Below are 45,082 nucleotides of genomic sequence, written 5' to 3'. Positions count from 1 at the left end.
CCGGCTCCGGCATCGGCCGCTCCATCGCACGCGCTTTCCTTGAGCAGGGCGCAAGCGTCGCGGTCGCCGGGCGCACGCCCGCCTACAGGTGCGGCTGCCCCGTCGAGGCGCTCGTTCCGCCGTCAACGGCGAGGATCGCGCCGGTGATGTACGCCGCGTCCGCGCTGGCGAGGAACAGCACCGGCGGGGCGATGTCGTCCGGCTGCCCGGTGCGTCCGAGGGCGATGCGGTCGATGAAGGGCGCGAGCTCCTCGGGGGTCGAGGCCATCGACTCGGTCAGCGGCGTCTGCGTGAAGGCGGGGGCGACGGCGTTGACCCGCACCCCGTGCGCGCCGAAGTCGAGGGCCAGCGACTGCACGAACGTCGTGATCGCGCCCTTGGTCGCGTTGTAGGCGGCCTGACCCCAGTCGCCGCGGATGCCCGAGACGGAGGAGACGACGACGATGTTGCCGCGGCTCGCCTTGAGGTGGGGGAGCGCCGCCTTCACCGCGTAGAAGAGGGCGTCGACGTTCGTGGCGAAGAGCGAGCGCCAGGCGTCGTCCTCCACCTCCTCGATCGGGCCGCCGAGGTGGCCGGCCGCGTTGTTCACGAGGACGTCGATCCCGCCGAACCTCGCGACGGTGCCCTCGACGAGCGCGTCGACCTCGGCTCGGACCGAGACGTCGGTGGGCACGACCAGGACGCGCTCGGCCGGGAAGCCGGCGACGGTCTCCTCGAGCGTGGCGGGGGTGCGCCCGGCGACCGCGACGCTTGCGCCCTGCTCAAGGAAAGCGCGTGCGATGGAGCGGCCGATGCCGGAGCCGGCTCCGGTGACCAGGACGGTGCGTCCGGCGAAGGGGTAGGTGTTCGAGGCGATCATGGCGGTGCCTTCCGGGTGCAGAGGGGCGGCTCGGCGGGGTGCGCCGGGAGCGGCGGGCGTCGGATCCGCCCGGTGCCGATCATCCGCGGCACCCGAGCGGATCGACGGGCCGCCGCGCCGGTACGGAGGAGCTCCCCATCGATCCGCAGCACGGCTCCCGACCCTGGCAACCGCCGCAGAGTGCGGTCCGCGGCCGCGCGGGCTCGGGTAGACCGGAGGGACGCCAGTGGACAGGGGGAACCACCATGGACACCACGAGAACGACCGCTCCGCGCCGGGCGACGGGGCTCCGGGCGGGACGGCGCGCGACCGCGCTGGGCGCCTCGGCACTGCTCGCCGCGCTCGCTCTGAGCGGCTGCACGAGCGGCGCCGACCAGGCGGAGGAGGCGACACCCGCCGCCCCGGGCGCCGCTGCTCCGACGGCCGCTCCGACCGCGACGCCCACCGACGCTCCGCTCGGGCCCGTGACGCTGCCCGAGGGAGCGACCGCCGCCGTGCGGTGGACCGACCAGGTCGGCCCCGTCGATCCGCAGACCGTGAACCTCAGCGGCGATCCGCTACACATCACCGTCTCGGTCGCCTGCGACACCGCGGACGCCGAGGTGACGATCGAGGTCGTCGGCCTGATGACGAGCGGATCGTCGTGCGTCTACAGCCCGAGCACGACCCGCACCGGCACGGGAGGCGGCAACACGGGCACCATGCAGATCGCCGTCGAGCAGGACGCCGAGATCAGGGTGACGACGGTGCCGGACGACGCGCACTGGTCGGCCGCCGTCTCGACCGGGGCGCGGACGGTCCCCGGGCCCTGACGCCGGCCTGCGCGCTCACGAGAACACAGAAGTCGCGGTGGTCGAGAGCGGCCACCGCGACGTCTGCGTTCTCGAGTCGTCGAGGACGTCAGCCGATCGGGACGCCGAGCTCGGCCATGAACGGCACGGCGTCGACCGCCTCGCCGTCGACCCGCGTCTCGAAGTGCAGGTGGCAGCCGGTGGAGGCGCCGGTCGAGCCGCGCAGCGCGATGACCTGGCCGACGGTGACGGTCTCGCCGACCGACACCATCAGCTCGCTGTTGTGGGCGTAGCCGGTCTCGATGCCGCCGCCGTTGTCGAGCAGGATCCAGTTGCCGTAGCTGCCCTGGTACGACGCCTCCTCGACGGTGCCGCTGGAGGCCGCGAGGACGGGCGTGCCGCAGGCGCCGGCGAGATCGGTGCCCTTGTGGAACAGGTTCACGCCGGCGACCGGCGCGTCGGGGCGGGGGCCGTAGCTGCTGCTGATGTGACCGGAGATCGGGACGACCCACGCTCCGGACGCTCCGGCGGCGGCCGCGGTCGACTCGCCGGAGGTGGCGGTGATCGCGTCGAGGGACGCGGTGGGCACGAGGACCTCGGGCTTGGCCTCGGCGGCGAAGGCGTCGCGGGTGACGCTCTGCTGCACGACTCCGGCCGCCACGAAGCTCTGCGGGCGGGCCGCGGCGACGGCGGTGGCCGTGTCGCGGGTCAGCTCGGAGTCGGCGGTGCCGCCCACGGCGAACGCGGGCATCGTCGACGTGATCGCGATGCCGGCCACGAGGGTCATCGCGGCGACTGCGGAGACGCGGGGGCGCGACGGGCCGCGGGAGGGGCGACGGCTGCGGGACTCCTGCTCACGGAGCGAGCGACGGGTCGGGAGGGCGGACGGACTGCCGGTCTCGGCTCCTGCGGGGGTGGGAGTCGAGGCGCGTGACGAACGGTGCATGCAGAGGAGGTTCCAGGTCTGCCGACGCTCGAGGGGGGAGGCGAGCGCCGGGTGGGGCAGTGGGGCTGATCGCACGGCTGAGCCGATGCGACCCTCCAAACTACCCGCGTTCCGCCGGATCCGACCTGAGAGAAACCTCCGGAGTCAAGCGGTTGAGCGCATCGATCGGCTCTCGATCCGGAGTGGCGGGGGTGCGCCGGGTCGCCGGTGGGCGTGCTCAGCGGTCGGCGGTGAAGACGAGCAGGGCGATCACACCGGCGACCGTCGCCGCGACTCCGGAGCCCAGGCGCCACCACATCCACTTGTCGCGCCTGGGCCCGCGCACGGGACGCCGGAGGCCGGCGCGGCCCTGGTAGCCGCCGGGATCGTGCTGGAAGACCATGCCCCCAGCCTGCCGAACCCGCGCCCGTCGCGGGGTCACTCGCCCGCGACTCCCAGCCGCGAACGGCACCGCAGGGCTGAAGCGAGAGCCGAGGAGAAAGGAGGAGAGGCGGCGACCAGGGGGAAGGGGAGGCGGGACGGCACGGGCGCAGAACGGCCGCCGCCCGCGCGCCTAGCGCGGCCCGGGCGCGCTCGCCAGCGGGTTCGCGGGGCGGGTGCCGCTCGGTAGCGTGGGGGAGTCGGCCGGAGCGGTCGACGAGCGGAGGAGCGGACATGGCCGGGACCGGCAACGACAAGGACGCACGCGACAAGGCGGCGCAGAAGCGCGCGAAGAAGGCGCTGAAGAAGGCCGAGAAGTCGGTGCGCGCGGCGCACGAGGCGGTCCGCGACTCCAGCAAGAAGCTGCGCAAGAAGGCCCGCAAGCTGGCCGAGCAGACCGAGAAGCTCAAGCGGACCCAGGAGAAGGCGGCGAAGAAGGCGGCCGCGGCCGAGAACCGCCCGACCACGCCGAAGCACGCCGCCGAGCCGGCGGTCGGCGCCCTCGACCTCACCCCGCCGCTGCCCGGCTCGCAGGAGCCCGCCGAGGATCAGGAGTCCGCCGAGGACACCGGTGCCGCGGCCGAGTCCGCCGCCCAGCAGGAGCCGGCCCCCGACTCCGACCCCGCGCACACCCCGGACCTCACCCCGCCGATGCCGCGCTCGGCCTCCTGAGCGCACCCGTCTGAGCGCCGCATGCCGGTGCGGACTCAGGTGAATCGCACCCACCGATGCGCCGCCCGCCTGAGAATCCGCACAGGGTACTCGGGCGGGCGTGCCCCGCGAGGTGAACAGCAGGTGAAGCCTCGCGACCACGCCGGAACGCCTCCCGCCGCGGGAGCATCATGTCTGCGTGGATCCCTTCATCCTGCTCGCGCTCGTCGTCGTCACGGCCCTCGCCTTCGACTTCACCAACGGCTTCCATGACACGGCGAACGCGATGGCCACGTCCATCGCGACCGGTGCCCTGAAGCCCCGCACCGCCGTCGCCCTCTCGGCGTCGCTGAACCTCGTCGGTGCGTTCCTCAGCATCGAGGTGGCGCTGACCGTCACCAACGCGGTCGTGAAGATCCAGGACTCCTCGGGCGCACCCGATCCGGCGCTGCTCGAGGACGGCGGTTCGGCTCTGCTGCTGATCGTGCTGGCCGGCCTCATCGGCGGCATCGTCTGGAACCTGCTGACCTGGCTGCTCGGCCTGCCCTCGAGCTCGTCGCACGCCCTCTTCGGCGGCCTGATCGGCTCCGCTCTCGCGGGCCTCGGCCTCAACGGCGTGAACTGGGCCGGCGACGGCACGAAGCTCGACGGCGTCGTCGGCAAGGTGATCCTCCCGGCGCTGATGTCGCCCGTGCTCGCCGGAGCGGTCGCGGCGATCGGCACCTGGCTCGTCTTCCGGGTGATCGGCAACCTCGCCGAGAAGAGCCTCCACCGCGGCTTCCGCTTCGGCCAGATCGGCAGCGCCTCCCTCGTCTCGCTCGCGCACGGCACCAACGACGCGCAGAAGACCATGGGAGTGATCACGCTCGCGCTGATCGCGGCCGGCGGCTGGAGCGACACCGAGTCGGTCCCCTTCTGGGTCAAGCTCAGCTGCGCGCTGGCCATCTCGCTCGGCACCTACATCGGCGGCTGGCGGATCATCCGCACCGTCGGCAAGGGCCTCGTCGAGATCGACACCCCGCAGGGCATGGCCGCCGAGAGCGCCTCCGCCGCGGTCATTCTCGCCTCCAGCCACCTCGGCTTCGCCCTCTCGACCACCCACGTCGCGACCGGCTCGATCCTCGGCTCCGGAGTCGGCCGCCCCGGAGCGCAGGTGCGCTGGCGCGTGGCGCTGCGCATGGTGATCGCCTGGGTCATCACGCTCCCGGCCGCCGCCCTCGTCGGCGCCGTGATGTGGTGGATCGGCCACCTCGTCGGAGGCGCGGCCGGCGGCCTCCTGATGGCCGCGATCCTCGTCGCCGTCGCCTCCCTCATCTACATCCGCTCGCGCCGCGACAGCATCGGCGCGCACAACGTCAACGACGAGTGGCAGGACGCGGCGGCACGCCCCGCGCCCGAGACCGCCGGCGTCTGAGCGAAAGGATCCGCACCGTGCTCTCCCTCTTCCTCTCCGCCGCCGGCCAGGTGGCCCTCGTCGCCGTGCTCCTCGGAGCAGGCCTGCCCGTGCTGTTCGCCGTCGGCGTCCGCTCCTTCGCCGTCGCCGCCGGTGCTCCCGCCTCGGGCGGGTCCGACACCCCCGCGGTCCGGAGCGGTCTGCCCGCCCCGGTGCTGCGCGGGATCGGCGTGCTCTGCTTCGCCCTCGTCGTCGGCTCCGTGGTGATCGGCCTGAGCGTCATCATCGCGACGGGTCTCGGCCAGTCGGTGAGCTTCGAGCACGTCATCCCGACCTTCGTGCCCAAGGGCTGAGCATGGCCTCGACCGATCCGATCGCGGCGCGGGAGGGGATCGTCGCCCGCGTGGTCGGCTGGCTGCGCGCGGGCTACCCGTCGGGCGTGCCGGAGCAGGACTACCTGCCGCTGCTGGGCCTGCTGCGCCGCAGCCTCACGACGGACGAGGTCGAGCAGGTCGTCGCGCGGCTCCTGTCGGAGTCGGAGCGGGCCGAGACGGTCGTCTCACGGGCCGTGGTCCGCGAGCGGATCGAGCAGCTGCTGCTCGGACCGGCGATGCCCGAGGACGTCGCCCGCGTCTCCTCACGGCTCGCGAAGGCGGGCTGGCCGCTGGCGGGCCCGGAGTCGCTGGCCGAGCCGGACACCCGCGAGGGCCTCGTCACGCGCATCGTCCGCTGGCTGCGCGCCGGCTACCCGGCCGGGCTGCCCGAGCAGGACTTCGTGCCGCTGCTGGCGCTCCTCCGCCGCCGTCTGAGCGACGAGGAGGTGGCCGAGGTGGCCGCCGGTCTCGCCGCCGACGCGCCCGCCTCCCGCGCGGACGTCGGCACAGCGATCGCCGGAGTGACCTCGGAGCTGCCCTCGGAGGAGGACATCGAGCGCGTGCGCCGGTCGCTGGCCGCGCTGGGCTGGCCGGAGGAGTTCGCGAGCTGACGCGCCGCGGCCAGGGTCTCGGGCCGCAGGAGTCCGCGTGCCGATCCGCCGCTGTCGCCGGCGATCCGGCCGGAGAGGCCGCCGGCCGACCGCGCCGCGATCCCGGGCGGTCCAGCCGTCGAAGGGTGACCCCGCCGGGACCAGGACGCGGACGCTGCAGCGGGCCGGGCCCGCCGTGAGCGGGCGGGACGAGCGCTGGAGCGTGTCCTCGGGCGGGCGACAGGCGGCCGCCCGGTCGGCAGGGGAGTCGCGGGGTCACGACGCGCGCCGTCCGCCGTCCTAGGTTCGGCCCGGGTCCGGATCGGCTGCGCAGCCGGCTGCCGGACCGCAGCCCGACCGGAAGGACACCCCATGCCCGCACCCACCATCGTCCTCGTCCACGGAGCGTTCGCCGACGCCGCGAGCTTCGCCCCGGTCACGCGGATCCTGCTCGACGCCGGCCACGCCGTGCGCGTCCCGGCCGTGCCGAACCGCAGCCTGCTGGGCGACGCGGAGTACCTCCGCTCCTTCGTGGAGCAGCTCGACGGGCCGGTCCTGCTGGCGGGCCACTCCTACGGCGGCGCCGTGATCACGGTGGCGGGCGCCGCCGAGAACGTGGTCGGCCTCGTCTACCTCGCGGCCTACGCGCTCGAGGAGGGGGAGAGCCTCGGGCAGCTGCAGGGCGCCTTCCCCGACTCCGACCTCCCGGCGAATCTCGTCTACACCCCGTTCCCGATCGACGGGGCGGAGCCGGGCACGGACGTGTCGGTCGCGGTGTCGGCGTTCCCGGAGGTGCTCGCGGCCGGGATCGACCCGGCCGAGGCGGCCGTGCTCGCGGTCGGCCAGCGCCCGCTCGCCGCTCTGGCCTTCGGTGAGGCCGCTCCCGTCGCCGCCTGGCGGACCCGACCGAGCTGGGGCGTCGTCGCGGCCGCGGACCGGACGATCAACCCGGACGTCGAGCGGTTCGGCTACCGGCGGGCGGGCGTGCGCTCGGTCGTCGAGCTCGACGCGCCGCACCTGGTGATGCGCTCGCACCCGGAGGAGGTCGCGCGGGTCATCGCCGACGCCGCGGCGGAGCTGAGCTGACCGCGGAGTCGCCTGACCGCGGAGGGGTGCGCCGCGTGCCGGTGCGCTCCTCCGCACCCCGCCGCGGATCTAGGTCGGCGTCGCGTGGAGTCGGGCCCGCCTCCTCCCTAGCCTCGAAGGGAGAGAAGGGCGGGATCGTGGACACGGACACCGCGCGGCTCGGCGCCTACCTCCGGGGGCACCGCGACCGGCTGCGCCCCGACGAGGTCGGCCTGGGCGCCGACGGCAGGCGCCGCGTCAGCGGGCTGCGCCGCCAGGAGGTCGCCGTGCTCGCGGGGATCAGCCCGGACTACTACCTGCGGCTCGAGCAGGGCAAGGACCGCCGCCCCTCGGCGCAGGTCCTGGACGCCCTGGCCCGGGCGTTCCGCCTCGACGCGGACGGGCGGGACTACCTCTTCCGGCTCGGCGGGCACGCCGCGCCGCGCCGCTCACCGATCTGGGCGCAGGCCGGGCCGACCCCGGCGCAGGTCGGCAGCCTGACGAGCATGGTCTCGTCCTGGACCACGACGCCCGCCTACGTGGTCGACCGCTACCTGGACCTCGTCGCCGTGAACGAGCTCGGCCGCCTGTTCCTCCCCCTGGCCTGCGAGCAGGGGACCAACATGATCGAGGCCGTCGTCGACGCCGCGGCGCTCGAGACCGACGCCGAGCGGCACGAGGACTGGGACCGCACGATCGCCGTGATGACCGCCGCCCTCCGCTTCCACTCCGATCCGGCGGACCCGCGTCTGCGGGTCCTGGTCGCCTCGCTCGGGGGCCGCTCGCGGGTCTTCCGCCGCGTCTGGGCGAGCCAGGAGGCGTATCCGCTCCGCGAGGGCTCGTCCCCGGTGCGCGTCGATCCCTTCGGCTTCATCGCCTTCCGCTGGCAGACCCTGGAGGTGCACGGAGGCGACCACTTCCTGACCTCCTTCTTCGGCGCCCCCGGCAGCGCCGCGGCCGCCGCGATCGATTTCATCCGGGCCCGCCACCGGGTCGAGGAGTGTCTGCGCGAGGGTGCGATACTCGACGCGTGAAGCGGGACGCGCTCGTCGTCGGTCGGGGATCGGAGCTCGCGCGGCTCCGTCTGATGGTCGACGGCATCGCCGCCCACGGGTCGGCGCTCGTCATCGACGGGGACGCCGGGGTCGGCAAGACCACCCTGGTCGAGGAGGTCGTCGCCTACGCCCGCGCACGCGATGTGCGGGTGCTGCGCACCGCGGGCTCCGCAGCGGAGTCGGGCGACCAGTACGCGGCGCTGCAGCTCCTCCTGCACCCGCTCCGCCCGGGCCTCGACGGCCTGCCCCTGCCGCAGCGGGACGCGCTCCGCGTGGCCTTCCATCTGGCGGACGGAGTGCAGCCGACGCCGCTCCTGGCCGGCCTCTCGGCCCTGACCCTCCTGAGCGACGCCGCCGCCGATCGGCCCCTGCTGGTCGTCGTCGAGGACCTGCACCGGATCGACCCGGAGTCGGCGTGGGCGCTGCGGATGCTCGCCCGGCGCATCGGCGAGGACCGCGTCGTCGTCGTGATGACCACGAGGGACCGGCCCGAGGAGGACTCCGGCCTCGAGCACCTCCACCTCGGGCCGCTGTCGGCCGCCGACTCGGCCGCTCTCCTCGACACGCTCCCGCATCCTCCTCGCGGCGCCGCCCGGCGCGCTCTGCTCGACCTCGCCCGCGGGAATCCGCTCGCCCTGGTGGAGCTGACCGGGCGCGACCCGTCCGCCGACGAGGCGGAGGACCGCGCGGTGACCGGACGCCTCGAGTCGGCCTTCGCCGAGCGCTTCGCGGAGCTCGACCAGCCCTCGCGGCTCGCCGTGCTGGCCGTGGCGCTGGGCGACGTCGCGACGGCGGAGGAGGCGAGCCGGCTGGCGAACCTGGCGATCGGCCGCCACCCCGACCCCTCCTGGATCGACCGGGCCGTCGCCGCGTCGCTGCTCAGCTGGACGCCGGGGAGCGGACTCCGCTTCCGGCACCCTCTCGTGCAGTCCGCGGTGACGAGCGTGAGCCGCCCCTCCGAGCGCGCGGCCGTGCTCCGCACGCTCGTCCAGGAGCACCGCGACGACCCGAGCCGGACGCTCTGGTGGCGGTCGGAGCTCGCGACCGGCTCGGACGGGCCGGTCGGCGAGGAGCTCGCCGGTCTCGCGGCGTCGGGCCTCGCGACGGGCGACGTCGTCCTGGCGGCACAGGCGATGGAGCGGGCGGCGGAGCTGACCCCCGCGGGGCCGCTGCGCGTCTCGCGCCTGATCGACGCGGCCGAGTACTCCGGACTCGCCGGCCGGACCGCGGAGGCGGCGCTGCTCGTGCACCGCGCGGCGGGTGAGACCGTCGATCCGGTGCTCACCGCCCGCGCCGCCTGGACGCGCGAGACGCTGCCGACCGGGCGCACGGCCCTCTCGCGGGGAGACCTCTCGCCCGCGCTCGCCGCGGTGACCGCGCTGCAGAGCCACGGAGCCGTCGACGCCGCGACCGCCGCGCTCCTGCACCTCGCCGCCATCGCCTGGGACCACAACCGAGAGGCATCGCCGGGGGAGCCGATGATCCAGGCGGTGCGCGCGCTCGCCCTCGACGACTCCGACCCGCGCGCCGTCCTGCTCGCGGCGGTCACCGAGCCGATCGCCCGCGGCGACGAGGTCGTCCGGCGGGCGCTCGCGGCGGCCGGCGGGGCGAGCGGTCCGGAGGAGGCGTGGTGGCTCGGCTACGCGCTGAACACGGCGGGCGAGGTCGAGGTCGCCCGGGAGCTCCTGGAGGAGGCGATCACCGGGCTGCGCGCGCGCGGCGACATCCGGATCCTCCCGCAGGCGCTCCTCGCCGCCTCGATGACCACGTCGCTCGCAGGCCGCATCTCGCGCGCCCGCTCCTTCGCCGAGGAGGCGCTCGTCCTCGGGAGCGACCTGGGGGACGTCGGCTTCGAGACCGCGTCCCGGGCCTGCCTGGCCTGGTTCGACGCGATGGAGGGCGTCGCGCCCGATCCCGAGGCGATCAGCGCGGGCAGCGCGATCGGCGCGGCCGTCCTCTGCTCGAGCGTGATGCGGGCGACGCTCCGCGGATCGCGAGCGGCGGTGGCGGTCCTCGAGTCGCGACCGGGCGACGCCGTGCCGGAGCTCCTGCCCCTCCTCGACAGGGACGACGACTCCCTGAACCCCGGCTTCGCGATCCTGACCACGCCCGACCTCGTCGACGCGGCTCTCGCGACCGGGGACGTCGGAGTCGTGCGCCTGCACGCCGCGAGGCTGGAATCGCTCTTCGAGCGCTGGCACCAGCCGATGATCGAGGCGGCGGTGCGCTACGCGCAGGTCGCGGTGGCGCTCGCCGACGGAGCGCCGGACGCCGCGGCCGGGCTGCTCCGCCGGACTCCGCCGCCGCTCCCGTACGTGCGGGCGCGGGCGCTGCTGCTCGTGGGCGACGGGCTGCACCGGGCCGGTCGGGCGGCGGAGGCGAGGCCCCTCCTCCGCGACTCGCTGGCGATGCTCGAGGAGCTGCCGATCCACGCCTGGGCCGATCGGGCCCGTGACGCGCTCCGGGCCGCCGGAGGGAGGATCGCGGACGCGCCGTCGCCGGCCGCTGCCACGCTGACCCCGCAGGAGCTGCGCATCTGCGCTCTCGCGAGCACGGGGCTGTCGAACCGCGCGATCGCGCAGAACCTGTTCCTCTCGCCGCGCACGGTCGGCGCGCACCTGTACGCGGCGTACCGCAAGCTCGGGATCGGCGGGCGGGGCGAGCTCGCCGCGGTGCTCGGGAGGGACGCGGGCGCCGACGTCTGAGGCGGGACTCCGCTCGCAGGGGCGCCCGGCCCCCGTTCGAGCGCAGACGCGCAGGCGCGCCCCGGAACGGCCGGGACGCGCCTGCGAGCGTGCCGCGCTACTCCTGGATGAAGGCCAGCAGGTCGGGGTTGATGACGTCGGCGTGGACGGTCAGCATGCCGTGCGGGTAGCCCTCGTAGATCTTGAGCGTCGAGTTCTGCAGCAGCTCGTGCTGCTTGAGCGCGGCGTCCTTGTAGGGGACGACCTGGTCGTCGTCGCCCTGGGTGACGAGGACGGGGACGGTGATCGCCTTCAGGTCCTCGGTCTGGTCCGTCTCCGAGAAGGCCTTGATGCCCTCGTAGTGCGCGAGCGCGGATCCGGTCATGCCCTGGCGCCACCAGTTGTCGACCACGGGCTGCGAGAGCTCGACGCCCTCGCGGTTGAAGCCGTAGAAGGGCCCGGAGGCCACAGCCTGGTAGAACTCGGCGCGGTTCGCCGCGAGAGCGTCGCGGAAGCCGTCGAACACCGAGATCGGCGTGCCCTCGGGGTTAGCCTCGGTCTGCACCATCAGCGGCGGGACCGACGAGACGAGGACGGCCTTGGCCACGCGGCCCTGGGGCTCGCCGTACTTCGCGACGTAGCGCGCGACCTGGCCGCCTCCGGTGGAGTGGCCGATGTGGATCGCGTTCCGCAGGTCGAGGTGCTCGACGACCGCGTTCACGTCGCTGGCGTAGTGGTCCATGTCGTGTCCGGTGCCGACCTGGGTCGAGCGTCCGTGCCCGCGGCGGTCGGTCGCGATGACGCGGTAGCCGTGCGCGTGGAAAAACAGCATCTGCGCGTCCCAGTCGTCGGACGACAGCGGCCAGCCGTGGTGGAAGACGATGGGCTGCGCGTCGGTGCTGCCCCAGTCCTTGTAGTAGATCTCGACGTCGTCGTCCGTGGTCACAAACGGCATCTTCGAACCTCCGTGCTCGTGTCGATCCCGAGCCCGGCCCGGGTCGTGTCCAAGGTGGTGCCTCCCCGGATGAGGGTGGGGAGCGGCTCCACGATAGGGGCGTGGGAGCGCTCCCTGAAGAGCGCGGGGAGATGTTCCGACGATCGTCCAGACCTGGTCGCATGGGCGGTGGCGAGGCCGCCGGCCGCGCACGCCGAGTGGGGTCGGATGACTCGTGACCGGCACCGCGGACGCTGACAGGATCGCGGCGGACGCGCCCTCCCGCGGCGCGCGGATCGGAGGTCGCGATGCCCACGACGACGCCCACGATGACGGCCCTGCCGACGCGCAGGACGACGACGCCCCAGCGGGCGGTGCTCCGGTGACCGTCGAGGACCGCGTCCCGATCGAGCCGCAGGCGGTCGTCGCTCCGCTCAGCCGGTCCGCCGTCTTCCTCTCGCTCGACATCGTCGGCGGGCAGGACGCCGCGGACCGCGTGCGGGACGTCGTCGCCGACGTGGGCGGGATCCTCCGCGCGGTCGGCTTCCGCGACCTGGGCCTGCGCCTCTCCTGCCTGGTCGGGATCGGGAGCGACGCGTGGGACCGCTTCGGCGGGGAGGGGCGCCCCGCGCAGCTGCACCCGTTCCGGGAGGTGGTCGGCGCGGCGCACACGGCCGTCTCGACGCAGACCGACCTCCTGTTCCACATCCGGGCGGAGCGGGACGACGCCTGCTTCGAGTTCGAGCGCCTCCTGCTCGACGCGCTCGGCGAGGACGTCGTCGTCCGCGACGAGGTGGTCGGCTTCCGCTACTTCGACAACCGCGACCTGCTGGGCTTCGTCGACGGCACCGAGAATCCGACCGGCGAGGCGCTGCCCCGCGTCGCGCTGATCGGCGCGGAGGACGCGGCGTTCGCGGGCGGCAGCTACCTGGTCGTGCAGAAGTACCTGCACGACCTGACGGCGTGGCACGCGCTCACCACCGAGCAGCAGGAGCGGGTCATCGGTCGGAGGAAGGCCGACAACGTCGAGCGCGAGGACGATCCGGCGCAGCTCTCGCACAAGGGGCTCGCGACCGTGGTCGACGCCGGCGGGACCGAGCACGACATCCTCCGCGACAACATGCCCTTCGGCCGGCCCGGCAGGGGCGAGTTCGGCACGTACTTCCTCGGCCTGGCCGCCGACCTGTCGGTGATCGAGACGATGCTGACGCGGATGTTCGTCGGCGTGCCCGCGGGCCGGCACGACCGCCTCCTCGACTTCTCGACCGCGACGACCGGCGGGGTCTACTTCGTGCCCTCGCGGGACGTGCTCGAGGGCCTGGGCGGCTGACCCGGGCCGGTCGTCGGGGCGCGGATCGAGTCGGATGACCGTGGTGCCGCCCGGGCCGGAGCGGTGGGATCGGAGCAGCGCAGGCGCGCAGGACGATCAGCAGGGAGAACGCCGTGGAACCCGACGACAGCACCGCTCCGCACCACGAGACCCCCGGTTTCGGAGACCCGGACCTCCCCCAGGAGGGGATCGTGAACACCGAGGGCGATCCCTCGGCGAACACGATGACCGGCCCGCAGAACCGCGTCCTGGAGGGACTGTTCCCGAACCAGATCGCCGCGCCCGCGACGGACATCAGCACGCAGCCGTTCTTCTGGTCCTCCTTCAACATCTCGCCGCGGCGGGTGCAGCGGGGAGGCTGGGCGCGCGAGCTCACGCAGGCCGACTTCGCGATCTCGAACGAGATCGCCGGCGTGAACATGTACCTCGAGGCCGGCGGGATCCGCGAGCTGCACTGGCACCAGAGCGCCGAGTGGGCGCTGATGACCAAGGGGAACTGCCGCATCACCACGCTCAGCCGCACCGGCCGGCCCAGCGTCGACGACGTGCAGGAGGGGGACCTCTGGTACTTCCCGCCCGGCCTGCCGCACTCCCTGCAGGGCCTCGGCCCGGACGGGGCGGAGTTCGTGCTCGCGTTCGACGACGGCGAGCAGTCCGAGAGCAACACGCTCCTGCTCACCGACTGGTTCGCGCACACGCCGCCGGACGTGCTGGCGAAGAACTTCGGCGTCGCGCAGGAGGTCTTCCGCGGCATCCCGCTGCACGACCTCTGGATCTTCCCGGGCGACGTGCCCGGCGACCTCCAGGCCGACCGGGCCGCGGCCGGGGTGCAGGACGGCGACGAGGCGGTGATCTTCCGGCTCTCCCGCTCCGAGCCCGTGCACCAGAACAGCGGCGGCCGGATCCAGATCGCCGACAGCACGAACTTCCCGGCCTCGCGCACGGTCTCGGCCGCGCTGACGACCGTCGAGCCCGGCTCGATGCGCGAGCTGCACTGGCACCCCAACGCCGACGAGTGGCAGTACTACCTCCGCGGATCCGCTCGGATGACCGTCTTCAACACCGGCCCGCACGCCAACACGACCGACTTCCACGCCGGAGACGTGGGCGTCGTGCGCCGCAACTTCGGCCACTACGTGGAGAACACCGGCGACGACACGCTCGTCTACATCGAGACCTTCAAGAGCTCCCGCTACGAGGAGGTGTCGCTCGCCCAGTGGCTGAGCCACCTGCCGCCGTCGCTGGTCGCGCAGCACCTGAACATCCCGGAGGAGGTGCTGGCGACCTTCCCGCCCGGGACGCAGGGGATCACTCCGTTGCGCTGAGGGAGGGACGCGCTGAGGGGACGGGGACATGGCGGAGGATCACGAGGCGGCGCTCCTGCCGTGGGCGGGGAGGGCGGCGGTGCTGCTGGACCGGCACCTGCGGGTGCTGGCCGCGACTCCGCTCGCGCGGGCGCTCTCGCCCGCCTTCGCCCCGGGAGTGAGCATCGCCCGCTTCACCTTCCTGGACTCGTCCGAGGTCGAGGACCTGCCCTGCTGGGGGTCCGCCGCCGATCAGGTCGCGGCGATGCTCCGCGACTCGCTCGAGCGGCATCGGGGGGACCGGGAGTTCCTGACGGTCGTCGGGGAGCTCTCGGCGAGGAGCCCGCGGTTCGCGGACTCGTGGGCGGCCGGGGCGGAGGCCGACGCACGCGGGTCGGTCGTGTTCCTCGACACCGCGGTCGGCTCCGTTCCGATGGACTACCGGGTGGTCCGGGACGGCGCGCGCCTCCTGCTCCTGTTCGAGGCGGGTGACGCGGCGGGCCGCGAGGCGCTCGCGCGGCTCGCCGCCACGAGTCAGGCGCCGGCCGGGGCGGCCAGCGCGGTGCCCGCCTCCGGAGCGTGCCGCAGCGAGGCGAGGACGTCGACGGCCGCGGCCGCCGGAGTCCCCGCTGCCGCGAGGTAGGTCACGACGTACCGGCCCGGAGCGCCGGCGAGCTCCAGGGTCTGCATCTCGAGGTCGAGCCAGCCGAACGGCTCGACGTGGACGCGGATCCACCGGTGGGTGAAGGGGCGGACCCGGTACTCGGCCCAGATCGACCGGAACAGCGGATTCTCGACCGAGCACTCGCCGACGATCTCGTGCAGCCGCGGATCGTCGGGGACGCTGTAGAACCGCAGTGCGGCGATCAGCTCGCGGAAGACCTGGCCCCACGCCTGCAGCTGGTCCGGCGGGTCGCCGTTCGCCACGGCGCGCGCATAGCCGCGGGAGGTGGAGAGCAGCATGTTGGCGCCGGGCACGCCCTTGTCGGGGGCGAGACGGCTCATCAGGTCGTTCGCGCCGAGGACGTCGAGGTTGCGGTCGAACGCGTACGCCGGGGTCCTCGGCCAGTGGGCGAGCAGCGACTCCACGCCCTGGCCCGGCGGAGGAGAGTCGGGATCGCGCGGCCCGGGGCGCAGCCGGGCGAGCCGGAAGAGGTAGGCGCGCTCGAACTCGTCGAAGGCGAGCGCCTCGGCGAGGGCGTTCAGCACCTGGTCGGACGGGGCGACCGCGTGCCCCTGCTCGACGCGGAGGTAGTAGTCGCGGCTGATCCGGGCGCGGTCGGCGACCTCCTCGCGGCGCAGGCCCGACACCCGCCGCCGGGTGCCCGCGGTCGGCACGCCGACCTGCTCCGGCCGCAGCGCCGCCCGGCGAGCGCGGAGGAACTCCGCGAGGGGGCTGCGAGAGCTCATCGTGCGACTCCATCGGATCACCCGCCGGGTCGAGCGGCGGTCGTGCGGGGGTGGGGCCGTACCGGTCGTCCGGTGGGACACAGAGTACCGTCGGGCGCTCGCGGGGCCCACTGCCCTGCTGCGCCTCCTGCCCGGCGCCGACCGGGGGCCGGGCGCTCGGGACGGTTCGCCAGAGGGAGCGCTCCGGAGGGTTCCGACAGAGGGAGGAGAGCGCGCCCGCGCCCGGCGGTCAGCATGGGGTCCTCGGAACCCGTCCCTCAGGAGTCGCGATGACGATCAGTGCACTCTCCTCGCCGCCCGCGCACCCGAGCGCCCCCGAGGACGTGGTGGTCCGGATGCTGAGCTCGGCGTCGCCCGCGCGGGAGCGGCTCCTGGTGGTCGAGGGCGGGATCGGCTCGGGCCGGACGCACATGCTGCGCTCCGCCGCGGCCACCGCTCGCGCCGCCGGCTGCGAGGTCGTGGAGGTGCGGCCGGACCGGGGCGACGCCGTGATCGGCGCGTCCTCGCTCGCGCTGTTCGCCACGCTGATCGGCCGTCTGCAGCGGGTGCGCGACTCCTCCGCCTCGCCCTGCGACCCCGGCTTCCTGATCGTCGTCGACGACTGGGAGCGGTTCGACGTCGCCGCCCGCGAGACCCTCCAGGCCCTGGTGACCCGGCTGGTCGACGAGGTCGGCGCCGCCTGCCTCCTCGCCACCGGCGACCGGCGCGTCCTCGCCGGCTGGGAGGGCCTCCGGCACCGTCGCACCGAGCCCCTCGACGCGGAGGCGGCCTGCGGCTTCCTGCGCGCCCACGGCGGCCGGCGGTCGCTCGCCGTCGAGGCGCGCCTGCTGCGGGTCGCGGAGGGGAATCCGCTGCTCCTCGACGTCCTCGGGCGGGCCTGGGCCGACGAGGACGCTCCCTCGCCCTTCCCGGTCTACCCGCGGCTCGAGCAGGCCGAGACCCGGGTGCTCGACCTGCTGGCTCCGCTGTCGGAGGAGTGCCGGGAGGCGCTCCTGGTCGCCGCGGTGGCGGGCGCCGAGTTCCCGGAGAGCATCGGGTCGGCCCCCGGAGACGGGGACCGCGCCCTGGTGCAGGCGGGGATCCTGACGGCGGGCGGCCGTGCGTTCCGCGACCCGGTGGTCCGCGCGGTGGTGCTCTCGACGGCGTCGCCCCGAGCGCTGCGGGCGGCACGGAGGCGGCTCGCCGAGCGCCCGGAGTCGGCCCCGCACCTCCGCCTGCTGCTCGCGGCGGACGACGCGGCCGGGCCGGAGGAGCGGGCGCGGCTGCTGAGGCACGCGGCGGAGGAGCGACTCCGCGCGGGTCGGCCGCAGGAGGCGCTGCTCCTCCTCGCCGAGGCGCGGTCGAGTGCGCGCGGTGCTGCTCTGCGGGAGGAGCTCGAGGCGCGCGCGGCTGCCGTCGCGGCCTTCACCGGCGACGCGGCGGCCCTCGAGCGGGTGGTCGAGCGCTCGCGGGAGGTCGGCGGGGTTCCCGGGGCCGGCGTCGAGGCGGCGCGGCTGGCCGATGCGCTGCTCCGCGCGGGGGACGTGGGCGGGGTCCGCCGCGCGGCCCTCCGGGGGCTCGGCGCTCGGGTGGGGCGAGGGGACTCGGGAGTCGATGGTGCCTCGCTCGCCGGCGGTGCCTCGTCTGTCGGTGGTGCCTCTCCTGTCGGTGGTGCCTCTCCTGTCGGCGGTGTCGCTCCCGCCGAGACCGACGCCTCCCGCGACGACGCCGGCAGCCTCTCCGCCGACCGCGTCGCCCCTCACGACGCCGCCGCCGACCTGCTGGCGACCGTTCTCCACCTCGCCTGCATGCTCCGCGGCGATCCCGCGTGGTGGCAGGAGGCGCTCGCCGTCGGCGAGGAGCACCCCCTCGATCCCGTCCTGCGCCTCGTGGAGGCCTGCGTGCGGCCGGTCCCGGACGAGGAGTGGGAGCGCCGCCTGCGGCTCGCCGAGGACTCCGCGGTCACGGGCGACCCGTGGAAGACGGTCGCGCTGCACCTCGCCTGGTCGCTGCTCGAGGTCTCGGACGAGCGCCGCGACCGCCTCGCCGGGCTCCTCGACGGCGGGGAGGAGGCGGACGGCCTGCCCGGCGCCCTCGCCCTCCTCCGCCGCGGCACCACCGCACTCGACGGCGGTCGCCTCGACGACGCCTCGGCCGACCTCGACCGCGCCGCCGCCCGCGCCGACGACCTGCCCGCCGTGCGCGCGCTGATCGACGCGACTCGAGCCCGGATCCACGCCCTGCAGGGCGACCGCGCACGCACCCTCGAGTGCGCCGAGCGCGCGACGGCCTGGGCGCTGCGGCACGGAGCGGCGTCGGTCGCGCGCGCCGCCGATCACGCCCTGTGCTCGCTCGACCTCGGCGGCGGCCGCTTCGAGGAGGCGCACGCCCGCTCCTCCTCCCGCGCCGGCGGCGATCCGCTGGAGCTCCTCGACGCCGCCGAAGCCGCCTCGCGCCTCCGCCTGCCCGAGCACTGCGCCGAGCTGGCGGCGGCCGCGGCGGAACTCGCCGCGCGGCCCCTCGCTCCCCGCGGGCGGATGCTCGCCCTCGCGGCGACCGCGGTCCTCGATCCGACCGGCGGCGCGGGCGCCCTCTTCGAGCGCTCCCTCGACCCGGCCTCCGAGGAGTGGCCGTTCGAGCGGGCACGCGTCCAGCTCTGCCACGGCGAGTGGCTGCGCCGCCGGATGCGCCCGCTGGAGGCGCGCACCCGGTTCCGCCAGGCCGCCGCGGGGTTCGCCGCGGTGGGAGCCGAGCTCTGGCTCGCCCGCGCCCAGCACGAGCTGCGGGCGGCGGGCGGAGCGGGGGAGGCGCCGGTCGCCGCCGACCTCAGCGAGCAGGAGCGGCGCGTGGTCTCGCTGGCCGCCGCGGGGCTCTCGAACAAGCAGATCGCCCAGCAGCTCTTCGTCTCGCCCCGCACCGTCAGCGGGCACCTGTACCGGATCTTCCCCAAGCTCGGGGTGACCTCGCGGGCCGGGCTCCGCGACGCGCTCCTCCGCCTCGAGGACGCCCGGAGCGCGTGACGGAGCCGCAGGATCGAGTCATCCGACCTGGTGCCTGCCGCCGCGGGAGGCGCATGCTGAGCGCATGACGTCGCAGCAGATGATCGACCCCTCCGTCCCGCCGAGCGGCCCCGGCTGCGTCGAGTGCGAGCAGTCCGGCTCGTGGTGGCTGCACCTGCGCCGCTGCGCGCTCTGCGGGCACATCGGCTGCTGCGACGACTCGCTGAACCGCCACGCGACGGCCCACTACCACTCGACCGGCCACGCGGTCATCCGCAGCTTCGAGCCCGGCGAGGACTGGTTCTGGGACTACCGGACCGACGACTACGCCGACGGCCCCGCCCTGGCCGACCCGCAGAGCCACCCGGCGAGCCAGACCACCCCGGGGCCGAAGGACCGCGTGCCGCGCGACTGGCAGTACCTCCTCGCCGAGCGCGCCGAGCGCGGCTGAGCCGCGCGCCTCCGCGAGAGCGCAGGACTTTCGCGAGAGTCCAGGAGTTGTCGCACTCGGCATCGACTGCGACAACTCCTGGACAGTCGCCGGCCGCCGGCTCCCTGCGCACGTCCACAGGCGGCGAGTAGTCAGGAGTCGCCGTACTCGCGACCGACTACGGCGACTTCTGGATGGTCGCGGCGGCCCGCCGAGGAGCGATCGCCACGAGAGTCCAGGAGTTGTCGCACTGGGCGTCGACTGCGACAACTCTTGAGCAGTCGCGGGAGCAGTCGCGGGAGCAGGTCGGAGCCAGCTGCCCAGCCGGCGGCCGACGCGGCGCCTCAAGTGCGCCCGTCAGCTCAGGACGCCGCCCGCCGGCCGGGCCCCGCCCCGTCACCCCCTCTCGACCCCGTCCAGCGCTTCCGCCTCGGCGATCCGCAGCCGCATCTGCCGGTAGCGGTGGAACTGGTACACCCCGTGCAGCACGGCGAGGACGACCGCGGCCGCCATCCCGCACGCGATCGCGGGGACCTCGTCCGCGCCGCTCTGCGTCAGCGCGAGCGCGACTCCGGCGCCCGCCACGATCGAGTTGACCACCGCGATCGCCGAGGACATCGTGAAGAAGATGCCCCGCCAGCTCTGCCGCCGGCCGATCTCGAGCAGCTCGTTCGGCGCGTGGCGGCCGCGCGGCACCGCGAAGTAGGCGCCCGCGCCCGGCAGCAGGGTCCCGTAGTAGCGGCGGATGCGCTGGATGGCCGTCAGCGCGGCGATGTCCTCCATCGAGGTCTGCACCAGCCGCTCGTAGGTGAACACCCCCAGCAGCACGACGACCGGGATGATCACCGCGAGGAACCCCATCGCGTACCGGGTCGGGGCGAGGAAGCCGAAGGCCACGAGCGAGCTGGAGAGCATCGTCAGGTAGAGCGAGGCGCGGCTGCTCGACTCCGTCACGGTGATGCCGCGCGCCGACTCCAGCACGAAGTGCTCGGTCAGCAGGGCGTTGAGGAACGCGGCCGGCCGGTCCGGGAGCGACGCGGCGGAGACGGCGGCCTCGGGCAGCGCGGGCGTGCGGGGATGCTCCTCCTCGTCGACGCGGTCGCCCGGCTCCGGATTCACGGCCGCGCCTCTCGCGGGGACGCCCCGCGGCGTCCGCTCTTCGAGTCATCCGACTCGCGCACCGGCTCCACCCGCGCGCCTACCGTCGGACGCGACGCCGAGCACCGCCACCGGGGCGCGTGCGCAGACACCGAAGGGCCGTTCATGACCGACACCCGCCACCTCCACTCGAACCAGCGAGACACCCTCGAGCGGCTGCTCGAGGACTCGCCGAGCCACAACGTCCTCTGGGCGGACGTGCTGACGCTGCTCGAGGCCGTCGGCACCGTCCACGAGAAGCACGACGGCGCCTTCTCGGTGACGGTCGGCTCGACGACCGAGACCCTCCACCGGCCGCACCACAAGGACGTGGACGAGCAGCAGCTCGTCGACCTGCGCCGCCTGCTCCGCGGAGCGGGGTACGGCGCATGAGCGCGGGGACGCCCGCCGACCTCACCGGGTCGGCAGCCGAGCGCCTCCGCCGGCTGGACGCGCTCGACGCGGGTGCGCTGACCGAGGAGTGGCTGCTGCGCCAGCTGCGACTCGCGCTCGGGGATCTCGCCGCGCTCGAGCCGGCCGCCGAGGCCGAGCAGGAGCGGCGCGAGGACTTCTGACGCGGCGGGCGGCCGTCCGGGGTGCACGCGGCCGGCACCCGGACGGCCGCCGGCCCGCACCCCGCAGCGCCGCCCCGCTCCGCCGCTCATCGCCCGGCCGCCGCGCTGCGGGCGCGCAGCAGCACGCCGGCCGTCGCGGTCGCCGCCAGCACGAGCGCCGCGAACACCGTCAGCACGATCGTCGCGGCGACGAGGTCGAGCGCCGCTCCCGCCGCCAGTGCGGGCACCGCGAGTCCCGTGTACGCGACCAGGAACACCACCGCCAGGGTCTCGCCCCGGCGGGCGGGATCCGCGAGGGCGACCGCTGTGCCGATCGACCCCTTGAAGAGCAGCCCCACCCCGAAGCCCGAGACGACGGCGCCGGCGAGGAACACTCCCAGCTGCGGAGCGATCGCTCCGGCCGCGACCGCCGCGAGCCCGACCGCGCAGCCCGCCACCGCGATCGAGAGCTGCAGGCGCGTCCCCACCTTCACGAGCAGCAGCTGGCCGAGGGCCGCGGAGGCGAACACGGCGAAGGACGTCGCGCCGGCCAGCAGGTGGTCGCGCACCTGGAAGGTCTGCACCAGGAACGTCGGTGCGAGCGAGGTGAAGAGGCCGAGGACGGAGAAGGCCGAGAACGCTCCGAACGCCGCGAGCAGGAACGCCCGGCGCGTATCCGCCGGCACCGAGAGCCGCTGCGGCCGGTAGGCGGGCGCCGTCTCCGGCACGTCGACCGTCTCGGGCACGAGGAGCAGCGCGAGGCCCGCCACGAGCAGCGCGACCAGGAACACCTGGTGCGGCAGGAGGAGCGGATCGGGCAGGAATTCGGCGAAGACCCCGCCGAGCAGCGGGCCCAGCGAGAGCCCGCCGAGGTTCACCGCGCCCGAGATCGACGCGGCGACGATCGTGTTCTCGTCCGGCCGGGCGCGGGCGCGCAGCTCGCCGAGGTGGGCGGTCGCGGTGGCGGTGAGCATCCCGATGCTGACGCCGTTGACGAAGCGGGCGACGATCAGCCCAGGCACCTCCGTCGTCAGCGAGAAGAGCACGGCCGAGACCGCCGAGACGAGCACCGCGATCAGCAGCACTCGGCGGCGGCCGAGCCAGTCGCTGACGTGACCGGCGAGGTACAGGCTCACGATCACTCCGACCGCGTAGGCGGCGAAGACGACGGTGATCACGAACGGCGGGAAGCCGTCGAGCTGCTGGTAGAGCGGGTAGAGCGGAGTCGGCACCGTGGAGTACGCCATCACGAGCAGGAAGGTCGCGGCGACGATCCAGAAGCCGACGCCGTGGCGCACCGTCGGCAGCCGGCGGCTCACGAGGTCTCCTGCAGGTGGCGGTGGGCGAAGGTGACGGCCATCGCGCCCTCGCCGACGGCGGAGGCGACGCGCTTGACCGAGCTGCGGCGCACGTCCCCCGCGGCGAAGGAGCCGGGGACGCTCGTCTCGAGGTAGAACGGCGCCCGCTCGAGCGGCCAGTCGCGAGCCGCGTGCTCGCCGGCGAGGTCCGGTCCCGTCACGAGGTAGCCGCCGGAGTCGCGGACGATCGCGGTCTCCGCCGCCCACGTCGTATCCGGCTCGCCCCCTATGCAGACGAAGAGGTGGGAGGTGGCCAGCGCCCCGTGCGCGCCGGTCGCCGAGTTCTCGACCTCGATCGACTCGAGGGCGTCGGCGCCGTGCAGGCGGGTGACGCGCGAGTCGAGCAGGATCGTCACGTTCGGCTGCCGGACGACGCGCTCCGCGAGGTAGGAGGAGAGGCTGTCGGCCAGATCCGGGCCGCGGACCAGCATGGTCACGTGCCGCGCGTGCGCCGAGAGGTTCATCACGGCCTGCCCGGCCGAGTTGCCGCCTCCGACGACCACGACGTCCTCGCCCTCGCAGAGCGGCGCCTCGCTCGTGCCGGCACCGTAGTAGAGGCCGACGCCGAGCAGCTCGTCCTCGCGCTCGAGGCCGAGCCGGCGCCACTGGATGCCCGTGGCGCAGATGTTGGTGCGGGCGACGACGGTCGTCCCGTCGGCGAGCAGCGCGTGGATCCGGTCGTCGGCGAAGCGCCCGCGGATCCCCTCGCGCATCCGCAGCAGCTCGGCGCCGAAGGAGACGGCCTGCTGCCGCGCGCGCTCGGCCAGATCGGCTCCCGCGATCCCGTGCGGGAAGCCGAGGTAGTTCTCGATCAGGCTGCTGGAGCCGGCCTGCCCGCCGATCGCCGAGCGCTCGAGGACCACGACCTTCAGCCCCTCCGAGGCGGCGTACACGGCGGCCGAGAGCCCGGCCGGACCGGCTCCGTAGATGGAGAGGTCGTACTCGGCGAGCCGCGGCGAGCCGACCCAGCCGAGCCGGGCCGCGACCTCGGCGAGCGTCGGATCGGAGGCGCGGCTGCCGTCCGGGAACACCACGAGGGGGAGCGACGCGGTGGCGAGCGGGTGCCCGGCGACGGCGAGGCACTGCTCGTCCGTGTCGATCGGCGTCCACGAGAACGAGACGACGCTGCGCGAGAGCAGGTCGCGGATCTCCCACGCGTCGCGGCTCTCGCGCCGCCCGTAGAGGCGGACCTGCGGGAGGTCCCCGGGCACAATCACGAGGCACGCCGCCGCTCGAGCCCGTCGCGGAACTTCATCAGCTTGAGGCAGAGGTGCAGCGTGCTGCGGGCGAGGCCGTCGTCGAGCGCGTCCCGGACCGCCTCGGGCAGGTTGTCGAGACGGTAGTAGAGCGTGGTGCGGTGGATGTGGAGGAGCCCGCACGCCTCCCGCACGCTGCCGCGCACGTCGAGGTAGGCCTCCACGGTCCGCCGCTGCACCTCGTCGCCCCGCTCGAGCAGCGTCGCCGCGGCCGGCGAGAGCATGGCGAGCTGCGAGCTGTCCGCCCCGATCGAGGCGAGGAGCACCCAGGCCCCGAGCTCGGCGATGTCGGCCCGGCTACGGCCGTCGGGCAGGGAGCCGACGATGGTCGCCGCGAGAGCGGCCCGCTCGGCAGTCGGCAGGAGGTCGTCGTCGCGGACGTCGAAGCGCGCCGAGCCGATCGCGTCGACGGCCGTGCCGCGGCCGCGCGCCTCCGCCCGCAGGACGTCGTCCGCCTCCGCGGCGGCCTCGGGCGCCTCCACGCTCACGAAGAACAGCACACCCTCCTGGTCGCCGAGGAACGTCAGGCCGGAGGCGGCGCTCGCGTCGATCCGCCGCGCCAGCGCCGTCCGCTGCAGGGAGCCGGTCGGGCCGGTCAGCCGCACCGCGCGGACCACGGTCTGGGCGTCCCGGCGCAGCCAGCGGCGCTCGACCGCCTCGGCGAAGGAGGCGCGCCGGGTGCCGCCGTCGCCCGACAGGAGCGCCGCGAGGACGTCCGCGCGCCGGGAGCTGCCGCCCGCCCGCGTCGAGGGGCCGAGGAGGCGGCGGATCGCTCCGACGGCCGCGTCGATGAGCGAGTACTCGGCCGGAGTGAGCGGCGCGGGCCGCTCCCGGGGGAGGAGGAGGGTCGCGAGCCGGCCCCGCGGATCCTGGACGGGGAACACCCCGTCGCGGGGCGCCTCCTCGCGCGCGCGCGTCGCCACCAGTACCCGGCTCGAGGCGTCCTCGATCGTCACCGGGCGGTCGAGAGCCTGGGCGAGCTCGTCGGCGAGGTCCTGCAGAGTCATCGGCGGGGATCCGTGTGGGGGGCCATGCCGTGATCCTCGCGGAGGGAGCCCTCCCGAAGCGTGGCCCTTCCAGGCCCACCTTGCGCGTCGGATCCGCTGCCGGCCGCGATGAGACGCTCAGCCTCCGCTGCCGGGGCGGTCCCCGGGGGTCCCGTCCGCGAGGAGGCGGTCGAGGACGTCCGGCCAGTCGAGCAGGACGCCGATGTGGCCTCGACCGGGCCGGATCGTGAGCTCCGCAGCCGGGTGGAGGCGGCGGATCCGCTCCGCGTGCGCGACCGGGACCACCCTTCCGCGGCGCCGTGGAGGAGGAGGACCGGCGCCGCCAGGCGCGAGAGGTCGACTCCCCAGGGCACGACGAGAGCGAGGTCGTCGTCGACGCTCCCGCCCTGTTCGAGCTCCGAGGCGCGTCCGGCCTCTGCGCCGAGCGCCGTCAGCGGGCCGTCGAGGGCCGAGTAGTCGTCACCGGTGAACTGCTCCGGATCGAAGCGGGCCGTCTCCTCCCACTCCTCGCGCGCAGCCCGGCCGTTGCGCGCGCTGCGGAGAGCGCCCGGATTGCATGCCGTCGAACCACGCTCCGTCGTCGCTGAAGGGCGCCGGGCTGCCGAACGTCGCGACGCCCAGGACGCGATCACCTCCGAGAGCCCCGACGGCCAGCGCGTGCGGGCCGCCGCCGGAGTAGCCCGTCACCAGGAAGCGCTCGATCGCGAGCAGGTCGGCGACGCGGAGCACATCGGCGGCCGCGTCCGCGATGCTCCGTCCGGGAGCCCGCATCGAGCCGCCGAAGCCGGGACGGGCGACGGAGACGAGCCGGATGCCGCGCGCCGCAGCGGCGTCGACGTGGGGAGCGAGGAGTGCGCCGGTGTGCGGTGTCCCTCCGCACCAGACGACTGCAGCCCTGGGGGCTCGAGTGCCGAGGAAGTCGTGGGCGACGAGCGTGCGCGAGTCGACGCGGAACTCGTGCCGGGACGTAGCGGCGCGTCCGGTCATGGAGGAACGGTAGCCGCCTGTCGAGGGCAGTGCGCGTCGCCCGGCCCGACCGGGATGCGACGTCTCGTCGTAGGGTCGACGGGAGGGTCGGTGGACCCTCGGACGGGAGGGGTCCGCATGTCGATCGACGAGGTGTCCGACGGGATCGAGGGGGCCGCCGCGCTGCCGCACGTGCGCTCCGGCTTCTCCGGCGCGACACCGTACGGGATCGCGCAGCGATTCGCCGCGGGGGAGCTGACGCGGGAGCAGGCCGTCGACGAGCTCGGCCGCCGGCGCTACCGGCCCGGGTCGCCGAGCGACGGCTTCGACTGGACGACCCTCGACCCCGGGGAGTTCGAGGAGGTCCGCCGGGCCCTGTCCGATGGTCTGCTCGACGCCGCGATGTACGACGAGATCCTCGACCGGTACAGCGGGCAGGGCTCCTCCGGCGAGAGCGCGGCGTCCGCGGAGGAGAGCGCATGAGCGCCGGCCCCCTGGACCTCGCCTTCACCGCCCCGATCGGTGTCGCCGTGAAGGGCGACCTCTGGTCGTGCGTCGAGGTGCCCGGCTCCGTCGAGCTGCTCGGCACAGGGAGGTCCGTGAGGGTGGTCGCCACCGTCGACGGCGAGCCGGTGACGGCGAGCCTGCTGCCGACCGGCGCCGGCGGTCACATGCTGTCGATCAGCGCGAAACTGAGGAAGACGATCGGCAAGGACCTCGGCGACGTCGTCACCGTCCACCTGACCGAGCGCCTGAGCTGAGCACTGGCGGTTGGCCAGGGCCCGCGTGCGGATGGTCGACTCGACGGATGCGGAATCGAGTCCTGTTCGTGGTCGGAGTCACAGCGATGTTCGTCGCGCTGGTGCTGAGGCTGGTGTGGCCGGCCGGTGAATTCGCCTCCGGCTTCTCGCTCGCCCTGCAGCTGAGCGGCATCCTGCTCCTCCTGGTCTACGGGGTGAAGCACTTCACGGGGCGGCCGCGCCGGAGCTGAGCGGCTCATCCCAATCGGGGGTGTAGGAGTTGGGGTCTGAAGCCGCCGGTCTCGAGCAGGCTTCGGGCGATGCAGTTGGTCAGGTTGCGGAACCCGAGTGCGGAGCCGCGCAGGTGTTCGAGCCGTCCGTTGAGCGCCTCGGTCGGCCCGTTGCTGGTGCCGGGTCGTTCGAAGTAGGCGAGCACGTCAGCGGCTCGCTTCTTCAGGGTCCGGCCCAGGGTGGTGAGCTCGGTGAGCACCTTGGGGACGCCGGCGCTGAGGTCGGTGATCAGCTTCTCCATGAGCTCGCGGCCACGTTGCCGGTCCTCGTGGCGATAGGCGGCGATCATGCGCTGGTAGACACCCCAGGTCGCCTCGACCTCGACGTGAGCGTCATCAACGAACAGCGCGCGTAGCCTGTCGCTCTGCTTGTCGGTGAGCAGGTCCGCGCCGGTGTGCAGACCGAGGCCGTCGAGTCGAGCGAAGGCGGTCAGGTCAGGGCGGCCGAAGCCGGCCGGCGGGGTAGCGTCGGACACGTCGAGGTCTTTCGGATGGATGGCGTAGGAACCTCCGTCGTCGGGAGACCTCGACGTCTATCTGCGGACCGACGCGCCCGGCCGACCTACACCGTCATCTGAGAAGACCCCTGAAACGTCTTCGCCGACGACGGGGCCGGCGAGGAGGAGGGCGCGGTGAGTTAGAAGGATGGAGCTTGCTCGGCTTCGACGCCGCCGCAAGCTCCGGTGAAACGGTCGGTACTGGTCGGTCGTCGTCGGTCACCACCGGATGGCGGCGTCCTCCACGCTCGGCGTTTGCGCAGGTCAGCGGCTCGTTCGCCCAGTGGGCGCATCGAGCGATAGACGCAAAGCCGACGTCATTAGGTCGTCCGTTCGAATCCGACAGGCGGCTCCGGCGAACCGTTCTGGTGGTCGCGCGATGCGCTGGCCTCACGGCTCTGCCCGACACCGACATCGCTCTCCTCTGCGACGGACCCCTCGCCGGCTGAGCGCTCGCGGCCGGCATCCTGTCCGTGTGCCGAAAGGCCTTGCACCGCTCGGCAACGCAGCGTGGCGTTGCGTCGCGACCTGGCGACGGCTCGGCGGGGCGCGATCGTCTCGTGCGTTGGCGGACTACGGGAGCTTGGACGCGAGGACGTCGGCCGCCAGGATCTCGGGTGCTGCGCCGAGGAGGTGCTGGTTGGCCATCAGGGCTGCGACGATGGCGCCGTTGGCGTGGGCGTCGCGAGCGGCTTCGTCGGGGAATGCATCGAAGATCCAGAAGGTGTCGGCGTGGGTCCTGACCGCGAACCAGACAATCGTTCCTACTTCTTCGTTGGCGAGTGCGACAGCGCCGGCGAGCAGATCGGCGACCGCGTCGTGCTGTCCATCGGCCGCGACGATCTTGGCGACGAAGGCATACGGAAGTGATGCGGGTGTGGACATGAGGGACTCTCCTTGACGTCGGGGTTCTTCGTGGGACGAGTTCAGCCTATGACGAGCGAGGGCCGGTGGGGAGTGGCGTATACGGCAGTATTGCTATTGTTTACGTCATGCGTATCGGACTGATCGCGATCGACGGCTGCTTCGGTTCGGCTATCGCGTCGATCATCGACATCGTGCGGGTGGCCGACGGAGCCCGCGGCGATGTCGACCCGAGGATCGACCCGATCGAACTCGCCATCCTCGGACCGAAACGGCGAGTGACCACGACGGCAGCGATGACCCTGTCGGTGGACCACCCGCTGTCGGAGTCCGGAGAGTTCGACGTGGTCGTCGTCCCTGCGCTTGGAACCCTTACGGCCGCCGCTACCAACGACGTCCTCCAGAGCCGAGATGCTCGTTCGGTCATCGCCTCGCTCGGGCGCCTCGACGAGGCGACCACCCGGATCGCCGCGGCGTGCACCGGCGTGTTCGCTGTCGCCGAGACCGGACGGATGCATCATCGGAGGGCGACGACCAGCTGGTTCCTGGGGCCGGAGTTCCTGAAGCGCTATCCGACCGTCGCCCTCGATCTCGACACCATGGTCGTGGTCGACGGGAACCTCGTCACCGCCGGCGCCGCGTTCGCCCACATCGACCTCGCGCTCTCACTCGTGCGATCGATCAGCCCCGACCTGGCCCAACATGTCGCCAAGCTCCTCATCATCGACGAGCGTCCGTCTCAGGCGGCCTTCGTCGCCTACGAACATCTCCGGCACGGGGACCCGATCGTCGTCGAGTTCGAACGCTTCGTGCGCGCCCGCCTGGACGAACCGTTCAACGTCGCCTTCGTCGCGCAGTCGCTCGGCACCAGCCGGCGCACCCTCGAACGACGAGTCCGTGCGGCGCTCAACCTCACTCCGCTCGGCTTCGTCCAACGGCTTCGCATCGAACGAGCTCGGCACCTCTCAGCAACCACGGACTTCACCTCCGCCGAGATCGCGCTACGGGTCGGCTACGCGAATGCCGAGACTCTGCGCTCCCTCCTGCGCAGGGAGCGACGCCGTTCCTGACCTATCGCCATGCCTGTAGCCGGTGTCCTAGCGCTCGACTGGAACCACCTCTCAGCACGTCGCGTCGACGCTCCTGCGTCGCCCCTGGACGACCCACTCGACACGCCCGCAGCACAGGTCATGTGACGTGTCCCGGCTTCCCGGACGGTCGGGGTTGGGTGGCTGTGATGTCGCTGCGTTCTCGTCGAGGGGGTCAGCAGACTCGATCAGGGTCGACTGGGATGAGACGCGAAGGCGGTCAGGTCAGGGCGGCCGAAGCCGGCCGGCGGGGTAGCGTCGGTCACGTCGAGGTCTTTCGGACGGATGGTGTAGGAACCTCCGTCGTCGGGAGACCTCGACGTCTATCTGCGGACCGACGCTCCCGGCCGACCTACACCCTCATCTGGGAAGAGCCAGCTGAGCTCCGGAATCGGAGGAAGACCCGTGAGCGGAGCGGAGGAGCCGGCCTTGGCGGATCCGGAGCCGGAGGTCCACCGGGCGCTCGCGCGGTGGGCGGCGGAGTGCGCGGAGCGCGCCCTCCCCGCGTTCGAGGAGCGGGACCCGGACAATGCCCGGCCCCGGCGCGCGCTCGACGTCCTCCTCGCCTGGGGGCGGGGCGAGGCTCCGATGACCGAGTGCCGCACGGCGGCCTTCACGGCGCACGCCGCAGCCCGCGCCGCGACGCAGGCGGGCGAGCGGGCCGCCACCGCTGCCGCGCGGGCGGCCGGGCAGGCCGCAGCCGTCGCGCACATGGTCGATCACTGCTCGCACGCCGCCGTGGAGAGCAGCGCGCAGCCTCGGGCCTTCACGCGAAGGAGCGCGCAACGGATCGTCGCTCTCACTGAATCCGCCCGCTGCGCGGATGCTCTCCCAGCGATCTTCTCGCGTCGTTGAACGTCCGCGACTGCTGTGTCGTGTCCTCGGTGGGACCACCTCGGCCCCCGCACTACAGGAGGCATCATGCTCAAGCGAATCGCGACCACTGTGACGACTGCGGCGTTCGCCGCCGTCCTTCTCGCCGGATGCTCGACGGCCGCCGGCTCGGCCGCCTCGTCGGAAGCGCCGGCCGACAGCCCCTCCGCCACCGCGATGGCCTCCGCCACCGCGACCGCCTCCGCTGAGACGGCGGCTCTCACGACGGCGTCCTCGCCGCTGGGCGAGATCATCACGGACGAGGCCGGCTACACCGTCTACACGTTCATGAAGGACACGCAGAACTCGGGCAGCAGCAGCTGCTACGACGAGTGCGCCACGACCTGGCCGGCCGTGACGGCGTCCAGCACGACCGCCGCGGACGGGATCACCGGAGAGGTCGGCTCGATCACGCGCACCGACGGGACGACCCAGCTGACCGTCGACGGATGGCCGGTCTACCGGTTCGCGAAGGACACCGCGCCGGGCCAGGTCAACGGGCAGGGTGTGAAGGACGCCTGGTACGTCCTCCTCCCCGACGGCACGATGAACAAGGAAGCCGCGGCCATGAGCACCGCCACCCCGGCGTCCTGATGCGACGGCGACCCGTCCCCGCGCAGCGAAGCGCATCGTCGGGCCGGGTCGCCGGTTCTCGACAGGCATGGACGGAAGGGATGACCGGCAGTGATCGCAGCAACCGTGATGAGGGAGCGCACCGTGGCGCTTCGAGGCGGTGAGCGTTGTGCCCCGCCCCGTCGATGAGCTCCTGGCGGCGCTGTACGAGAGTCACGGCCCGGCCTTGCGGCGCTTCGTGCAGAACCTCACTCGGAACGCGGCGCTGACGGAGGACGTCGTGCAGGAGACGATGGTCCGGGCCTGGCAGCGCCCGCAGGTCCTCGAACGCGACGCCGACGCCGCTCGCGCGTGGCTGTTCACCGTCGCCCGCAACCTCGTCATCGACGACGCCCGATCCGCTCGGAGCCGACGCGAGGTGCCGGCGAAGGACGAAGACGGCGGCGGCGCCGTCCCCGATCGCACCGACGCGGTCCTGGACAGCATCCTGGTCGCCGACGCTCTCGCATCGCTGTCGGTGGAGCATCGTCAGATCGTGGTGGACGCGTACTTCCTCGGACACACCGTCCCCGAGATCGCCCGCCGGCACTCCATCCCCGAGGGAACAGCGAAATCTCGATTGCACTACGGACTGCGCGGACTGCGACTGGCTCTGCAGGAAAGGGGCGTCACCCGATGAACGACCACAACGGAAGCTCTGCGACGGAGGACGAGTACCGCGACTGGGACGCGTCCTACGTCCTCGGCGCTCTCCCCGCAGATCAGCGACTCGAGTACGAGCAGCACCTCAGCGGCTGCGCGGCCTGCCGCGCGGCCGTGGCAGAGCTGGCAGGACTGCCCGGCATCGTCGGCCGCCTCTCCGTCGAGGACGCTCTCGCCATCAGCGCATCGGACGACGGCGAGGAGGCGCCGCTGTCGATGGTGACGCTGCCCGCCATCGCCCACCGTGTCCGGACGCGCCGACGTCGGCGCCGGCTGGTGACGTCCCTCGCCGTCGCGGCCGCCGTCACCGCCTCCGTCTTCGGAGGTGTCGCTCTCGGCACGGGCATCGCGGGCGCTCCCGTGGCGAGCGAGGCGACCCTCGAACCGATGGACCCGATCGCGGCCGATCCCGCTCTCGCTGCGGACATCCAGGTCGAGGGGAAGCCGTGGGGCACCCGGCTGGAGTGGAGCTGCACCTACAGTGGTGATGCGCCCGCCGACGCGGAGTACGAACTCGTGATCACCCGCACAGACGGCAGCACGATCACCGTCGCCACCTGGACGGCGGCCGGGCGGCGCGCCGTCGACCTGGCGGCGTCCACGGGCGTCGCCCGGTCGGAGATCACCGGCGTCGACATCAGGGTCCGCGGCACGAACTCCCCCCTCGTCCGCACCGACACCTGAGACACCGCCCACCCGCAGGAGACACCGACACTGCCCGCGGTGCCGCGGGCACCGGACAGGAGCAGACCATGAGCGCCGAGACCACGCCGCTGCACATCACCCGCGAGGGCCCGAGAAGCTTCATCGGCCGCAACGCGCGAGGAGCCGAGGTCCGCATCGGCGGGTCGGACGCCGACGGCGTGTTCTCGCCCGGCGAGCTGCTGCACCTCGCCCTCGCCGCCTGCGGCATGCTCTCCTCGGACCACATCCTCGCCAGCCGGCTCGGAGCCGACTTCGAGGCGACCACCGACATCACCGCGACCAAGCCCGAGGGCGAGGACCGCTACGACTCGATCGCCGCCGTGATCCGCGCCGACCTGTCGGCGCTCGATCCCGAGCGGATCGCCTCACTGTCCGAGCGCACCCACCGGGCGGTCGATCGCCAGTGCACCGTCGGCCACACGCTCGAGCACGGCGCGGCGTACACCGTCGACGTCGTGGACGACCAGGCCGGTCCCGTCAGCGGTCCGAGGACGGGATCCGTCTGAGATCAGCGCCTCATCGGTCACGGCGACCGGTGACGACCGAGACGCGGACGTCTCCCTTCAGTGCCGTCAGTCTGCGACTCGCCGACCGGATCCGAGACGATTCGCGAGGCGGAGCGCTTTCACGGAGCGGAGGTGCTGGTCGGCGCGGTGACGCCCGTTGGCCGGTGAGGGGTGCGGTGCCGCGAGGACGGGGACGACACGGGGATCATCGTGCAGGGTCAGATAGCGCATGACCCCGTCGAGCGCCACGGTCCCGTAGGTGACGACGGCTTCGAGCGCGGGCAGCAGCTCCAGCAGCTCACCGAGCGCGAGCCGGCCCTGCTCGATGTCCGCGGGGCGGACGCGGCCAGGGATCTCCCACGGGATGAGGTTCCACCGGACGTAGTGGTCGCGGGAGAGTCCGGACTCGATGCGGGCCGCCCGGAACGCGGCGGCGGTGGGCCCGAGGTTGTCTTCGCTGCAGACGGCAGCGGATCCCGCGGCGATCGTCCGAGGGCCGGGTGACTGCATCAGCACCAGGACGCGACTGGCGGTGCCGCCGGAGCGGGGATCGAAGTCCGGAACGAAGCGTCCGGTCGCGTCCGCGGTACTCCGCCAGGTCTCGGCGAGGGCGTTCAGGGTTCGGACATCCACGATGCTCCTCGATCCCGGTCAGGCCGGCCGCGGTGGTGCGAGCAGGGTGCCGCGGATCACGGAACCGTGGAACGTGCGGGCGGCGACGATGATCCACGCGGCGACCAGGCCGACGTAGTAGAGCACGGCGAGGCCGGCGACGACCGTGAGACCGGAGTGCAGGGCGAGGCCGTTCAGTCCGGTGACGCAGGTGCCGACGGGGAACGTGAACGACCACCACGTCAGACTGAACGGCAGGTGCTCCTTCGCGGTGCGGAGGGTGATCGCGAGGGCGATGACGGTCCAGAGCAGCGCGAAGCCGAGCATCGCGAAGCCGTACACCAGAGCCACGACCAGCAGCGCACGCGCCATGCCGGCGTCCACGACGGTGGGCGCGTTCGAGGCGAGCAGATTCACAGCGGTGATCGACTGTCCGACCGGACCGAGGACGATCCACAGCGTCGGCACCATCCCCGCCGCTCCTACCTTGTGCTGCGCGAGCCGGTTCCAGATCAGGGTGATCACCACCAGTGACGCGATCAGGCTGAGGCCGAAGAAGCCGTAGCAGGACCACAGGAGCGTCTCCCGCGCTTGCCCGGCGGGCGCGTACGGCAGCAGCAATGCGCCGGTGGAAGCGGACACCATCGGCGGAACGATCGGCATCAGCCAGCCGCCGAACGCCGAATCGGGCTTGTTCTCATGCCGGGTGAATGCGAGGTAGGGCACCAGGACCGCCGTCGCCAGCCCGCCGAGAGTCCCCGCACCCCAGAGCACCCAGTCGATGGTGACAGCGGCCGGCACGCCGATCCAGTCCTTGCCGAGGAGGAGGGTTCCCGCGCCGACGGTGAGGAACGCCATGGGAGGCGCGCCGTAGAAGTGCGAGAGGACCGGATTCAGGTGGTGCCTCATCGCTGTACCGCGGTAGCGGACCCAGTGCAGCCCGGTCGCGACCGTCAGCGCGACGAGCAGCAGTGCGGAGATCGCCCAGACGACGGTGGCCCCGGTCCGCAGTCCGGGGAACTGGAGTGGCAGGGACGCGGCGGCGACCGCGACGATGCCGGTGCCCATGATCGACGCGAACCAGTTCGGCGTCAGGTTCGACACGATCAGTCCCGGATGCTCCAGCTCCCGGAACAAGCGCCTCGACCGCGGAGGATGCCCGATCGAGGAAGATGCGCGGGCGGGGGAGAGAGTTGTCATGACTCCAGCCTGAGCATCGCCGTCCCCAGCCGATACAGCGATCGTGTTGGCGGGGCACAATGAGTGCTTGTGGCAACGCGGCGATTGACGGACCGGATCCTGGATCTCGACACGCTGGAGGTGCTCGAACGCGTCGCCGAGGCGGGCTCGCTCTCCCGCGCTGCCGAAGCCCTCGGCGTCACCCAGCAGGCCGTCTCGGCGCGTCTGCGGGTAGCGGAGCGCGCCATCGGGCAGCCGCTCGTGCGCCGCTCTCCGATCGGGTCCCTGATGACCGACGCGGGCCGGCTCGTGCTCGAGCTGGCCGGCCCGGTCCTCGAGGCGTCCCGCCGCCTCGAGGCGGGCGCGGCGGCACTGCGACAGCCGACCGGCTCACTGGTTCTCGCGGCGTCGCAGACCATCGCCGAACTGCTGCTCCCACGCTGGCTCCTCGAATTCCGACAGCGCACACCCGAGGTGAGTGTGCAGCTGATCGCCGGCAATTCAGCCACGGTCACAGAGCTCGTGCGATCCGGTGCCGCGCAGCTCGGATTCGTCGAGACACCGGCGTCCACGGCCACGCTCTCCTCTGACGTGGTCGCGGAGGACGAACTCGCTGTCGTCGTAGCACCGGACCACCCCTGGGCACGCGCGGCGAGTATCAGCGCCGAGGACTTGGCCGGCACCGCACTGCTGACACGAGAAGAAGGCTCCGGCACCCGGACGACCCTCGAAGCATGGCTCCACGACGCCGGGCTCGCACCCACGACTCCCGCCGCGATCCTGGAGACGACGGCGATCATCCGAGCGAACGCCCGCGCCGGCATCGCGCCCGCAGTCATGAGCATCCTCACCGTCGAAAGAGATCTCGCCGCGCGCTCACTGATACGAGTGCCCCTCCGCGGACCAGCACTCGTGCGACCCCTCCGCGCCATCTGGTCCGATCGCATCGGGTCGTCCGCGGCGGCGTTCCTGGAGATCGCACACGAGTTGCGCTGACCGGTGCACGGCTCGTCGCTACGCCGATCACGCCCGCGGCCGTGTCTGCTCGAGCTACAGCGATCTGGTCGATCTGCACACGGCGGCGCGGACGTCATGTCGCGGTGATGGCGAAGAGCCCGCCGATGCCGACGGTGTAGAGCGCGAGCACGATCAACGAGTCGAGTCCCATGCTGGCGATGCGGCGTGTGGGTCGGAAGATCAGTCCGACGATGTAGACGAGGGTGAGCAGGGCGGCGAGAGCGGTGAGGTAGATGTCGGACGAGTTCGCCTGCGGGAGGACTGCGGTGCCGGAGAGGACGGTGGCGACGAGGAACAGGACGGGGAGGAAGGCGTTGCCGCCGAAGATGTCGCTGATGGCGAGGTTGTCGTCGCCCTGCTTGATGGCTTGCAGCCCGGTCGAGATCTCGGGGAGGGAGGTGGCGAGAGCGAGCACGGTGGCTCCGAACAGCACCCCGGAGAGACCGAGCTGCGAGGATGCTGCGTCACCGGCGCGCTCGAGCACGACACCGGCGAGGAGGGTCGCCGCTGCCGAGATCGTGAACACGATGGTCGCCTTGCGTGTGCTCATCGGGTGCGTCTTCTTCTTCGCGGGGGATGCTGTCGCGTCGGGGGCCCGCCCGTCCTCGTGCCAGGGGAGGTGCTTGCCGGAGCGTTGCACGAGCAGCAGCCCGACGACCCAGAGGCCGGCGATGAGGACGACGTCCGGGGTCAGGCGCAGCACTTCCAGTCCGGAGGGCAGCTGGCTGCCGGCGATGACGACGGCGAGCACCGCGACGACCACGAGCCCCTCGAGCACGAGTGTGAGGGACGCGGCACGGTAGGTGAGCGGCTTCGCACCCTTTCCGCGCTTGCCGAACAGGTCGAGGACGACGAGGACCACGGTCTGCAGCGCGATGCCGCCGAGGATGTTGCCGACCGCGACGTCCAGGTTCCCGGAGAGCGCGGCGGACACGGTGATCGCGATCTCCGGCAGGTTCGTCGCGACGGCGAGAACGATCAGACCGCCCAGCGCACTCCCCAGGTGCAGACGCGCATCCAGAACGTCCGTGGCCTTCGACAACTGGATGCCGGCGATCCACACCACTGCGGCGGCGGCGAGAAAGATGACGACGAGAACAACGAAGGGCAGACCATCCATGCAGTGAGTGAACCGCGACAACGACGATCCGAGACCCCCTTGCGACTGAGCTGCTTCTCACCGTCTCGCGCGCGGTGGTCTCCGTGGTGATCGGTTCGACCGCGTGCCATCCTCGACGACACCCCGATCGTCGGGTCGAGCGTGATCCCACCGTTCGTTCCCGAGGCGCGCTTCGTCAGTAGCAGCCGATTCGGGTACGCCGCAGCGTCCGCGCGCGTACGCGCGGGCAGCTGGCGGGGACCAGACCCGGGAGGAAGGCACCGGTGTCGCCCGCAGTGCATCCGCGACACTCCGCTGGCTCCAGATCCTGCGATCCTCGAGCGGCTTGACCGGATCGTCGGTGACCGTGTCCCGTGGCAGACGCATCAGATGGCCGGTGACGTTGCACACGCTCTGGCGACGCTCGCGGACCGTGTCGATGCGGTCATGATCATTGTCGGCACGAAGGAGCCGTCTCTGCGTCGCACCGTGCAGGAGGTCTTCTCCGGTGCCGTCGGCGCCCGTCTCGCTCACCGTCAGCACCGGCCGGCCCTCATGATCCCCTTCGCCCCGGTCGATGATTCGGAGCCGCTGCCCTGGTCCTGACCGAGGTGCGGGCGTAGGCTGACGGCAGTGGTGATGGATCCCGCCCGAGCGTGAGCTCGAACTGCCGCCGAGGCTGATGGTTCCTACCTTCTCGATCAGAGACCAGGTAGGTGACCCATGCCCGCGCATCCCCCGCTCGTCCTCGTGCGCCACGGTGAGAGCACCGGCAACGCCGACGGTCTCTTCTGCGGCGTCCTCGACGTCCCCCTCACCGACCTCGGACGTGACGAAGCGCGACAGGCCGCGACGCTACTGAGGGACGCATCGATCGACCCCGATCTGATCCTCACGTCGACCCTGCAGCGCTCCACCGAATCGGCCCGGATCATCGCCGGTGCCCTTCCAGGGCGGCCGCGGATCGTCGCGGCCCAGTGGCGGCTGAATGAGCGCAACTACGGAGCGCTCACCGGCCTGTCCACAAGCGCCGTCAGAGCCCGGTACGGGGCCGACGCTTTCCTGGAGTGGCGCCGGTCGATGGACGTCCGCCCGCCTGCTCTGTCCGCCGCCGCCTTCGTGCAGCTGCACAGGTCCGCGGCGTTCCGTGGGCAGCCGGCCGAGGCGATGACGGAGACGGAGTCGTTGCGTGACGTCGTCCACCGACTGCAGCCGCTCCTCGAGGAGCGCATCCTGCCCGCCCTCCAGGAGGGCGAGACGGTGTTCATCGTCGGGCACGGCAACTCCCTGCGCGCGCTGCGCGCCCTTCTCGAGGACCTCGGCGATGCCGCGGTCCGCGATCTGAACATCCCGACGGGTCAGCCGTACCTGTACGACACCGGGCCGTCCGGGACACCGATCTCGAGGAGCGGACGCTACCTCGACCCCGCAAGAGCCGACCGGGCGGCGATCATACTCGCCCACGAAGGAGGAACCTGATGAACGCCTACATCAGCCACACCCGCACCAGCATCCACGGGACGGGCGAGTACGTCACCCACCCCGCCGGACAGCCGCTGGTCATCACCGACGTCGCCGCACGGCAGATCCTCGACTCCCGCGGCTTCCCGACCGTCGCTGTCACCCTGCGTCTGGACGACGACACCGTCCTGGACGCCTCCGCCCCCGCGGGCGCCTCGACGGGCGCGTTCGAAGCGGTCGAGCTGCGCGACGGCGGCCCCGCGTTCGGCGGACGCGGAGTCCGCTCCGCTGTCGCGGCCGTCGACGGCGAGATCCGCGCCCTCCTGCTCGATCACCCCTGGACTTCGCTTCGCGAGATCGACGAAGCGCTGCGAGCACTGGATGGAACCGCGAACCTCGCCCGCCTCGGAGCGAACTCCGTCGTCGCCGTCTCCATCGCGGCCGCCCGCGCCTTCGCCGCGCGCACCGGCCTGCCCCTGCACCGGTGGATCGCCGATCACACCGGGGCGACCGCCTCCCTGCCCGTCCCGCACTTCAACGTCATCAACGGTGGCGCGCACGCCGCGAACGGCCTCGACTTCCAAGAGTTCATGATCGCCCCCGTCTCCGCCGGCACCGAGGAGGAGGCCGTGCAGGTCGGCGCCGAGATCTATCACGCCCTCGCCGCCCGCGTCCGCACCGCCTACGGCACCTCCGGGCTCGGCGACGAGGGCGGCTTCGCACCCCCCATCGACCGGCCCGAAGACGCCCTGGACCTCCTCGTCGCAGCGATCACCGACGCCGGATACCAGCCCGGCACCGGTGACATCGCGATCGCGATGGATCCCGCCGCGAACGGCTTCTTCCACGGCGACGGCCACTACACCGTCGCCGGCACCGATCTCGACCGCGACGCACTCGCCCGCTACTACGAGAAGCTGATCGCCGACTACCCGATCCGCAGCATCGAGGACGGCTTCGCCGAGGACGACCACGAGGGCTGGGCCCTCCTCGCCCACGCCATCAGCGACCGGGTGCAGCTCGTGGGAGACGACCTCTACGTCACCGACGCCGACCGCATCCGCGACGGAGCCCGCAACGGCTACTCCAACGCCGCACTCATCAAGCCCAATCAGATCGGCACCATCACCGGCACCCTCGACGCGATCGCGGCCGCGCACGACGCCGGCATGCGCTGCATGGTCTCCCACCGCTCCGGCGAGACCCTCGACACCTTCATCGCCGACCTCTCGGTGGGAACCGGAGTCGGGCAGATCAAATCCGGCGCCCCCGCGCGCGGCGAGAGGGTCGCGAAGTACAACCGCCTCGTCGACATCGAACACCTCGACCCCACGCTGCACTACGGTCTCACCCACTGACCCGCCCCCTCCCGAAAGGTCCCACTCCCCGTGACTGATGACCGCCACCGTCACCGCCCCCCGGACCCCGACCCCGAGCTGCCGGTCGACAGCGACCTCGACGTCGACGACGCCCCCGACGGGACGCCACGACCCGTGCACCTGCGTCCGCGATACCTCCTCCTCGTCGCCGCCGGCGGCACGGTCGGGACCGGGGCGCGGGAAGGCCTGACCCTCGCGTTCCCCGCCGATCCCGCCTTCGACACCGTCGTCTTCGCCATCAACATCGTCGGCGCGCTCCTGCTCGGCGTACTCCTGGAGAGCCTCGCCAGAGCCGGCAGCGACGAGGGCCGACGCCGCACCGCACGGCTGCTGCTCGGTACCGGAGCGCTCGGAGGCTTCACCACCTACAGCACCCTCGCCACCGACACCGCCCACCTGCTCACCACAGGACACCCCGCACCCGCCGCCCTCTACGCGCTCGGCACCGTCCTGCTCGGTGCCCTCGCGTCCTGGACCGGAGTCGCCCTCGCCGCAGCACTCCACCGGCGACGCACGCAGAGGAAGGTGCCGGCATGACACCCGCACTGTTCCTCGCGCTCTCCCTCGCCGGTGGAATCGGAGCCGCAACACGGCTCCTCCTCGATGGGCTCATCAAGGCCCGCACCGGTGGCGCCTACCCCTGGGGCACCACCGTCATCAACGTCACCGGATCACTCCTCCTCGGCCTGATCACCGGCCTCGCCCTCGCAGGCATCGCCCCCGAGCCGTGGCGACTCGTCCTCGGCACCGGCTTCCTCGGCGGCTACACCACCTTCTCCACCGCCAGCCTCGAAACCGTCCGTCTCCTCGCCGAAGGACGCCAACTCGCCTCCGCCATCAACGCCCTCGGCACGCTCCTCCTCAGCGTCATCGCCGCAGCAACAGGACTCTGGCTCGGAGGCGCGCGATGAGCATCATCGATGCACCCTCACCGGCAGTGGTGGTCGGTCTTGCCGGCGTCGATTCCGGCCCGGAGTCGGGGCACGCAGGGTCCTTCCGTTCAGCGGGTGCGGTGCGCCGTGAACGACCTCGCCGGCATGTCATCACGGGGCGATCTGGTCGCGTCTCTCCATGAGCGGTCCTGCCGTTGCGGGGTCCCGGGCGGCTCATCACGGCATGCCATCAGGCGGCTGAAGGCGGTCAGCCGTACCCGGGACCCCTGGCGCGTTCCGGAGCCGACAACTGCCCCGAATCCACGGAGACAACGGTGAGGAAGGCGGTCGGACTCCGGGGGAGCGACGCCGACCGGGACGCGGAGCGGCGTCAGCAGTGGGAGGGCCTCGACCCCGTGCTGCGCTCCCTCGGCTTCCCGAAGGGGCTGTGACGCCGGCCCGGTGGACCTCACCGGGCCGGCGCCCGCGCGCTCAGCGGTGCGCGGGTCGGAGCCCCAGCAGCGTGTCGATGATCACGAAGGCCGCGAGGCTCGCACCCAGGAGCGGGAGGAACAGCCCGAGCGCGGCGGCGACGACCAGGACGGACGCGACTCCCCACCACGTTGCGCGTCGCAGCGCTCCCCGGGCCGGCGGGGTGCCGCCGAGCCGTCGGGGACCGCGGGTGGGGCGGCGCTTCCACCACATCAGGTACCCGAGCACGACCATCGTGGCGATGCCGGCCGCGGTGACGAACAGCAGCAGCTGGTTGGGCAGCCCGAACATCGAGCCCATGTGCGTGTCGATGCCCCAGCGGGAGAGCTTGGCGACGAGGCCGAAGTCGGCGAAGTCGACCCGGTCGACGACCTGCATCGTGCTCCCGTCGATCGCGACGCCGTCGACCTCGGTCGGGAAGCTGCGCTGGATCTCCTGCACGACCCAGGCCGAGCCCTCCGCCGCGGGCGGCCGGATCTCGACCAGTCCCGTGTTCACGTTGACCTCGCGGGCGACCGAGAGCACCGAGTCGTAGGCGGCCGGCGAGTAGCCCGCCGTCGACTCGACGGCGTCGCCGGTGGCCGCGCCGTGTCCGGCGTGCCCGGCGTGCTCGTCGGCCACCTCGCCGGTCCGGTCGCCGAGCGTCGTCCCCAGCGAGGGCGTGGTCCAGCCGACTGCGGAGCGGAGGGTCTCGAAGTTCCCGCCTCCGTAGAGCGACCAGGTGATGCCTGTGGTCGAGAGGAACAGGGCGCCGACGAGCAGCCAGACGCCGGTGGAGGCGTGCCAGGAGAACAGGCGCTTGTAGCCGGTGGTCCTCGGCGCGGGGCGCAGCAGGTCCCTCTTCACGCGGGCGCGGCGGAGGCGGATGATCCAGAGGCCCAGGCCGGCGAGGGCGACGACCCCCAGCCAGGAGGCGGCGAGCTCGCTGTAGTAGCGGCCCACGTCCCCGAGGTGCAGCGTCCGGTGCAGGTCGCTGATCCAGGTCCGCAACGGCAGGGCGCCGCTGGTGCCGTAGGCGGTGAGGTCGCCGCGGACGTCGGCGGTGGCCGGGTCGATGAAGACCGCGCGGGTCTCGCTGGCGCCGAGCGACGGGTCCGCGTACATCACCCGGGTGGTGTCGCCGGGGTGCGGGGCGGACGGCGACGATGCTCTGCCCGCCTCCGGTGTACGCGTCGGCGGCGTCGATCTGGTCGGCCAGGGGCAGGTAGGTGTCCGCTTCCGGGGCGTGCAGCTCCTGCGCGTAGACGACCTGCTCGAGCTGCGGGGTGAGTGCGTAGAGCGCTCCGCTGGTCGCGGCGACGAGGATGAACGGCCCGACGAACAGGGCGGCGGAGAAGTGCAGGCGGAGCAGCAGCTGTCCGAGCCAGCCTGCGCTGCTTCTGCGCGGTAGGGGCGGGGTGTCGGCGGAGTCGCGGGGTCTCGTGGTGGTGGTGGTCATGCTTCTGGTCCTTCGGTGCTGTGGCGGGTGCCGGTGAGGGTCAGAGGAGGGTGTCGCCGATGTAGCCGCCCTCGACGCAGCCCGGGGGGATCGCGAAGACGGCGGAGCCGATCGGCGTCGTCCACTCGTTGAGCAGGTCCAGCTCGTCCAGGCGCTTCTGGATCGGCACGAACTGCGCGGTGACGTCGGCCTGGAACGCCGCGAAGATCAGCCCGGAGTTCGAGATGTCCTCGCCCGTCGGGGTGTCGTCGTAGTTGTAGGCGCGGCGGTGGAAGCGCTCGGCGGTGTTCTCCGAGCGGGCGCGCCTCATGTGCGAGAACTCCGGGATCACCGGGAAGCCGATGGCCGTCGTCGCCTCGAAGTCGGGCTCGTCGGCCTCCGCTGTCCCGGTGAGGGGCGCGCCGTTCGCGAGGGTCCGGGGAGGAGACGGGTCGGTCAGACGCCGCGGGGACCTCCGGGGAGGTCCTCGCCGCGGCTCGCGTCGATGATCAGGAGGCGGGCTGCAGAGGGGGGCCGCGCCGCAGCGCCGCCTGGGGGAAGACGCCCGAGGCGAGGGGGAGCACGTCGCGCAGCTCGAAGGAGGAGCGTCGCGCGGGTCGAGGAGCGGCCACCGGAGTCGGCAGGACCCGCACCAGGCGGGTGACGAGGTGGCTCGTCGTCGCGGCGACTCGGACGAGGAGGGACTCGCCGCGGTGGAGCGCCGCGGTCGTCGCGACGGCGGCGACGAGGTGCGCCGCCCACATCGAGGAGCCGGTCATCCCGCTGTGCATCATCGCCGCGCTGACGTCGATCACGGCACCGTGGTGCGCGTGCACCATCGGCGCATCGACCGGCCCCGTGAAGGTCCCGATCGTGAAGAGCGTGTGGAACAGGAACTGGCTGACTCCCACCGAGACCGCCAGGCGGACCAGGGAGAGCCTGCGCCCGGCGAGCGCCACGCACACCAGGACCGACAGGACGAGCGGCATCGCGACACCGAGCGGACCCGGGATCTGGCCGCCGCCGGCCACGTGCGAGAACAGCGCGACGAGCGTCGCCACCGTCGCCGCGACGACACCCCGGAGGGTGCGCAGCGGGCGCGACGACGACATCTCCCCAGTGTCGCAGACGCCCCCTTCCCGCGGAGGACCGCTCCCGGGCGAGAGGAGCGGCCGGCCGGCGGTCCCTCTCAGCGCGCCGCGGAGGCTCCGGGGCGTCACTTCTCGGGCCGGACCACCAGCCCGACGCCGCCGCCGCGCCGCACCGGTTCGGCGACCGCAGTCATCCGGCCGGAGGGGTCGACCTCGATGGCGGCCACCGCGCCGATCTGCGCGGCCGAGGTGAAGGTGTCGCCCGAGGGGACCAGCTGCTGGCCGAAGGGAGCGAGGTCGTCGGCGTACGCCTCGATGAACTCGGGCTCGGCGGAGGTCGTCGCGCCGTTGCGCTGGGAGGCGCGGGGCGCTGCCACCGCCTCGGGGAGCGTCATGCCGAGGTCGATGCGGTTGACCAGGGTCTGCAGGACCGTCGTGATGATCGTGGATCCGCCCGGCGAGCCGACGACGAACCGCACGTCCCCGCCGTCGAGCACGATCGTCGGCGACATCGACGAGCGCGGGCGCTTGCCCGGCTCGATCCGGTTCGGGTCCCCGTCGACGAAGGTGGGGGAGAAGTCGGTCATCTCGTTGTTGAGGAGGAAGCCGCGGCCGGGGACGGTCATCGCCGAGCCGCCGGTCTGCTCGATCGTCAGCGTGTAGGAGGCGGCGTTGCCCCACTTGTCGACGACCGAGAGGTGGGTGGTGGAGATGTTCTCGGTGTCCGACTCCTCCGCGGCGGGGGCGGTCGCGCATCCGGAGCCGTCGAGAGCGCCGGGCGCGACCGGGCGGACGGAGGCGGTCGCCGGGTCGATCGTGCAGTCCCGCGAGTCCGCGAACTCCTGGCTGAGGAGCGTCTCGGTGGGCACGTCGACGAAGGCGGGGTCGCCGACGTAGGCGCCGCGGTCGGCGAAGGCGCGGGCGGACGCCTCGAGGTAGAGGTGCAGGGCGCTGCCCGTGTCCTCGGACGCGAGGTCGTGGTTCTCGAGGATGTTGAGGGCCTCGCCGACCGCGATCCCGCCGGAGGAGGAGGGTGCCATCCCGTAGACGTCGAGTCCGCGGTAGGAGACGCGGGTCGGCGCCTGCTCGGCGACCGAGTACGCCGCGAGGTCGGCGGCGGTCATCGTGCCGGCCGGGGCCGGGAGGTCCGACCCCTCGGCGATCCGCGGGTTCTGGACCGTGTCGGCGATCTCGGCGGCCAGCGCGCCCTCGTAGAACGCGTCCGGCCCGTGGACGGCGATGGAGGTCAGCGTCTTCGCGAGGTCGAGGTTGCGGAAGGTGCTGCCCACCTTCGGCGCGTCCCCACCGGGGAGGAAGAGCTCGGCCGTGTCGGGGAACGCCTGGAACCGCTCGAGGTTGTCGAGCGTCTGGTTGCGGAAGGTCTCGTCCACCCGGAAGCCCTTCGCCGCGAGCGCGATCGAGGGCGCCAGCACGACGGGGAGCGGCAGGGTGCCGAAGCGGTCGACCGCGGTGTCCCAGGTCGCCACCGTGCCGGGCACGCCGACCGCGACGCCGGAGGAGACGAGGTCCGGGGTGAACGGGTACGGGGCTCCGGTCGCGGGGTCGAGGAACGCGTCCGAGGTGATGCCGGCCGGCGCTGTCTCGCGTCCGTCGATGGTGCTGACCTCGCCGGAGGCCTTGTCGAAGTAGACGAAGTACCCGCCTCCGCCGATGCCGGCGCTGTACGGCTCGCTCACGCCGAGGGCGGCGGCCGTAGCGACCGCGGCGTCAGCTGCGTTGCCGCCGCGCTTCAGCACCTCCATGCCCACGCGGCTCGCGTTCGCGTCGACGCTCGAGACCGCTCCGCCGTAGCCCACCTGCGTCGAGGGCGAGATCAGGGGTCCGCCGAGGAAGTCGCGGATCTTCTCGGGCGTGAGCCCGCTGTCCTTCAGGTATCCGGAGACGGGCCTGTCGAGAGCGGACGCCGGTGCGGCACCCGCCACTCCCACTGCGACGACCGCGACCAGCGCGATCGCGATCCTGCGGAGCACGGGTGTCGTGGCCATGGCGTTCCTCCATCGGAACTCTGTGGTGCGCGGTCGGCGATCAGGTCGATGTAGGCGACGGTCATCGCCTCGAGCCGGTCGGCCGGGTCCGAGGAGGGCGAGGCCTCCCCCGCCGCCGCGAGCGTGG

46 protein-coding genes, 3 pseudogenes and 1 riboswitch are annotated in these 45,082 nt (G+C 73.0%); of the genes and pseudogenes, 30 read left to right on the top strand and 19 right to left on the bottom strand.

Annotated features, from left to right (window positions below):
* Window positions 1–82: 82 nt before the first annotated feature.
* Window positions 83–859, bottom strand: a complete 777-nt coding sequence (locus C5C54_RS15450; RefSeq protein ID WP_258063352.1) for an SDR family NAD(P)-dependent oxidoreductase — start codon at window positions 857–859, stop codon at window positions 83–85.
* Between the two features lie 245 nt (window positions 860–1,104).
* Between C5C54_RS15450 and C5C54_RS15445 the strand changes: the two genes are divergently transcribed.
* A complete protein-coding gene (locus C5C54_RS15445; protein WP_104261232.1) occupies window positions 1,105–1,671 on the top strand; it encodes a hypothetical protein in 567 nt (188 codons plus the stop codon).
* A gap of 88 nt (window positions 1,672–1,759) precedes the next feature.
* Here C5C54_RS15445 and C5C54_RS15440 read toward each other — a convergent pair whose 3' ends face one another.
* Window positions 1,760–2,596, bottom strand: coding sequence for a M23 family metallopeptidase (locus tag C5C54_RS15440; protein WP_104239337.1), 837 nt, complete (start codon window positions 2,594–2,596; stop codon window positions 1,760–1,762).
* 217 nt (window positions 2,597–2,813) lie between these two features.
* Complete coding sequence (locus tag C5C54_RS18070; RefSeq protein ID WP_159940529.1) at window positions 2,814–2,978, bottom strand: hypothetical protein; 165 nt, start codon at window positions 2,976–2,978, stop codon at window positions 2,814–2,816.
* Between the two features lie 272 nt (window positions 2,979–3,250).
* Between C5C54_RS18070 and C5C54_RS15435 the strand changes: the two genes are divergently transcribed.
* From C5C54_RS15435 to C5C54_RS15405, 7 genes are all read left to right on the top strand, one after another.
* Window positions 3,251–3,688, top strand: coding sequence for a hypothetical protein (locus C5C54_RS15435; RefSeq protein WP_104288719.1), 438 nt, complete (start codon window positions 3,251–3,253; stop codon window positions 3,686–3,688).
* A gap of 178 nt (window positions 3,689–3,866) precedes the next feature.
* Window positions 3,867–5,081, top strand: a complete 1,215-nt coding sequence (locus C5C54_RS15430; RefSeq protein ID WP_104224012.1) for an inorganic phosphate transporter — start codon at window positions 3,867–3,869, stop codon at window positions 5,079–5,081.
* 17 nt (window positions 5,082–5,098) lie between these two features.
* A complete protein-coding gene (locus C5C54_RS15425) occupies window positions 5,099–5,413 on the top strand; it encodes a hypothetical protein (protein ID WP_104288718.1) in 315 nt (104 codons plus the stop codon).
* A 2-nt stretch (window positions 5,414–5,415) separates the two neighbouring features.
* Window positions 5,416–6,045: a DUF3349 domain-containing protein gene (locus C5C54_RS15420; RefSeq protein WP_104261233.1), complete on the top strand. Its 630-nt coding sequence runs from the start codon at window positions 5,416–5,418 to the stop codon at window positions 6,043–6,045.
* Window positions 6,046–6,396: 351 nt separating this feature from the next.
* Window positions 6,397–7,110: an alpha/beta fold hydrolase gene (locus tag C5C54_RS15415; RefSeq protein WP_104288717.1), complete on the top strand. Its 714-nt coding sequence runs from the start codon at window positions 6,397–6,399 to the stop codon at window positions 7,108–7,110.
* A gap of 137 nt (window positions 7,111–7,247) precedes the next feature.
* Window positions 7,248–8,123 carry a helix-turn-helix domain-containing protein gene (locus C5C54_RS15410; RefSeq protein WP_181074627.1) on the top strand — a complete coding sequence of 292 codons (876 nt, stop codon included), beginning with the start codon at window positions 7,248–7,250 and terminating at the stop codon, window positions 8,121–8,123.
* Window positions 8,120–10,849 carry an AAA family ATPase gene (locus tag C5C54_RS15405; RefSeq protein WP_104288715.1) on the top strand — a complete coding sequence of 910 codons (2,730 nt, stop codon included), beginning with the start codon at window positions 8,120–8,122 and terminating at the stop codon, window positions 10,847–10,849. Before C5C54_RS15410 ends, C5C54_RS15405 begins: the two co-directional genes overlap by 4 nt.
* A gap of 97 nt (window positions 10,850–10,946) precedes the next feature.
* Here the strand turns inward: C5C54_RS15405 and C5C54_RS15400 are convergent, their stop codons facing one another.
* Window positions 10,947–11,783: an alpha/beta fold hydrolase gene (locus tag C5C54_RS15400; RefSeq protein WP_104224006.1), complete on the bottom strand. Its 837-nt coding sequence runs from the start codon at window positions 11,781–11,783 to the stop codon at window positions 10,947–10,949.
* A gap of 214 nt (window positions 11,784–11,997) precedes the next feature.
* Between C5C54_RS15400 and C5C54_RS15395 the strand changes: the two genes are divergently transcribed.
* The 3 genes from C5C54_RS15395 to C5C54_RS17740 all read left to right on the top strand — a co-directional run bounded on the left by C5C54_RS15395 (window position 11,998) and on the right by C5C54_RS17740 (window position 15,039).
* Window positions 11,998–13,092, top strand: coding sequence for a Dyp-type peroxidase (locus C5C54_RS15395; RefSeq protein WP_308470746.1), 1,095 nt, complete (start codon window positions 11,998–12,000; stop codon window positions 13,090–13,092).
* Between the two features lie 113 nt (window positions 13,093–13,205).
* The gene (locus C5C54_RS15390; protein ID WP_258063351.1) at window positions 13,206–14,417 is read left to right on the top strand and encodes a cupin domain-containing protein; all 1,212 of its coding nucleotides are present in this window, start codon (window positions 13,206–13,208) and stop codon (window positions 14,415–14,417) included.
* A 28-nt stretch (window positions 14,418–14,445) separates the two neighbouring features.
* On the top strand, window positions 14,446–15,039 hold the full coding sequence (locus C5C54_RS17740) for a hypothetical protein (protein ID WP_146078874.1): 594 nt from the start codon (window positions 14,446–14,448) through the stop codon (window positions 15,037–15,039).
* Here C5C54_RS17740 and C5C54_RS15385 read toward each other — a convergent pair.
* Window positions 14,931–15,806 (bottom strand): helix-turn-helix transcriptional regulator, encoded by an 876-nt coding sequence (locus C5C54_RS15385; protein WP_104288714.1) that lies wholly within the window; start codon window positions 15,804–15,806, stop codon window positions 14,931–14,933. The two genes, C5C54_RS17740 and C5C54_RS15385, sit on opposite strands and share 109 nt — an antisense overlap.
* 269 nt (window positions 15,807–16,075) lie before the next feature.
* Between C5C54_RS15385 and C5C54_RS18465 the strand changes: the two genes are divergently transcribed.
* A complete protein-coding gene (locus C5C54_RS18465; RefSeq protein ID WP_104288713.1) occupies window positions 16,076–18,805 on the top strand; it encodes a LuxR C-terminal-related transcriptional regulator in 2,730 nt (909 codons plus the stop codon).
* 64 nt (window positions 18,806–18,869) lie between these two features.
* Complete coding sequence (locus C5C54_RS15375) at window positions 18,870–19,235, top strand: UBP-type zinc finger domain-containing protein (protein WP_104227372.1); 366 nt, start codon at window positions 18,870–18,872, stop codon at window positions 19,233–19,235.
* Between the two features lie 375 nt (window positions 19,236–19,610).
* On the opposite strand, the gene C5C54_RS15370 is transcribed toward C5C54_RS15375, so the two are convergent.
* Entirely contained in the window at window positions 19,611–20,333 is a 723-nt protein-coding gene (locus tag C5C54_RS15370; protein WP_104288712.1) for a hypothetical protein, read from the bottom strand.
* 144 nt (window positions 20,334–20,477) lie between these two features.
* On the opposite strand from C5C54_RS15370, the gene C5C54_RS17735 reads away from it, so the two are divergent.
* Both C5C54_RS17735 and C5C54_RS15360 read left to right on the top strand, forming a co-directional pair.
* The gene (locus C5C54_RS17735; RefSeq protein ID WP_104257441.1) at window positions 20,478–20,744 is read left to right on the top strand and encodes a hypothetical protein; all 267 of its coding nucleotides are present in this window, start codon (window positions 20,478–20,480) and stop codon (window positions 20,742–20,744) included.
* Window positions 20,741–20,926, top strand: coding sequence for a hypothetical protein (locus C5C54_RS15360; RefSeq protein WP_104224778.1), 186 nt, complete (start codon window positions 20,741–20,743; stop codon window positions 20,924–20,926). The genes C5C54_RS17735 and C5C54_RS15360 overlap by 4 nt, the downstream gene beginning before the upstream one ends.
* Window positions 20,927–21,012: 86 nt before the next feature.
* Here the strand turns inward: C5C54_RS15360 and C5C54_RS15355 are convergent, their stop codons facing one another.
* From C5C54_RS15355 to C5C54_RS15335, 4 genes are all read right to left on the bottom strand, one after another.
* Window positions 21,013–22,224, bottom strand: coding sequence for an MFS transporter (locus C5C54_RS15355; protein WP_258063350.1), 1,212 nt, complete (start codon window positions 22,222–22,224; stop codon window positions 21,013–21,015).
* Window positions 22,221–23,474, bottom strand: a complete 1,254-nt coding sequence (locus tag C5C54_RS15350; protein ID WP_104224779.1) for an NAD(P)/FAD-dependent oxidoreductase — start codon at window positions 23,472–23,474, stop codon at window positions 22,221–22,223. Before C5C54_RS15350 ends, C5C54_RS15355 begins: the two co-directional genes overlap by 4 nt.
* 2 nt (window positions 23,475–23,476) lie before the next feature.
* Complete coding sequence (locus C5C54_RS15345) at window positions 23,477–24,526, bottom strand: helix-turn-helix domain-containing protein (protein ID WP_104248150.1); 1,050 nt, start codon at window positions 24,524–24,526, stop codon at window positions 23,477–23,479.
* Between the two features lie 459 nt (window positions 24,527–24,985).
* Window positions 24,986–25,513: an alpha/beta fold hydrolase gene (locus C5C54_RS15335; protein ID WP_104288709.1), complete on the bottom strand. Its 528-nt coding sequence runs from the start codon at window positions 25,511–25,513 to the stop codon at window positions 24,986–24,988.
* A gap of 117 nt (window positions 25,514–25,630) precedes the next feature.
* Here C5C54_RS15335 and C5C54_RS15330 point away from each other — a divergent pair, with 117 nt between their 5' ends.
* Genes C5C54_RS15330 through C5C54_RS15320 form a run of 3 tightly spaced genes read left to right on the top strand, consistent with a single transcriptional unit; the run spans window position 25,631 to window position 26,483 of the window.
* Window positions 25,631–25,975, top strand: a complete 345-nt coding sequence (locus C5C54_RS15330) for a hypothetical protein (protein ID WP_104288708.1) — start codon at window positions 25,631–25,633, stop codon at window positions 25,973–25,975.
* Window positions 25,972–26,253, top strand: a complete 282-nt coding sequence (locus tag C5C54_RS15325; protein WP_104288707.1) for a DUF1905 domain-containing protein — start codon at window positions 25,972–25,974, stop codon at window positions 26,251–26,253. Before C5C54_RS15330 ends, C5C54_RS15325 begins: the two co-directional genes overlap by 4 nt.
* A gap of 47 nt (window positions 26,254–26,300) precedes the next feature.
* The gene (locus C5C54_RS15320) at window positions 26,301–26,483 is read left to right on the top strand and encodes a hypothetical protein (protein WP_104224784.1); all 183 of its coding nucleotides are present in this window, start codon (window positions 26,301–26,303) and stop codon (window positions 26,481–26,483) included.
* 5 nt (window positions 26,484–26,488) lie between these two features.
* Here the strand turns inward: C5C54_RS15320 and C5C54_RS15315 are convergent.
* Both C5C54_RS15315 and C5C54_RS15305 read right to left on the bottom strand, forming a co-directional pair.
* Window positions 26,489–26,923 (bottom strand): annotated as a pseudogene (locus tag C5C54_RS15315) (transposase); the annotation flags it as partial.
* A gap of 669 nt (window positions 26,924–27,592) precedes the next feature.
* A complete protein-coding gene (locus C5C54_RS15305; protein WP_033107114.1) occupies window positions 27,593–27,904 on the bottom strand; it encodes a putative quinol monooxygenase in 312 nt (103 codons plus the stop codon).
* A gap of 107 nt (window positions 27,905–28,011) precedes the next feature.
* Between C5C54_RS15305 and C5C54_RS15300 the strand changes: the two genes are divergently transcribed.
* From C5C54_RS15300 to C5C54_RS15275, 6 genes are all read left to right on the top strand, one after another.
* Complete coding sequence (locus C5C54_RS15300; protein WP_104288706.1) at window positions 28,012–28,953, top strand: GlxA family transcriptional regulator; 942 nt, start codon at window positions 28,012–28,014, stop codon at window positions 28,951–28,953.
* 447 nt (window positions 28,954–29,400) lie between these two features.
* Window positions 29,401–29,826: a putative immunity protein gene (locus tag C5C54_RS17730; RefSeq protein WP_146078873.1), complete on the top strand. Its 426-nt coding sequence runs from the start codon at window positions 29,401–29,403 to the stop codon at window positions 29,824–29,826.
* 66 nt (window positions 29,827–29,892) lie between these two features.
* The gene (locus tag C5C54_RS15290) at window positions 29,893–30,438 is read left to right on the top strand and encodes a hypothetical protein (RefSeq protein ID WP_104257434.1); all 546 of its coding nucleotides are present in this window, start codon (window positions 29,893–29,895) and stop codon (window positions 30,436–30,438) included.
* A gap of 148 nt (window positions 30,439–30,586) precedes the next feature.
* Complete coding sequence (locus C5C54_RS15285) at window positions 30,587–31,096, top strand: sigma-70 family RNA polymerase sigma factor (protein ID WP_056865923.1); 510 nt, start codon at window positions 30,587–30,589, stop codon at window positions 31,094–31,096.
* Complete coding sequence (locus C5C54_RS15280; protein ID WP_104288704.1) at window positions 31,093–31,803, top strand: anti-sigma factor; 711 nt, start codon at window positions 31,093–31,095, stop codon at window positions 31,801–31,803. Before C5C54_RS15285 ends, C5C54_RS15280 begins: the two co-directional genes overlap by 4 nt.
* 68 nt (window positions 31,804–31,871) lie before the next feature.
* Window positions 31,872–32,330 (top strand): OsmC family protein, encoded by a 459-nt coding sequence (locus C5C54_RS15275; RefSeq protein WP_104288703.1) that lies wholly within the window; start codon window positions 31,872–31,874, stop codon window positions 32,328–32,330.
* 66 nt (window positions 32,331–32,396) lie between these two features.
* On the opposite strand, the gene C5C54_RS15270 is transcribed toward C5C54_RS15275, so the two are convergent.
* A complete protein-coding gene (locus C5C54_RS15270; RefSeq protein WP_258063349.1) occupies window positions 32,397–32,963 on the bottom strand; it encodes a uracil-DNA glycosylase family protein in 567 nt (188 codons plus the stop codon).
* An 18-nt stretch (window positions 32,964–32,981) separates the two neighbouring features.
* Window positions 32,982–34,142, bottom strand: a complete 1,161-nt coding sequence (locus C5C54_RS15265) for a TDT family transporter (RefSeq protein WP_104288701.1) — start codon at window positions 34,140–34,142, stop codon at window positions 32,982–32,984.
* A 69-nt stretch (window positions 34,143–34,211) separates the two neighbouring features.
* Here C5C54_RS15265 and C5C54_RS15260 point away from each other — a divergent pair, with 69 nt between their 5' ends.
* Window positions 34,212–35,117 (top strand): LysR family transcriptional regulator, encoded by a 906-nt coding sequence (locus C5C54_RS15260; RefSeq protein ID WP_104288700.1) that lies wholly within the window; start codon window positions 34,212–34,214, stop codon window positions 35,115–35,117.
* A gap of 94 nt (window positions 35,118–35,211) precedes the next feature.
* On the opposite strand, the gene C5C54_RS15255 is transcribed toward C5C54_RS15260, so the two are convergent.
* A complete protein-coding gene (locus C5C54_RS15255; RefSeq protein ID WP_104288699.1) occupies window positions 35,212–36,258 on the bottom strand; it encodes a sodium:calcium antiporter in 1,047 nt (348 codons plus the stop codon).
* A 426-nt stretch (window positions 36,259–36,684) separates the two neighbouring features.
* Here C5C54_RS15255 and C5C54_RS15250 point away from each other — a divergent pair, with 426 nt between their 5' ends.
* From C5C54_RS15250 to crcB, 5 genes are all read left to right on the top strand, one after another.
* Window positions 36,685–36,843: a hypothetical protein gene (locus C5C54_RS15250; RefSeq protein WP_181127916.1), complete on the top strand. Its 159-nt coding sequence runs from the start codon at window positions 36,685–36,687 to the stop codon at window positions 36,841–36,843.
* Window positions 36,844–36,863: 20 nt separating this feature from the next.
* Window positions 36,864–36,936: riboswitch (Fluoride riboswitch) on the top strand.
* Between the two features lie 24 nt (window positions 36,937–36,960).
* A complete protein-coding gene (locus C5C54_RS15245; RefSeq protein WP_104288697.1) occupies window positions 36,961–37,716 on the top strand; it encodes a 2,3-diphosphoglycerate-dependent phosphoglycerate mutase in 756 nt (251 codons plus the stop codon).
* A complete protein-coding gene (gene eno / locus C5C54_RS15240) occupies window positions 37,716–39,056 on the top strand; it encodes a phosphopyruvate hydratase (RefSeq protein ID WP_104288696.1) in 1,341 nt (446 codons plus the stop codon). Before C5C54_RS15245 ends, eno begins: the two co-directional genes overlap by 1 nt.
* 30 nt (window positions 39,057–39,086) lie before the next feature.
* Window positions 39,087–39,614: a CrcB family protein gene (locus tag C5C54_RS15235; RefSeq protein WP_258062373.1), complete on the top strand. Its 528-nt coding sequence runs from the start codon at window positions 39,087–39,089 to the stop codon at window positions 39,612–39,614.
* Window positions 39,611–39,988 (top strand): fluoride efflux transporter CrcB, encoded by a 378-nt coding sequence (gene crcB, locus C5C54_RS15230; protein ID WP_104224798.1) that lies wholly within the window; start codon window positions 39,611–39,613, stop codon window positions 39,986–39,988. The genes C5C54_RS15235 and crcB overlap by 4 nt, the downstream gene beginning before the upstream one ends.
* Window positions 39,989–40,441: 453 nt before the next feature.
* Here the strand turns inward: crcB and C5C54_RS15225 are convergent.
* The 4 genes and pseudogenes from C5C54_RS15225 to ggt all read right to left on the bottom strand — a co-directional run bounded on the left by C5C54_RS15225 (window position 40,442) and on the right by ggt (window position 44,955).
* Window positions 40,442–41,879 (bottom strand): annotated as a pseudogene (locus tag C5C54_RS15225) (PepSY-associated TM helix domain-containing protein).
* 40 nt (window positions 41,880–41,919) lie between these two features.
* Window positions 41,920–42,300, bottom strand: a pseudogene (locus tag C5C54_RS15220) (Dyp-type peroxidase); the annotation flags it as partial.
* Window positions 42,301–42,367: 67 nt separating this feature from the next.
* Window positions 42,368–42,970, bottom strand: coding sequence for a hypothetical protein (locus tag C5C54_RS15215; protein WP_104250438.1), 603 nt, complete (start codon window positions 42,968–42,970; stop codon window positions 42,368–42,370).
* Between the two features lie 104 nt (window positions 42,971–43,074).
* Window positions 43,075–44,955, bottom strand: coding sequence for a gamma-glutamyltransferase (gene ggt, locus C5C54_RS15210; RefSeq protein WP_104288695.1), 1,881 nt, complete (start codon window positions 44,953–44,955; stop codon window positions 43,075–43,077).
* Window positions 44,956–45,082: the final 127 nt, after the last annotated feature.

Origin of the sequence: Rathayibacter sp. AY1F2 (assembly GCF_002930885.1) — a bacterium.
Lineage (GTDB): Bacteria > Actinomycetota > Actinomycetes > Actinomycetales > Microbacteriaceae > Rathayibacter.
This window is presented reverse-complemented; position numbering and strand designations above follow the sequence as displayed.

Excerpts from the sequence above, each read along its gene's own strand:
- C5C54_RS15375 (WP_104227372.1), top strand. The coding sequence starts at position 18,870 with ATGACGTCGCAGCAGATGATCGACCCCTCCGTCCCGCCGAGCGGCCCC.
- crcB (WP_104224798.1), top strand. The coding sequence starts at position 39,611 with ATGACACCCGCACTGTTCCTCGCGCTCTCCCTCGCCGGTGGAATCGGA.
- C5C54_RS15300 (WP_104288706.1), top strand. The coding sequence starts at position 28,012 with ATGCGTATCGGACTGATCGCGATCGACGGCTGCTTCGGTTCGGCTATC.
- C5C54_RS15215 (WP_104250438.1), bottom strand. The coding sequence starts at position 42,970 with ATGTCGTCGTCGCGCCCGCTGCGCACCCTCCGGGGTGTCGTCGCGGCG.
- ggt (WP_104288695.1), bottom strand. The coding sequence starts at position 44,955 with ATGGCCACGACACCCGTGCTCCGCAGGATCGCGATCGCGCTGGTCGCG.
- C5C54_RS17735 (WP_104257441.1), top strand. The coding sequence starts at position 20,478 with ATGACCGACACCCGCCACCTCCACTCGAACCAGCGAGACACCCTCGAG.
- C5C54_RS15245 (WP_104288697.1), top strand. The coding sequence starts at position 36,961 with ATGCCCGCGCATCCCCCGCTCGTCCTCGTGCGCCACGGTGAGAGCACC.
- C5C54_RS15305 (WP_033107114.1), bottom strand. The coding sequence starts at position 27,904 with ATGTCCACACCCGCATCACTTCCGTATGCCTTCGTCGCCAAGATCGTC.
- C5C54_RS15415 (WP_104288717.1), top strand. The coding sequence starts at position 6,397 with ATGCCCGCACCCACCATCGTCCTCGTCCACGGAGCGTTCGCCGACGCC.
- C5C54_RS15345 (WP_104248150.1), bottom strand. The coding sequence starts at position 24,526 with ATGACTCTGCAGGACCTCGCCGACGAGCTCGCCCAGGCTCTCGACCGC.
- C5C54_RS15275 (WP_104288703.1), top strand. The coding sequence starts at position 31,872 with ATGAGCGCCGAGACCACGCCGCTGCACATCACCCGCGAGGGCCCGAGA.
- C5C54_RS15250 (WP_181127916.1), top strand. The coding sequence starts at position 36,685 with ATGATCATTGTCGGCACGAAGGAGCCGTCTCTGCGTCGCACCGTGCAG.
- C5C54_RS15445 (WP_104261232.1), top strand. The coding sequence starts at position 1,105 with ATGGACACCACGAGAACGACCGCTCCGCGCCGGGCGACGGGGCTCCGG.
- C5C54_RS15325 (WP_104288707.1), top strand. The coding sequence starts at position 25,972 with ATGAGCGCCGGCCCCCTGGACCTCGCCTTCACCGCCCCGATCGGTGTC.
- C5C54_RS18465 (WP_104288713.1), top strand. The coding sequence starts at position 16,076 with ATGACGATCAGTGCACTCTCCTCGCCGCCCGCGCACCCGAGCGCCCCC.
- C5C54_RS15280 (WP_104288704.1), top strand. The coding sequence starts at position 31,093 with ATGAACGACCACAACGGAAGCTCTGCGACGGAGGACGAGTACCGCGAC.
- C5C54_RS15290 (WP_104257434.1), top strand. The coding sequence starts at position 29,893 with ATGCTCAAGCGAATCGCGACCACTGTGACGACTGCGGCGTTCGCCGCC.
- C5C54_RS15360 (WP_104224778.1), top strand. The coding sequence starts at position 20,741 with ATGAGCGCGGGGACGCCCGCCGACCTCACCGGGTCGGCAGCCGAGCGC.
- C5C54_RS15255 (WP_104288699.1), bottom strand. The coding sequence starts at position 36,258 with ATGGATGGTCTGCCCTTCGTTGTTCTCGTCGTCATCTTTCTCGCCGCC.
- C5C54_RS15385 (WP_104288714.1), bottom strand. The coding sequence starts at position 15,806 with ATGAGCTCTCGCAGCCCCCTCGCGGAGTTCCTCCGCGCTCGCCGGGCG.
- C5C54_RS15440 (WP_104239337.1), bottom strand. The coding sequence starts at position 2,596 with ATGCACCGTTCGTCACGCGCCTCGACTCCCACCCCCGCAGGAGCCGAG.
- C5C54_RS15320 (WP_104224784.1), top strand. The coding sequence starts at position 26,301 with ATGCGGAATCGAGTCCTGTTCGTGGTCGGAGTCACAGCGATGTTCGTC.
- C5C54_RS15450 (WP_258063352.1), bottom strand. The coding sequence starts at position 859 with ATGATCGCCTCGAACACCTACCCCTTCGCCGGACGCACCGTCCTGGTC.
- C5C54_RS15265 (WP_104288701.1), bottom strand. The coding sequence starts at position 34,142 with ATGACAACTCTCTCCCCCGCCCGCGCATCTTCCTCGATCGGGCATCCT.
- C5C54_RS17740 (WP_146078874.1), top strand. The coding sequence starts at position 14,446 with ATGGCGGAGGATCACGAGGCGGCGCTCCTGCCGTGGGCGGGGAGGGCG.
- C5C54_RS15400 (WP_104224006.1), bottom strand. The coding sequence starts at position 11,783 with ATGCCGTTTGTGACCACGGACGACGACGTCGAGATCTACTACAAGGAC.
- C5C54_RS15330 (WP_104288708.1), top strand. The coding sequence starts at position 25,631 with ATGTCGATCGACGAGGTGTCCGACGGGATCGAGGGGGCCGCCGCGCTG.
- C5C54_RS15420 (WP_104261233.1), top strand. The coding sequence starts at position 5,416 with ATGGCCTCGACCGATCCGATCGCGGCGCGGGAGGGGATCGTCGCCCGC.
- C5C54_RS15435 (WP_104288719.1), top strand. The coding sequence starts at position 3,251 with ATGGCCGGGACCGGCAACGACAAGGACGCACGCGACAAGGCGGCGCAG.
- eno (WP_104288696.1), top strand. The coding sequence starts at position 37,716 with ATGAACGCCTACATCAGCCACACCCGCACCAGCATCCACGGGACGGGC.
- C5C54_RS15335 (WP_104288709.1), bottom strand. The coding sequence starts at position 25,513 with ATGACCGGACGCGCCGCTACGTCCCGGCACGAGTTCCGCGTCGACTCG.
- C5C54_RS18070 (WP_159940529.1), bottom strand. The coding sequence starts at position 2,978 with ATGGTCTTCCAGCACGATCCCGGCGGCTACCAGGGCCGCGCCGGCCTC.